Source organism: Blautia wexlerae, assembly GCF_013300825.1.
Lineage (GTDB): Bacteria > Bacillota > Clostridia > Lachnospirales > Lachnospiraceae > Blautia_A > Blautia_A wexlerae_B.
In genome coordinates, this window is the sequence record NZ_JAAIMY010000011.1 from 1 (window position 1) to 57,671 (window position 57,671).

The following is a 57,671-nucleotide window of genomic DNA, read 5'->3' on the forward strand; positions in this document are numbered from 1 at the left end:
TTTATTTGCAGGCTCGGTAATTGAATTGCCGAGGATTCCCGCTTATTATCCTAAAGAAAAAACATCTGCCCAGCGGCAGAAAAGAAAAAAAACGCTGCTGGGCAGACCCATTTTCACGCTTAATTTATATTCACTGGTGGCGGTTTTGAGAAATCAAGGCCGCTGCTTTCTTTCTGTCATTCCCAGCAGTTAAAGGCATGGCGGCCCACGGGAGGACGCCGCCATGCTGTTTTACTATCATTATAATCTAATCCTCTTCTACCTCTTAAAAAAAGCCTTGCCCCGCCACGGGAATATTCCGGCTATGAGTATGAACTATACCATGTAAGAAAACAACAAAACGCTTCAAATCGTCGCCCGGTAGGTTTACGACCTGCCGGGCGATTTTTGTCGATTTTCGCGGATTCTCATTTCCGGCAAAAAATCAGATGGAAAAGGAGGCGGTCAGCAGACCAGGGCCAGCATAGGCCCCTGACAACGAACAGGATCATCCTGCTCACTCCCCACGGAAAGGGGGTGAGAAGATGAAAGTTACCCCTGATGATTACGGGAGGCGCTGCCAGTTTGACCATTTTTGCAAGCTGGTACTGTACCATGAAGCCGTTGACTACTTCCGGGAAAGGAAGCGTCAGCGTGGCTGGGAAACATCCTTTGAAACGCTGCCGCTTTCGGAACTGGACACGCTATGCACGATAGATCAGTACCCCAGCGACAGTTTTATATTTCCGGCCTATGGCTGTGAGCTTCAGATCAGCGACGGGCTGGTGGCCACTGCCTTTGCCAGCTTGCCCCAGCCGGGGACAAAGCATCTTGATACCGCATTGTGTCCTGGAACTGACGGACGGCGAGATCGGCGCGGTGGTGGGAATGTCCCGCAGCGCCGTCCAGCGGCACAGGACTAAGACGCTGGAAACCATGAGAACAAGACTGACGGGAGGTATTGCAGAATGAAGCAGGCCAGATATAAGGAGCCTTTGCCCCTTGCAGTGATCGAGGCGGCCCGCGCCGGTGACGCCGGGGCCGTGGAACAGGTCTTGCAGTATTACAACGGTTACATAAACAAGCTCTGTACCCGGACGCTCTATGACGATTGCGGCCAGCTCCATGTATGCGTAGACGAGTACATGAAGCACCGCCTTGAAAACAAACTCATTTATGCGATTGTCTGTAACAGCAGATAGCAAAGCGCCGGGCGCGGCGGCCATGTGGCCGCCTGTGTCCGGCGTCTTTTCTTATGCTTCGTGCTGCCAGTATCTTTTCCGCTGGCGCTCGGCCTCCTTACGGCGTCGCATCCGTTTGGCGCAGGCCGCGCAGTATTTGGCCCGGTTAGACTTCGGCTGGAACGTGGCCCCACACTCGCAGCAGCGTTTCACTTCATCCCGGTCTTTGATGATTTCGGCGTACAGGGCAGCGTCCAATGGGAGGACGGCTGCCTGAAACCACCGGCACAGCAGCGAATAGGAAATGCTTTGTACGCAAACACATTCCTCGCCATCGTCCAGTAACAGGCAATTACCGTTACAGTAATTACAGCACTCATGCGTCAGACGCCGGGCCTACTCCGTAGAAACGCTTCACAAAATACTTTGTCGGAACTTTTCCTCTAAGCGTCAAATACCCCTGTTCTTCCAGCTCCTTATTCAGATTGCCAATGATCTCATAAGCCGATGTCTGTTTTACCTCCAGAAGTTCACATATATCGGCTGCCTTTAAAAATAATTTGTTCTGCATAATCAGTACCTCCTGTATTTTGAATATTTATCTCTTCATATACTCTGTACTGGCAGATGTAAAATCGGACATCATTTTCCGAAATTTAGCAAATTATTTTAATTTTACAGTTTCCATATGTGTTATCGCTGAACCATGGAGTTAATATCATTGAAAAAGGGTATAAAAAAACAGTCTGCCCTGACGGAAAATATTTCCATCAAAACAAACTGTTCTTCATATTCACACTAATTATATTTTCTGAGCATAGTTACTTTTGCGAAAATCTCAGATAACTCCGGAAAGAAAACAAAGAAAAAAAAGATTTTTTAACTCCATTTGCACTCCACCGGAACATCCAGACAGCCCGCAAAACCTTTATTTATGGGCTTTTTCGCAATTTAGTCCGCTACTCAAACTCGCAAATAAAATCTCGTCACTATACACTTTTGTATAGGAATTATGGTTCTATCTGGTTTTATATGTGTTCCACTGTCCAAAGTTCCCAGACTATACTGAACGGTGTTATCAATTTGTTATCACATCTCTGTTATCAATCAAAGATTCTCGTGATATCCTGATATCGGTTAACTACACGATAAATCTCTACATATTCGTTACCGACCTTGTAGATAATAACATAATCTTCCCATATCGCATATTTATAATCTGTCCGAAAGCTGACCCGTTTGGAGAGATCCGACCCCATTCCAGGAAACATCTGAAGGTTTTCAAATTTACCGTAAATTTCCTTTATGGTCTTTGCTGCATATTCTTCGTTATCTTCAGCAATATAATCTCGGATGTTTTTCAAATCCTTTGCAACAATCGGATTGATCCGCATTTTTAACATCTTATTCCCCCACAAGTGCTTTCAGTTCGTCCAGATCCAGCCAACCTTCGCCATCTTTCACTGCTTCTTCAGCTTCCTGCAGCTTCAAGAGAAGCTTTTTCTCTGCACGGTCACGCTCATAATCTTCAATATCCATGACAACGAAACGTCCTCTGCCATTCTTAGTCAGATATACTGGTTCTCCTTTATGGCAGTTTTTCAGGACTTCATTATAATTTCTCAAATCAGATACTGGTAAAATATTTGCCATATTCTTTCAGCTCCTTCCTTTGATTTTAAATTGTTTCTGCTACTTCTATTATACACAAAAAGCTGTAAAATTCAACGTAGATTTTTACAGCTTTTATTTTATCATTTCTATATATTTTTATCGCAATCTATTTCAAATATTGAGAAAAAATCGCCTCCAGTTCTTTATTTCCTTTCAAAAATTCATACTCTTCTTTATTTTCAATTTCTGTAGCTAATGCACGAACAAAATTATTTCCAACGCCTGAAAAAGACTTTCCCTGTACTGTATCCGCATATCTGTAATATAAAGGTGATTCCACCATCTTCCATGGCTTCTGTGACTCCATCAACACTTCTTTTATCAACTGAATACATTTTTCTACATCCTTTCGATACCCGGCAATTAATAGATGTGGTACTACTTTACCATAATCCCACAGACCAAATAACGATATCATATGTTCTGTGATTTCGGCAATCTCCTCTGCTTTACAATGGTTTCCGGTTTTTTCTTCCATTTCTATCAACTTATACAGATAGCTTTGTATATTCGTAACTGTCTTCATCAGTTTTCCCTCTAAAAAGAACGCTGCAACATCTGTTCCCTCCTGGTGTGCTAATACATTTGTTTTCATAATTGTTGTATCTATCACAGTATCCGGAATTTTATCCAAAAAGATATTTGCTTCTTTATATTTTTCCATTTGTACATATTTCGCCGCAAGCATAAAAATACTGGAAATCCTTACCTTTTCATCCGGACTTTCAGCAGTTCGTTCCAGCCATTCAACAATCACATTATTACATTCCAACTTTTTCTCATCATCGACATCGGATAAAGTTAGCGCCGCATTTAAAACAGTAGCAATTGAATAAATCAACGAATCACAATGAGGATATTCCTTTATTTTATTTTTTCCCATCTCAAAGGCTTTTTTAAAGCTATCCAATGAAACTTCCGAAAGCTCATTCACAAATTGTCCAATCTCTTTTTCTGTCAATTCTTCACGAAATGAAAATAGTTCATTCATATCAATTTTTAATAATCGAGCAATTGCCGGAAGTAATGATATATCTGGATATGTGTTTCCTTTTTCCCATTTATTTACCGCAGGAGTAGAAACGTCCAAATAATCCGCCACCTGTTCTTGTGTTAATCCCACAGTTTTCCGATAGTTTTTTATCTTCTCACCAATTTGCATTGTTCCTACCTCCTGTTTATATTCTCATTATAGTATTTCTAATATGTGTTTACAATTGAGCCTTCGTTTAATTATGGCTTCAATTTCTTAACTACCGGTTAAAATCTGCGAGAAAAATGCTCTATTTTATAATTCTACAAATCAAAATATCCTTAAATTTAATTAATTCAAAAATAAGTGCATCAGTACTCCAATTAAGAAGCAAATCATCGCTGTAACACCCGCACTGATAATAACCTTTAATATATTTTGATAAGGACGTTTTCCCACTTCAACTGCCTTATGAAGTTCATCCAATTTTTTTCCCTCCGTAAATGCAACAATTTCCTTATAGGTTTGTATATCATTTTTCTTTTTTAGTTTTTCAACCTTTAACGCCCAGTACTGTGTAATAATAAATAAAATCCCAAACGGAATATACGCATACCTTCCGAGCCACATAAACAAAGGTACTGCCGATATAATCAACACGGCCAAATGAACTGTATAGATGGAACCATAATAATTAAACTTTTTAATTTCTTGCTCGCTAATAATTTCTTTCATTTTCTCTATATCTCCTTTGCATGAGAGTGCCGGAAACAACCTGGAAAGTTTATGCTCATTTGTATCCAGGAAAAGACAGGAAACTTGCTGACGCTCTCAATGAAGTAAGAGCCACAAATGACAATGCAGAAGATAAAAACAAATGAAACATATAGTATCATATAATAACAAAAAAATCCCAAAAATAAGACACTTTCTCCCCATTAACATCACCGTAGCATCACGAGAAAAAATAAAATCCCGGAAGCCCTTGTAAATAAAGGGCTTCTGGGATTTTGCTCATTATTCAAACTCAATCGTACCCGGTGGCTTGCTGGTCAGGTCATAGAATACGCGGTTAACGCCTTTAACTTCGTTAATAATGCGGTTCATAACTTTATTCAGTACTGCATACGGAATCTCAGCAGATTCGGCTGTCATGAAGTCGATAGTCTTCACTGCGCGGAGCGCTACAGCGTAATCATAAGTTCTGAAGTCACCCATAACGCCTACACTTCGCATATTTGTCAGTGCTGCAAAGTACTGGTTCGGCATCCATGAAGGATCTTCACCATGTTCTTTCTTATACTCAGCTGCAGCATTGTCTACCTCTTCACGATAAATGAAGTCTGCATCCTGTACAATACGAACCTTCTCTGCAGTAACTTCACCGATAATACGGATTCCAAGTCCCGGTCCCGGGAATGGCTGACGGAATACCAGTCTCTCCGGAATTCCAAGCTCCAGACCTGCTTTACGAACCTCATCCTTGAAAAGATCACGAAGCGGCTCAATGATTTCTTTAAAATCAACGAAATCCGGAAGTCCGCCTACATTGTGGTGAGATTTGATCACTGCGGACTCTCCGCCCAGACCACTCTCTACAACATCCGGATAAATAGTTCCCTGTGCCAGGAAATCTACCGCACCAATCTTCTTGGCCTCTTCTTCAAAAATACGGATAAATTCTTCACCGATGATCTTACGTTTTGCTTCAGGCTCTGTAACACCTGCCAGCTTGTCATAGTATCTCTGCTGTGCATTGACGCGGATAAAGTTCAGGTCAAACTGACCGTTTGGTCCGAATACACCTTCAACCTCATCTCCCTCATCTTTACGAAGAAGACCATGATCTACAAATACACAGGTAAGCTGCTTGCCGATTGCTCTGGAAAGAAGTCCTGCTGCAACGGAAGAGTCAACACCACCTGACAGGGCAAGAAGAACTTTTCCATCTCCGACCTTCTCGCGGATTTCTCTGATAGTGTGCTCAACAAAGGCATCCATTTTCCAGTCTCCGGCACATCCGCATACACCAAGTACGAAGTTGGAAAGCATCTTCTTTCCTTCTACTGTATGAAGCACTTCCGGATGGAACTGGATCGCATACAGCTTCTTCTCCTCATTCTGTGCGGTTGCTACCGGACAATCTGCTGTATGAGCAGCAATCTCAAATCCTGGTGCAACCTGGGAAATGTAATCTGTGTGGCTCATCCAGCAGATTGTTTTGTCAGATACGTCTTTGAAGATTTTAGAATCTGTCTTATCTACCAGAACCTCTGTCTTTCCATATTCGCTCACATCTGCTTTCTCAACTTTTCCGCCCAGAACATGCATCATAAGCTGTGCGCCATAGCAGAGTCCCAGAACAGGAATACCAAGCTCAAATAATTCTTTATTGCATGTAGGTGAATCTGCCTCATAGCAGCTGTTCGGACCACCGGTAAGGATGATTCCCTTAGGATTCATTGCCTTGATTTTCTCAAGATCGGTCTTGTATGAATAGATTTCGCAGTATACGTTACATTCTCTTACACGTCTGGCAACCAGCTGATTGTACTGACCACCGAAATCCAGTACGACGACTGTTTCTCTTTTCATGTTTTCCTCCTTGTTTCTCATTATTTGTAACTGTAAAGATATTGAACCGTTACCATTGAATTTTATTATAAATTACAGTTCGGATTTTTACAATGCTTATTTTCAGTTTTCCACCTTGTGTTTCCTTACTTCCAGTTTATAACTTTTTTAGAATTTAATCACGTTTTTTTCAACAGTCCATCACATTTTGCTCACAAATTCCCTGTATATTAATAAGCAAATAAAGCAAATGCTTTACAAACAGGTTGCAAATGCTTTTTCACATAGATTTTTAACTTTTTTCTTTTTCATACTTATGCCGGACCGTAAGGTCCGGCCCTCCTTCTTTTTACAGACCTTTTCAGGTCTTTTTCTTTTTTTATAAGTTTTTTAGAATTTAATCACAATTTCTTCAACAGTCCATCACATTTTGCACACATTTTCCCTGTATATTAATAAGCAAATAAAGCAAACGCTTTATTTATAATAAAACTTTTTCTTTTTCATACTTGCCGGATCGCAAGATCCGGCACTCCTTCTTTTAAAATGTGAAATCCCGCTCACAGTAAGACACAACTGTGAGCGGGATTTTTGTATTACCGCAGGGAACTTACTTAATTCGGTTAAATTCCCATTGTAAGAATTTCCATCAGTACCCCAAGCAATGACGGATTCAAATTCATGGATACCAGAACTGGCACTGCCTCTGTGCCCAGCTCTTTCACTACTTTATAAACGTCTGTCTTCTGTGCATAGGTAATCTGTGCTTTTTCCAGAACCTCATAAGCCTCTTCTGCATAGTCTCTATGATAAACAGCTGCATCTGCCGCAAAAGTAATCTTCACCTGCGCATCTGTCGGCACATCCTTCAGGATCACTATTGTTCCATGAAGCTTCTCATCCTCTGCGAACTCTGCATCCTTATATACCTGTCCGTTTACAGTAACCTCCTGCGGTTTGTCCTGAATGTTGCAGAAGCGAATCTTCCAGGAACGTTTCTGCGGGATCACTGCTGTATTTCCCTGCGCAGCTTCTACAATAAATACTGTTCCATTCTCATCTGCAGTCTTCGTCATTCTGGTGGATACCCAGTTCTCATCCAGGTCTTCCGGTGTGTCCCCACCGTCTTCCCAGAGTACAAATTCTCCTGATTTTCCAGGATATACAAGTACTTCCAGTTTCTCAGGATTCTCAATGGAATTATCATATCCTTCCATGTCCTTCAGCGGAATGATGCTGCCTTCACGCACAAGTACCGGCATCTCATAAATATCTCTCCAGAGATCCACTTTTCTGCCGCCCTTATATGCTCTTCCGTTAAAGAAATCATACCAGATTCCCTGCGGGATCCATGTCTTTGCACTGGCCAGTCCTGTTACCGGATCCAGCTTATCTGTAATTGGAGATACCATCATCTCTGTACCGAAATAATAGTTGTTCGGTACTTCATAGGTTTCCTCGCGCTCCGGCTCCAGATAATACATCGGCTGTACCAGTGGCAGTCCCGCTCTGCTTGCACGACGGTTCATGGTGTAAAGATACGGAACCAGCTTATGACGCAGTTTCAGGAAATTCTTCATTACTGTTTCTACAATCTGGTTATATTTCCACGGTTCTTTTCCATTGAATGGGTTATCTGTGCTGTGCAGACGGTTCATTGGTGAAAAGACTCCAAGCTGTACCCATCTTGCAGTGAGCTCGTCGTCTCTGTATCCCAACATATGTCCACCGATGTCATGACTCCACCATCCAAAACCGATGTTGCTGGCATTTGCAGTGAAATATGGCTGGAATTTCAGACTCTCCCAGGTAATGATCGTATCACCGGAAAAACCAACCGGGTATCTGTGGCTTCCTGGACCTGCATATCTTGAGAAAGTCAGCGCACGTTTTCCTTTCCACTTGCTGTCCAAATAGTGATAGTGGTTCAGCATCCAGAGCGGATCCAGTCCCGGAACCTTGGTTACAGTTCCCTGCTGCCAGTCAAGCCACCAGAAATCTACTCCCTCTTCTTCCATCGGATGATGCAGTTCCTCAAAATATGTCTCAATGAATTTCGGATCTGTCATATCAAAAAGCACCGGTTCCTTGCTTGCAGGATCAATTCCCATCTTCTCTGCAACTCTCGGGTAGGCTTCCTCATAAGCACGCACTCCATCTGCCGGATGTACGTTCAGTGTGATCTTATATCCATGTTTGTGCAGCCAGTCCATAAATTCAGGTGGATTGGGGAAAAACTTCTTATTCCAGGTATATCCTGTCCATCCGCTTCCATATACAGGAGGTACATCCTCTACCAGATGCCAGTCCATATCTACAACTGCAACAGAGAATGGCACTTCTTCTTTCTCAAAACGCTCTACCAGTTCTTTGTATTCTGTCTCTGTATATTTATGATATCTGCTCCACCAGTTTCCGAAGGTGTATCTTGGAAGCAGAGGTGTTTTTCCACATAATCTGTAAAAATCCTGCAGACATTCCACATATCTGTGACCATACCCAAAGAAATAGAAATCTGCTCTGTTTCCCTGACGTGGCTCCACCATTCCATCTTCGCCCATCGCCATTGTGTGGGAATCATCCAGCACTGAAAAACCGTTTCTGGACATAATGCCATGACTCAGTGGAATCTCACCGTCTGCTTCATCCAGGGTTCTGGCTGTTCCCAGCAGATCTTTCGGTTCATCACCATAATGCCACACACGCTCGCTGGCTTTTCCACCCGCAACACGTATCATCAGACCGCTTGGAGAAAATTTCTGCCTGTCATAGTGGATTTCCAGGTCCTTGGTGTAAATATGTAATTCCTCACCGCCATCACTCACCCTGAATTCCGGCACCGGGAAATCACGATTGCATACCATCTGTGTTGCTCTGTCCTCAAATCCTCCGTCTTCGCTGTACTCAAAACGGATCAGGGCAGTTGTGAGCATTGTAATCCTGAAATGATCGCCCACGATCACAGCTTCCTTTCTGCATACAGGATTACCTTCCAGTGCAAATTTCTTTAAATCCATAAAAGCTTTTCCTCCTTTACATCAACAACAGTTGTAACAGCTGCTTTTATGTCTATTTTAATCTTCTACAGTCTGATTGACAACGCCTTTTTTCAGCTACTGAACATTTATATGACATATACTTGTGATATTATTTTCTAGAACGTGTCTGAAAAATGCTTTACGCAAGATGTGCGTCACAATTTGCAGGAGCTTTTGGGAATGATTTTCCAAACACAATCTAAAGCAGCTGCCGAAGAGGACGAATGATAATCCTGAGCACGCCGTAGTATAACTTCTTTTTCCGGTTCAACACTTTTCCCTGGTACTTTGCGCCTTCGGTTTCCTGACCGTTCGCAAGTACCTCTTTGCTTTTTTCCATATAATCGGATTCTGTTTCGTGAATCTGCTGACTCAGTTTCTCGCTGTCAATTACCAACATCAGTTCCGTATCCAGATAAGTACTTCGCATATCCAGATTATAGGAACCTGCTACCGACAGACGGTCATCTATCAGCACAGCTTTTGTATGAACCGGATAATCATTCATCAGTTCATACACATCTGCCCCTGTTTCCAGAATCTTCTTTTTCTGATTAAGATAATCTGTACAACCCCATGGATTAGAGCCTTTTTCCACCGCATTCAGCACAATCTGAAGCTTTGCATGATCCGAAATCCCCTGCAATACATCATACATGTAACCATTACAGATCACATAAGGAGTCTGTATTATTACATGATCTGCATTTTCAGTAAGATACTGAATTGTCTGGAGAACCTGCGGTGTTTTTCGTCTCGCCTCAGTTCCGTTATTGATCAGAGTGATCTTGTTTACTTCTATCGTATCCTTTTCCCATGCACTGTAGGTTTCTATATCATTGTACCTTTTCAGCAGAGATATGTAAATTTCTTCCATGTGCCGGTATGCATCCGTATATCTGGAAGATTGTTTGCCTTTTTTAATGCTCACACAGCTTTCCTTCCATATTTTATGGAAATAATCCTCAAGCTGGTTCAGAGACTCTCCCTGTCCTTCTGATGTATCATACACCAGGATATCTCTGTCTTCATTGATACCTTTCGTCTGATCTCCCAGAAAGATATCATTGCTGTTGCGTCCGCCCAGCAGATACATTTTCTCATCCACGATCAGATATTTATCATGCATGCGATAATTCACCTTAAACAGATTGGCCGGTGTCACCGGATTGTAAACTCCCACTTCCACATTCTCATATGATGCCAGCGCCTGGAAGTCGCTGCTTCCAGCCAGAAACAGTTGCTGATAAATTCCATCGATCAACAACTGAATCTTTACACCTCTTGTCGCAGCGCAATTCAATGCGGCCAGAATTTTAGTGCCGTTATCATCCGCGCGTAAGTCGAAAGTAGACAGTACAATACTCTCCTTCGCAGTGCCGATCATACGAAGTCTCCACAAAAGTGCCTCTTCATTATCATCAATGCAGCAAATCCTTTCTACGCCTGCTGTCTCTGATGTAAATTCTGTTTCTCTCAGACTTTCCACATATTTTTCGTTCGGTTTCCTGCAAAAAAGAGGTGAAAGTACATTTACCAGCACCACGATCAGCAGGAAAAGGCAAAATACTTTGCCTGTTCTTTTTAGTATTTTTTTCATTCGATACCACAACCTCCCTTGACCAGACCGAAACCCATATATTTGACTTATTCCTCTTCTTTCGACAATACACTGAGTATAGAGTATAACATAATCAGAAGCCATAGTGCATCTTTTGATACGAAAAGCGTTAAAATCTTTTCACAAACCCTTTTCTTTTTCTTGCAATGTCTTATATGTTTCCGACTTATAAAAATTCAATGTCATCAACTCTTTCCAACAGGGAGGGATTTCAATGTTATCGGGATGGTTTGTATAAAGTGTGATGACTGGTTATAAAGAGAGTTTATCTGCATCTTGCACAGCAGTCTTCTCTCCTGCATGAAGATATTTACCAGCTTGACCCTATGTTCTTTAAGCACTATCAATAGCATAAAATACTTTTACGCCCCTGTAGAACTTTTTCCATAGGGGCGTAAATACTTCATTTCTCTCTATTTCCCAGACACCTTTATTTTTCACTTTCCCGTAAAACATAAAAAACACCGTCCCCGCGGCAATCGCATTGTCCGCAAAAACAGTGTTCTTAGTGCGCCTTCAGGGGTTCGAACCCTGGACACCCTGATTAAGAGTCAGGTGCTCTACCAACTGAGCTAAAAGCGCATATTCTTTTGTTTTTCTCTGTGTTGAAGTTTTGCATCACCCTCAACGCAAGTGATATTATATATAATAGTCGTTTAAATGTCAATAGGTTTTTTCAAAAAAATCAAGATTTTTTTCTATTTCATTTATTTTTCCTTTTTTTCGTCGTTTTGGGACATTTTGTTAAGTGTTTTGTTGACCTCTTCTGCGGATTTCCGCAGGCGGCTGAAAGTATTATCAAAGTTTTTGTGTTCATAACGGAATTGTAGCATCTTATTATGGAAAGAACTTTTTCGTTTCACTGGCTGACTCCTTCGGGGCGCGAAGCGCCCCGAAATTTTCTTATACTATAATATGCACTGCCAGCCACAACAGATAGTCAAATGGATAATCGCAATCCACTTCACTATGGAATCGCTATAAACCAGATAATTGCTCTGCTGTTTTATCTGTGATACTCTCTGGAAATCACCATCTTACAGATTGGATTTCCCATAGAAGAAAATTTCTCTTCATATTCTGTCATAACATTTCCCTGTACCATCTCTTCATTATGATGCAGATCAAAGGTAGAAGCTTCCAGATTCCATCCGGCTTCCTCCACTTCTTCCAGGGAAAATTCAAACAGTTCCTTATTATCTGTCTTGAATTCCACTTTTCCATCCTGAACCAGAATCTGGTCGTAACGTGCCAGGAATTCTCTGGATGTCAGGCGACGTTTTGCATGGCGGGCTTTTGGCCATGGATCGGAAAAGTTCAAGTAAATCTTATCTACTTCACCTTTCTCAAAGATTTCCGGCAGAAGTCTGGCATCCACTCTCATAAAAAATAAATTAGAATAAACCTCTCCATTCTCCTCCAGTTCCTCCCTCTTCTGCAATGCGCGAAGAAGAACGCTGTCATACATCTCAATTCCTATATAATTGATATCCGGATGCAGCCGGGCCAGATCCATAAGAAATCTTCCTTTTCCCATCCCTACTTCAATATGAAGAGGCTGCTTTTTCGCAAAAACCTCCCCCCAGTGTCCTTTCTTTGTCTGTGGCTCCTGCACCACATAAGGGCTCTCCAGAATTGCATCCTGAGCTCCCGGAATATTTCTTAATCTCATAAAAATCTCCTGTTCCTTTTCTTATATCTCCAGAGCGTGTTTGAAAAATGCTTTACACAAGATGTGCGTGCAATTTCCTGCCACCAATAAACTACCATACCATATTCCTAACGTCAATCACATCCCGGACAGATATTCGCAGGTGATTTCTTTAACTTGTCTAAAAAATAACAATTTTTTCCTTTCAGAAAAAAATTTAGATGGTTTTTTTAAACAAAAGGGTGTATGATATCTAACAGATATTACTATTTTCCGCATAGTAAATCTGAATTTTTTGTAAAATTTTGACAATCAAGGAGGTTGAAGATGGAGCAGATACTTAACAAATTATCTGAAATCGAGCTTACAGCCCAACGCATCATGGAAGACTGCGACCGGCAAAAGCAACAGCTTTCTGAAGAGGCAGAACAGAAATGTAAAAATTATGACGAGCAGCTGGAGACCCGGACAGCAGAGCATATTCGACGGATCCGTCAGCAACTGGAAGAAGAAAAAGATTCCCGCCTGACACAGTTACGTGCAGATACAGACGCTACCTTTTCTTCACTGGATGCTCATTACGAACAGCAGCACTCACAACTTTCCAGAGAATTGTTTGAGAAAATACTGGCTATGTAAAGATCTGTCTCAAACGCTAGAGCGTGTCTGAAAAAGGCTTTCTGCAAGATGTGCGTCACAATTTGCGGGAATGATTTTTCAGACACACTCTAGATGACATCAGGAAAGGAAGTGAAAAACAATGGGAGGCGTACTCTCCTACAGCGGACTTTCCACGAAAATCCGCGCAATGCAGAGCAGGCTTACTACCATGGAACAGTTCGAGGAAATCCTCCAGCTCTCCGATGTCACGCAGGTAGCCGCCTATCTGAAGCGAATGCCGGAATACTCTTCCAGGTGGGATGCACTGGATGAAAATACCCTGCACCGTGGCCAGATTGAGAAGCTTCTGAAGAAATCCATATTCCAGAATTTCTCCAGAATTTATCACTTTGCCAACCCGGAGCAACGTAAATTTCTGGATCTGTATTCCAAGCGATATGAAATCCGTGTACTGAAAGAAGTCATGACAAATATCTTCGATCACCGTGACACAGATCCTGTAGATGTTTCTCCGTACCGTGAATTTTTCCGTCTGCATTCCAATATTGATGTAGACCGGATCACTACCTGTTCCACCATGGAGGAACTGATCTCCTGCCTCAAAGGAAACGAATTTTACATCCCGCTTTCGAAGATCCAGGAGCATGAAACAGCACTTCTCTTCGACTATGGTATGGCACTGGATCTGTACTATTTTACCCAGATCTGGAACATCCGTAAGAAGCTGTTTAAAGGTAAAGATCTGGAAGAGATTACCCGCACTTACGGCGAGAAATTTGATATGCTGAACCTGCAGTTTATCCAGCGTTCCAAAAGGTATTACAACATGGATCCGGCAAGTATTTATGCCCTGCTGATCCCTGTAAATTATAAGTTAAAGAAAGAAGAGATCACAGCTTTGGTGGAAGCACCTTCATACGAAGAAAGTCGAAGAATTTTCCAGAAAACATGGTACGGCAACCAATATGAACAGCTTACCGTAGCCAATCTGGAAGAATTCTACAACCACATCCACCGCTCGATCCTTGAGAAGGAATCCCACAGAAATCCATATTCTGTAGCAGTAATCTATTCTTACCTGTATAACAAGGAACACGAAGTAAACCGTCTGACTATCGCCATTGAATGCGTACGTTATGGCGTGCAGCATGATGAAGCCATGCGTTATATTTGCAACAGTTGATTTCTATATGACGCATAACTGAATAACTGCTTCGCAGTTTAAAGAACATTAACCAGGAGGTGAATTTATGATTGAGAAAATGAAGTTCCTGAGCATTACCGGTCCTAAGGCCGATATTGACAGAGTGGTAAACACCTATCTTTCCAAGTACGAAATTCATCTGGAAAATGCCCTTTCCGAGCTGACCGCAGTAGAGAGTCTTTCTCCGTTTATGGAGATCAATCCATATAAGGAAGCACTCTCTACTGCCAACAGTTTCTATGATGAACTGGCAGATCCGGAGAAGATTTCTGCCAAACCCATGGATACTGAACAGGCTTTAAATACAATCCGCCGGATTCAGTCTGATTATCAGGAACTAAGCAATAAACGTGCTGATCTGGAGAGTCAGCTTGCAGCTCTGGATGAATCTCTGCGAGTGATCCGCCCGTTCAGAAATATTAATTACAATATTTCCTCAATCCTGAAATTCCAGTTCATCCACTTCCGTTTTGGAAGGATTGAGAAGGAATATTACCAGAAATTCGAAAAGTATATTTACGAAAATCTGGACACAATTTTCATTAAATGTGATGAAGATGACCAGTATGTCTGGGGTCTGTATTTTGTCCCGGAGCACGAAGCCCAGAAAGTAAAAGCCGTCTATTCTTCCATGCACTTCGAGCGTATTTATATGCCAGATACGTATGAAGGAACAGCAAAAGAAGCTTTCGAACAACTGACTGAAACACGCAACAGAGCTGCTGCTGATCTGGCATCTGCCGATCAAAAAAAAGCAGATTTTCTTCTTAGAAATCAGAAAGATATCGTTGCATCACGCAATGCTATCGCACAGCTTTCCGGTAACTTTGATGTGCGCAGACTTGCAGCATGTACACATGGGGATAAGGACGTTTTCTATATCTTATGTGGATGGATGACAGAGAAAGATGCCCATTCTTTCCAGAATGATATCAAAGACGACAGCCGCATTTTCTGCATTATTGACGGTGAAGAGGACGAACATCTGAAGCCAGGCATCCACCAGCAGCCACCTACCAAACTGAAGAACCCGAAACTGTTTAAACCATTTGAAATGTACATCAAAATGTATGGTCTTCCAGCCTATAACGAGATGGATCCAACATGGTTTGTAGCACTGACTTATTCCTTTATTTTCGGTGCAATGTTCGGTGATGTGGGGCAGGGATTGCTGCTCTTTATCGGTGGTTTCCTGCTTTATAAATTCAAACATATCACACTGGCAGGCATTATCAGTTGTGCAGGTGTGTTCTCCACAATCTTCGGATTTATGTTCGGAAGTATCTTCGGATTCGAAGATGTGATACCAGCCCTGTGGCTTCGCCCGATGAACAATATGATGTCAGTTCCGTTTATCGGAAAGCTGAATACGGTATTTATTGTTGCCATTGGTTTTGGTATGTGCCTGATCCTTTTATGTATGGTATTTAACATTCTGAACGCCTGGAAAGCCAGAGACGTAGAACACATCTGGTTTGATACAAACTCAGTGGCAGGTCTGGTATTCTACGGCTCTGCAGTTGCTTCCATTGCACTGATACTCAATGGCAAAACACTTCCCGGCGGAATCGTACTGTTTATCATGTTCGGCGTACCACTGATCCTGATCTTTTTGAAAGAGCCACTTACTGCCCTCATTGAGAAGAAATCAGAAGTTATGCCGAAAGAGAAGGGAATGTTCATTGTACAGGGACTTTTTGAAATGTTTGAAGTCCTGTTAAGCTACTTCTCCAATACCCTTTCCTTCGTCCGTATCGGAGCTTTCGCAGTCAGCCATGCAGCAATGATGGAAGTTGTTCTCATGCTTGCAGGCGCAGAAAGCGGAAACCTGAACTGGATAGTAGTAGTTCTGGGAAACCTTTTTGTATGTGGTATGGAAGGCCTGATCGTTGGTATCCAGGTGCTTCGTCTGGAATATTACGAAATGTTCAGCCGCTTCTACAAAGGTACAGGACGTAAATTTGAGCCGTTCCGCTCTGTAAAATAAACGAAAAGATCATCAGAAATTATACTATTTTCATTTATATATCATCCACGGGAAACCCATATCTGTCAGTCAGCCAGATATTCAAAGCCGAATAAATATGATATATATGAACAGCAAAATCAAGAACTAAGAGGAGATTTAATTATGACAACAATCGCACAGATCATTTTAGCAATCGCACTGGTACTCAGCATCATTCTTCCATTTGGCTACTATCTCATCGGTGAAAAAAACCGCGGACGTTACAAAACAGCTCTCGGTGTAAACGCATTCTTCTTCTTTGGAACCATGCTTATCGCCATTGCAGTTATGTTCACAGGTGCTTCTTCCGTACAGGCCGCTGCAGGCTCTGAAGGCACACTTGCAACAGGTATGGGTTATATCGCAGCAGCTCTTGTAACAGGTCTTTCCTGTATCGGTGGTGGTATTGCCGTTGCCAGTGCGGCAAGCGCAGCCTTAGGCGCTATCAGCGAGGATCAGAGTATCCTTGGTAAATCCCTTATTTTCGTAGGTCTTGCAGAAGGTGTTGCCCTTTATGGACTGATCATCTCCTTCATGATCCTGGGACAGTTATAAGATGCAGATGTTTTTGATCAGCGACAATATCGATACCTACACAGGGATGAGACTGGCAGGTGTAGAGGGCGTAGTCGTACACACACATGATGAATTAAAAGATGCTTTACAGAAAGCTATTTCCAATAAAGAAATCGGAATCATACTCCTGACCGAAAAATTCGGCCGGGAGTTTCCCGAAATTATAGATGATGTAAAGCTTCATCACAAGACCCCTCTGATTATCGAAATTCCCGACAGGCACGGTACTGGCCGCAAACCGGATTTTATCACTTCATATGTGAATGAAGCTATTGGTTTAAAGCTGTAAATATACCGCACGAATCGTATTGATGAAAACGGAATAAACAATAACAGGTGCGGAACAGTAACAATCTAAATATTACAGGCAGGTGTTAACATGACAATTGATGAAAAACTCAGCCATTTTTATGATATCACTGTAGAGGAAGCCCACGAAAAAGCTGCCGCCATTCTCGATGAACATAAAGCGGCTCTGGAGAAAATGGCAGAAGAACACAAAACTCTCAGTGAGGAAAACGCCCAGACACAGATCAAAGCGGAAACTGCCAGCGCCCGACGTGAAATAAACAAGGCACTCTCCGCAGAACAGCTCACCATCAAGCGTGACTGGACCAGAAAACAGAACGAATTAAAAGAGAAAATTTTCTCCGAAGTAAAAGGACTTCTGGAATCTTTTACCAAAACTCCGGAGTATGAGAACTATTTAACTGCTAAGATCAAAGAAGCTCTGGATTTCGCAGGAAATGATGAGATCACTATCTATCTATCTCCAGAGGACAGCTCCTTTGCAGAAAAACTTCAGCAGACAACAGGTGCCGCGATCCTGCTTTCCAAAGATTCTTTCCTTGGTGGAATCCGCGCCACAATCCCTCACAAAAACATCCTGATTGATCACTCTTTTGCAGGAAATTTTGAGGCAGCATACAAAGAATTCAAGTTTGACGGAGGACCAGAACATGAGTAATACAGGTATTATCTACGGTGTCAACGGCCCCGTCATTTATCTGAAGGGCGACAGCGGATTTAAGATTTCCGAGATGGTTTATGTAGGTCCGGAACATCTGGTAGGTGAGATCATCGGCCTGAAGAAAGGCATGACCACCGTACAGGTTTTCGAGGAGACTACAGGACTGAAACCAGGCGATACAGTTACAGGAACCGGAGATGCCATTTCTGTACTTTTGGGACCTGGAATCATCCACAATATTTTTGATGGTATCCAGCGTCCTCTGGAAGAGATTGCCAAAGCCTCAGGCAAATATATTTCACGAGGTGTCAGCGTTGATTCCCTTGACACAGAAAAGAGATGGAACACTCACATCACAGTAAAAGAAGGAGATGTTGTAGGTCCCGGCTCTGTTATCGCAGAAACTCAGGAAACAGACTCCATTCTCCATAAATCCATGGTTCCTCCGAATCTTACAGAAGCCACAGTTATCCACGCGGCATCTGACGGAGCATACACCATTCTGGAACCGATCGTAACCATTCAGTTCACAGACGGAACCACCAAAGATCTGGCACTTGCACAGAAATGGCCGATCCGTATCCCGAGACCAACCCACAAACGTTTCCCTGCAAGCGTCCCGCTTGTCACAGGCCAGCGTATCTTGGACACTCTTTTCCCTATCGCAAAGGGCGGTACAGCCGCTGTTCCGGGAGGTTTCGGTACAGGTAAGACCATGACTCAGCATCAGATTGCAAAATGGTCTGACGCAGACATTATCATCTACATTGGATGCGGAGAACGTGGAAACGAGATGACTCAGGTTCTGGAAGATTTCAGTAAACTGATCGACCCGAAATCCGGAAACCTGATGATGGACAGAACCACATTGATTGCCAATACTTCCAACATGCCGGTTGCGGCGCGTGAAGCTTCTATTTATACAGGTGTAACTCTTGCGGAATATTACCGGGACATGGGTTACGACGTAGCTATCATGGCAGACTCCACTTCCCGTTGGGCAGAAGCTCTTCGAGAACTGTCCGGCCGTCTGGAGGAAATGCCTGCAGAGGAAGGTTTCCCTGCATATCTGGCATCCAAGCTGTCCGCATTCTATGAACGTGCAGGAATGATGCAGAACTTAAACGGAACCGAAGGCTCTGTCTCCATTATCGGAGCAGTTTCTCCACAGGGTGGTGATTTCTCAGAGCCTGTCACACAGAATACCAAGCGCTTCGTCCGCTGTTTCTGGGGACTGGACAAATCCCTTGCCTATGCCCGTCACTTCCCGGCAATCCACTGGCTCACCAGCTACAGTGAATATCTGGAAGACCTGACTCCATGGTACAGAGAGCATGTTTCCCCGAAATTTGTAGCAGACAGAAATCAGCTCATGGCAATCCTAAATCAGGAGAGCTCCCTGATGGAGATTGTCAAGTTGATCGGAAGTGACGTTCTTCCGGATGACCAGAAACTGACGCTGGAAATTGCCAGAGTCATCCGTCTGGGCTTCCTCCAGCAGAACGCTTTCCACGCAGAAGACACCTGCGTACCAATGGAAAAACAGTTTAAGATGATGGAGATCATCCTCTATCTCTACGAGAAATGCCGCGCACTCATCAACCGGGGCATGCCGGTTTCCGTACTGAAAGAGGGCAACAACATTTTTGAAAAAATTATTTCCATTAAATATGATGTGGCAAATAATCAGCTTGATAAATTTGACCAATACAAGCAGGACATTGATACTTTCTATGATAACATAATGAAAAAAAACGGCTGATGCCGGAACAGTTACATTCATAGCCATAACCGGCTATGAGTCGTAACAGAGAGGAGAAGTTTATGGCAATTGAATATTTAGGCTTAAGCGAAATAAACGGACCTCTGGTGGTCCTGGAAGGCGTCAAGAATGCCTCCTATGAGGAAATCGTGGAATTTCACATGGATGACGGGACTCGCAAGATCGGCCGTATTATTGAGATTTATGAGGACAAGGCTGTTATCCAGGTTTTTGAAGGAACAGACGGTATGTCCTTAGGCAACACCCATACCCGGCTGACCGGACGTCCCATGGAAATCGGACTTTCCCCGGAAATCCTCGGACGAACCTTTAACGGTATCGGACAGCCCATCGACGGTCTGGGGGACATCACCCCGGATGTAAAATTAAACATCAATGGTCTGCCGCTGAACCCGGTAGCACGTGAATATCCCCGAAACTATATCAACACCGGTATTTCCGCAATCGACGGACTGACCACCCTGATCCGAGGACAGAAGCTTCCGATCTTTTCCGGAAATGGTCTTCCCCACGATAAGCTGGCCGCACAGATCGTACAGCAGGCTTCTCTGGGAGAAGACTCTGATGAGGATTTTGCCATTGTTTTTGCGGCAATGGGTGTCAAATATGACGTAGCGGAATTTTTCCGCCGTACCTTCGAGGAAAGCGGTGCCGCAGACCATGTGGTCATGTTCCTGAACCTTGCAAATGATCCGGTTGTTGAGCGTCTTCTTACACCGAAGATCGCCCTCACTGCCGCAGAATATCTTGCTTTTGAAAAAGGAATGCACATCCTGGTCATCCTGACAGATATCACATCCTTCTGTGAGGCTATGCGAGAGGTTTCCTCCTCCAAAGGTGAGATTCCGTCCCGTAAAGGTTATCCGGGTTATCTGTACAGCGAGCTTGCAACCCTGTACGAACGTGCAGGTATCGTAAAAGGCAAACCGGGTTCCGTAACCCAGATCCCGATCCTGACCATGCCAAACGATGATATCACTCACCCGATTCCTGACCTTACCGGTTATATCACCGAAGGTCAGATCGTTCTGGACAGACAGCTTCATGGACAGGCAATCTATCCGCCTATTAACGTACTGCCATCTCTTTCCCGTCTGATGAAGGACGGTATCGGTGAAGGCTATACAAGAGCAGACCATCAGGACGTGGCAAATCAGCTTTTCTCCTGCTATGCAAAGGTTGGAGATGCCAGAGCCCTTGCTTCCGTTATCGGTGAGGATGAGCTTTCCCCGCTGGATAAACGCTATCTGGTATTTGGTAAAGCTTTTGAGAGTGAATTTGTAGGACAGTCCGAAACCGAGAACCGAAGTATCACCGAAACCCTGGATAAGGGCTGGGAGCTTCTGGGACTTCTTCCGAAAGAAGAACTCGACCGAATTGATACGAAGATCCTTGACAAGTACTATCACGAAACAGTACGCTAAAAGAAGCGAGGTGATTACATGGATCCGAATACCTTTCCCACCAAGGGAAACCTGATACTTGCAAAGAATTCACTGAAGCTTTCCCGTCAGGGCTATGAGCTGATGGACAAAAAGCGTAACATCCTGATTCGTGAAATGATGGAGCTGATTGATCACGCAAAGGATATCCAGACACAGATCGATGTGACTTTCCGCACTGCATATGCTGCCCTGCAGAAAGCCAATATGGAGATTGGTATCGCCTTTGTCCAGCAGATCGCGTGTACGGTTCCTGTCGAGAACTCTATACGCATTAAAACCCGAAGTGTTATGGGTACGGAAATTCCTCTGGTGGAATATGACAAAACCACTAACACTCCCACCTATGCCTACTACAGCACAAAGATGTCTCTGGACGAAGCCAAGGCTGCCTTTGAAAAGGTAAAAGAACTGTCCATCCGCCTGTCCATGGTGGAGAACGCAGCCATCCGCCTTGCAGCCAATATCAAGAAAACTCAGAAACGTGCCAATGCTCTGAAGAATATCACCATTCCGAAGTATGAAGCATTGACCAAAGATATCCAGAATGCACTGGAAGAGAAAGAACGTGAGGAATTTACCCGTCTGAAAGTCATCAAACGAATGAAGCAGAAATAGTGTATATCTGAAAGCAGCCGGATGAATATTTATTATTCATCCGGCTGCTTTTTATCTGACGCAGGATTTCACACTCTGATGGGCTGGATTAAGATGGAAAGTTATCCCCATCCGAATTCATTTTGTGCATTTCTCATCCACATCTGTCTCTGCTATGTGGAAATTTCCTTTTTCTGTCAAATGTATTCTTTTTTTCATTGTTGTTGTAGTGTTTAGCAGAATATCTTTTTGAATATTCTGATTATTCATGTATATATTATTATATTTTGTCTTTTTTATACAATATTATACGTTTTTTAGAATATAAAAAAGTCAATAGATTTGAGGATTTTTTCGTCCAAAAATGTCGATTTATCATTTTATACAAAACATCTGTTCCTTTTTTCCTTATGTAAATCGAGTATTCCACACACATCAAATGTGGATAATGTGGATAACTTTGTGTATAACTTTAATTTACGGGATTTTTCAATGACTGCATATGTGGATAGAGTGTGTATGACTTTATCCACTTTTCCCACCTTTCGACTTTCTTTGTGCAATTTGTCGAATCATATAATTTTAAGCGTTACAGCTATTCCATAAACGTACCCACGGCTGCCGGCTGCTGGTAATCATAGTTGGAAATCTTGATTCCCGTTGCAGCACCACTGGCATGGATAATCTTGCCATCACCGATATAAAGTGCCACATGGTCAACATATCCACTTCCGTAGAATACCAGATCTCCCGGCTCAAGCTGGCTGATATCTTTCTTTGTGGCTGCATCACACTGCGCTGCAGCCACACGCGGAAGACTGTAACCGAAATTAGCAAATACAGACATTACATATCCTGAACAGTCTGCACCGTTTGTCAGGCTTGTTCCACCGTAAACATACGGATTTCCCTCAAACTGCAGTGCAAAATCCACAATCGCCTGACGTTTCGCAAGACGCTGTTCCTCTGCCTTCTTCGCTTCCTCTTCGGCTTTCTTTCTGGCCTCTTCCTCCGCTTTCTTCTTAGCTTCTTCTATTGTCTGCTGAATAAACTGCAGAGCATCTTCTTTCTCCTGCTCTGCTTTTTCAGAAGCTTTCTGCGCTTTCTCCACTCTGCGTTCCTCTCTGATCTGTGCAGCTTCCTCTTCCTTCGCCACAAACTCCTGTGTCTGTTCTTCTGTCTGCTTTGCCAGTGTACTTGCCAGTGCACTTACACTTCCTGTTCCATCAGAAAACGCTGACGCACCATCATCAAACTGTGCCGCGCTTACACATACGCCCTGTGTCAGAACCACAGAACTCACAACTGCCGCTATTAAAATCATCTTTATCCTATTGTTCATTTTATTAATCAACTCCTGTTATACATTGCTATAAAATCATTACATATTTGTTACGTTTTGTTACGCATTTGTGTATGTTAACATAATATCCTCTATTTTGTCAAATAAAAAAAGTGTGAAGAACATTCCCCACACTTTTTTCATTACTTTTCACTCTATTTTCAGTCTCTCCGATGAATCAGGTAATTCTGCACAGAGGCTACCGCATTAGCCCCGTCAGCCACTGCAGTTACCACCTGGCGAAGCATCTTTGTGCGGATATCTCCTGCTGCAAAAATTCCCGGTGTTTCGGTAATTCCTTCCTCTCCTGCCACAATATACCCCGCTTCATCAAGCTTCACCAGATTCCTGAATTTATCTGTATTCGGCAGTATTCCCACAGCAATGAAAGCGCCATCTGTGGCAATCACAGATTCTGTGGCATCCTGCACATCCCGTATCTTAAGCCCTGTGACACATTCCGTGCCCTGAATCTCCACAGCTACGCTGTTCCACCTGATTTCCACATTTTCACAGGCAAAAAGACTCTCCTGCAGAATCCGCTCTGCGCGAAGTTCTTCACGCCTGTGAACCAGATAAACCTTCTTACATATTCTGGAAAGAAAAATCGCATCTTCCACTGCCATGTTTCCACCGCCCACAACAACCGCAGTCTTATTCTTAAAGAAAGCTCCGTCACAGGTAGCACAGTAAGAAACACCCATTCCGGACAGTTCTTCCTCCCCCGGAATATTTAATTTCCTGTGGCTGGCTCCACAGGCAAGGATTACTGTTCTGGCTCTGTATTCATGTGTCTTTGTGCGGATGATCTTATCAGTTCCTGCATCCTCCACAGAAAGAACATTTTCCCTGAGTGGCTCAATCCCCAGTTTCGCAGCATGTCCTGCCATTGCCTCACCCAGATCCATACCACTTATCCCCGGCATTCCCGGATAATTATCCACCTCATAGGTATTCAGCACCTGACCCCCCTGTTCAAACTGTTTGTCCAGCCATAAGGTATTCAGCTTTGCTCTGGCTGCATAAATGGCTGCACTGATCCCCGCCGGACCTGCCCCCAGAATTGCTGTATCATAAATTTCAGACATATATATCCTCCTCGTACTCTCTAAAATCTTCACTGCCACTACTGTTCACTCCGTGCTCAGCCGCACACATCTCTCCCACAAAAACAGCTTACCAAACATCAACTGTAAACAGTATAACCTGCTGCCAACTATAATAGCATACTCCACCCTCTTTTCCAATAAAATAGTAAAAAGCAGCTTCCGAGGTGGATATGCGTATTCATAGGAATATCCCCAAAAGAATCCTCTGCCTGTGTCTGGTTTTTGCCATTGGCATCAGCATGGGTGTTCTCTCCGACCACTTCGTTTCTGAAAACTCCCGCTTTCAGACCTTTACGGAAAAATTATTCCGGTCTGAAGTATGCAGCAATACCCTCACCCTTCACTACACTCTTGCACACCCTGAAAAAAAAGGTATCAGAAAGCCCGAGGCAACTCTTGGAACTGCACTTTCTGACCCTGCTAAGACCACCAGTCTCTGTCAGGAATATGAGAAAGAGCTGAAATCCTTTGCCTATTCCAGACTCTCCGAAGAAAACCGGCTTACCTGTGATATGCTCCTTCTCTATTTTCACACCAGAGCCTCCCTTGGAAAAAACAGCATCCTGGATGAGCCGCTGGGACCGGGTCTGGGTGTGCAGGCACAGCTTCCCATTCTTCTGGCAGAATATACTTTCCGGACAAAAGAAGATATCTCTGATTATCTGAAACTTCTGAGTACCGTCAGACCATATTTCCAAAGTATTATAAAACTGGAAAAGCAGAAATCCCAGGAAGGGCTTTTCATGAGCGACACAACTCTGGACCGTATCCTGAAACAATGTCATTCTTTTGTCGCGAATCCTGACTCCAACTACATGGATGATATTTTTGCCCAGAAACTGAAAGCTTTCTCAAACCCTGCATTTAGCAGCGAGAATCAGAAAAAACTCTGTACATATCATCATAAACTGATCTTAACCGAAGTGATCCCTGCTTATCAGGAACTGGCAGACAGTCTGGAAAGCCTTCGCGGTACAGGCAAAAGTAGCCGGGGCCTGGCATTTTTTGAGGGTGGGCGTGAATATTACCTCTACCTGCTACAAAGCCAGACAGGAACCTATGTACCTGTCGGACAAATCGAGAAAAGGATGTCAGCTCAGCTTTTGTCCGATTACCGGGAGGTTTCTTCTCTGCTAAAACAGGATCCCTCCCTGATTGACAGGCTGAATCAATGTTCCGGTGAACCTACACTGACACCGACTCAGATGCTGGAGAAGCTTCCGGAATTGATGAAAAAAGATTTCCCGGAACTGCAAGATGCCACTTACGAACTCCGCACCGTTCATCCTTCCATGAAAAAATTCTTAAGTCCTGCTTTTTACCTCACGCCGCCTGTGGATACCCGAAGCCCCAACGTAATCTATATCAACGATTCCGGGCGTACCTCTTCTCTGGAACTTTTCGGCACACTGGCACATGAAGGATTTCCCGGCCACCTTTACCAGACAGTTTCTTTTGCCGGAAACAATCCCTCTGACATCAGATATCTGGTCACTTCCTCCGGCTATGTGGAAGGCTGGGCAACCTACGTGGAATCATACGGCTATGAATATGCCGCCTCCCTCATGAAGGATCCGTATTCTGCAAAAAATGCCGTCCGGCTTGCCTGGTTAAACAGGAGTATGAATCTGTGTATTTACTCCCTGATTGATATCGGTATTCATTACCGGGGCTGGGATGCAGCCCGCACTGCTGTCTTTCTGAAAGCATTTGGCATCAACAATGCTTCCACTGCTGCCGAAATCTATCAGTATATTGTGGAAACTCCCGGTAACTATCTGAAATACTATTGGGGATATCTGAATTTCCTTGACCTGAAAACAGTCTGTCAGAAAAGACTTGGAGATGCTTTTGACCTGAAAGAATTTCACCGCCGGATTCTGGACATCGGACCTGTACAGTTCCCGGTTCTGGAAAAATACATGAAATAAACGAATTACTGTTCACTCGTTACGGTTTGACATTTTCTGTAAAACATTTTAGAATATTTATATCTGTTTGTAATTATTCAGCAGTCTGCTATTTTGCAGGATATTTTGACCTGTCACTGTAAGGATACTGCTGAATAATTACCAAATATTTATCATTAGAGGTGACGTTCAATTATGCTTAATGTACCGGAAAATCTGTCAGGTGCAGTAAACAGACAGACTGTTCTGACTATCAACACTAAAAAAGTCATGGAACCATTGTCCTCACGCAGCATAGGCAGCATCAATAACATGAGCTGCAGAAATTCCCCCCATACCCGCTCTGCGCCAGTTACAGCTTCATCTTCTGTCAGAGCCACCGCTCCGTCTGCTGATTCATCTTCTGTCAGAACTACAGCTCAATCTGCCGCCAGAACTGTCCCAATCTTAAAAAATCCTGCTCGAAAGGGACAGAAGGTTTCTCTCGAAACCAATGCCCGGATTACAGGAATCCGGGCATATCTGGGATGGGACATCACTAATCCTGAATGTGATGTGGATGTATCCGCTTTTCTTCTGAATAATACAGGCAAGGTTATCGGCGATTCCTGGTTTGTCTTCTACGGTCAGGAAACAAGCCCGGATGGAAGTACTGCTTTTTGGGCAGGTCAGGAAGAGAATCATGAGATCATATCTGTGGACTTTAACAGACTGAATCCTGCTGTATCCAGAATCGTTTTTGTCCTTACTATAAACAAAGCACTGGAAAAACATCTGAATTTCAGTATGCTGAGAGATGCCTACATAAAAATCACCGATACTTCTGATACAGAGCTGGTCAGCTTCAAAATGGACGAATACTATTCCAACGTCACTTCCATAATGATCGGAGAAGTGTACCGACACAATGGAATCTGGAAATTCAATGCAATCGGAAACGGAGTCACAAGAGATCTCGCCGGGCTCTGCGAGCTATATGGGGTTCAGGTAATCTGAGAAAGGAAGGCACTATCATGTTGTCATTTGAAACCATCAACGAATTAACACTGAAAGTTACATGCACCGGCAGCGATGTTCTTTTTGTAAAAGCCGGAGCTTTTATAGCCGGAGATAATTGCGGTCCAAAGAATTACCGTTTTGAAAAGGTACTTCTTGGTCCACAGAAGAGTGTCGGACAGGCTTTATTTGGACAGCTTGCCAGAAGAGTCACAGGAGAAAACATTCCGCTGATGAAGGTCAGTCTGAACGGTGATTCCGTTACATATTACGCCAATTACGGACAGCACGTTGTCATCTATCAGCTGGCGCAAGGCGAAACCATCTCCGTTGAATCCGAGAATATTCTGGCATTTACCCAGGATTGTGATTACAGCGTCCGTTTCATCGGTGTGGGTGTACTTTCCCAAAAAGGTCTTGCTACTTCCACACTTACGGCCAGAGGCAGGAATGCATATGTTGCCGTATTGTCAGACGGCAACCCTGTTGTACTGAGCAATGTTGGCAAAAATAATACCATTTCCGTAGATCCGGATGCTGTGATCTGCTGGATTGGAAACGGACACTGTGATCCCAGTGTCACTGCTGATGTATCCTGGAAAACTTTCATCGGACAGACTTCCGGAGAGTCTTATCAGTTTGAGTGGCATGGTGGAGATAATGTTACGGTTATCATTCAGCCATCTGAACGTCAGGGCGGAATCCGCGTCAGTATGGATTAACAGTCGCAGTGCGATCCTGCCCGGAGGGCTTTGTTATGTTATAGGAACATTACGGAGTAATTTCCTATAACATAAAACCAAACATTTCTCAAGTAATGTTTCCGAAAACAGTCTTCCTGCCTCCATTTCCATCACTGTCTCTTTGAATCTGTCGCTACCATTACCGTAAATCTTTTTAAATCCGGCCGGAACTAATCCCAGGTCGCTTTCTTCCACCATGGAAACATCGAATTCGCTGTCTCCGGCTGCTATGATATATGCAGGCTGCAGTCTCTTTCGAAGTCTTCTCACAGCCATTCCCTTACTCAGATTTACAGGAACAACATATACCTTCTCTCCATTATGAAATACGTCCACCAGCTTCGTAGTCAGTTTTGCCTGCAGATCTTCAACCACTTCCTCCGGCTTTTCACATTTTGTAAAAATAAAAAGCTCATCTATAAATCTCAGCTCAAACTTTCGTCTGGAATCCCCGGCAAGAATCTGCTGCGCTTTTTCCATTTCCGGTATGCTGTTCCGGATCATTCGCAGCGACTCCAGATACCACTCTCTGTCACGCTTACCATTTACCAGCAGTACTCCTCCATTACAGACAAGGGCATAGGGTACGATTCCTATATCCAGATCAATACGTTTATACTGTTCTTCCGTCCTTGTGGATGTTGGTATGATGGTCATCTTCTCGTTTACTTTTTTCAACAGATCATGCGTTTTTTCAGAAATAAATGAGATTTCTCTTCCATTATATAACTCAACATTTAATTTATTTTCACCGATATTGCGCTTATACGAATATATGATGGTATTGTCCATATCCGCACATAAAATGCCATTCATTCTCTTCCTCCAAAAATGGGACTGCCGCACTGTTATTACCTGCGACAGCCCCATAATTATTATTTCATACGTATTGTTTACCTGCTCATGATTGCTTTTCTGATAAGATCCACCGGTATAATAAATACTGCAAGTACCATGGATACCAATAATGCCTTTGGCTCAAGCAGAGTTGTGTTAAATACTTTTCCGCCGATTTCAATGATAATGGTCTGAAGAACAAAGATTGCTCCCATTACCAGTACGAAGTTCTTATTCTCCCCAATATGCTCAAACAGATTAAACTTCTCAGATCTGGTATTCAGACTGTTAAAGATAATCGCATAAATGAAGAACGCAAACATAAATGTTTTCTCATAAAGCTCCGGATCTGCACAGCCCGCAGGGATTACCCAACTGGTAATGCCGCCGATATTCTCAAGTATCAGGATAGAACCAAGGGTAATAAATATTGCACTTACTCCGATCGCTGACTTGATGTACGGAGTCAGAATATTATCTGTTCTCTTTGCCGGCTGATCTTTCATATATCTGTCAAGAATAGGTTCTCCACCAAACGCCATGGCAGCCAGTGTATCCATGATCAGGTTGATCCAGAGGATCTGGACAATGGAAAACGGCTCTGTCCATCCCAGGATCGGTGCAATGATATTCATTAACAGAGTACTGATATTTACAGTAAGCTGGAAAATGAGGAATTTTCCAACAGATTTCGCCATAGTCCTGCTGTTAAGCACACAGTCTTTAATGGAAGTCAGACTGTTATTAAGGATAACAACATCTCCTGCCTCCTGTGCAACTGCTGTACCATCTCCCATTGCAAAACCAATGTCTGCCTGTTTTAATGCGGGAGCATCGTTCACACCGTCACCGGTCATACCACAGACATTATCAATCTGCTGTGAAAGAGATACCAGTCTTTTCTTATCAAGCGGTTTCGCGCGGCTTACCACTCTCAGGTTCGGGAGAACTTTCTTCAGCTCTTCATCTGATAATTTCTCCATTTCTTCATGGGTAAGAACCACATCCTTCTTCTCATCTGCAAGAATACCTGCCTCTTTTGCAATGGCTACTGCAGTTTCCTCTGCATCACCGGTAACCATAACTACCTGGATTCCTGCATCATTGAGAATCTGAACAGTCTCAACCGCATCTGTTCTGACATTATCACGCAGACACAGAACTGCCATAAGAACAATCTTTCCAGCACTGATTTTTGCTACGGAGAGAAGCTTCATGGTTCTCTTTGCCTGTGCATGCATCTGCTCTTCTACTTTATCTTTATCTGCCTTTGTAAACTCTCTTTCTTCCCCGTCCGGAAGCATATAATGTGTTACTTTATCAATGATATTCTCTGTAGCACCCTTCCAGTAAACAAGTCCGTTTTTCAGTTTTACAGTGGCACATTTCTTCTCAGAATCAAATCCGCTGATCTCTTCTACCTTCTCCGGATCATTATCAGAATCATTATAACCATGATTAATGGCATAAGAGAGCAGTGCTCTGTCCATGTTGTTACTTCCGATTGCCTTTCCCTCTGAGGAAATCTTTGCAAGGTTATTCAGGGTGATAGCTTCTATAAACTCACTGCTCTGAATGGAATCAACAATCTCACCGTTACCTGTGATAAATTCTACCAGTGACAGGTTACCCTGTGTGATCGTTCCGGTTTTATCACTGAACAGCACGTTCATGTAAGCAGAATCTGAAAATGCCGCCTTGTGGCTGACAAGGATATTCTTTTTATACATGGACTCTGTATTCATTGACTGAACCAGACTGTTCATCATCGGAAGTCCCTCCGGAACTGCCATGATCACGATAGAAGCCATAAGCATAACTGCTTCCGCTATTACAAGGAGAACGGAAACAACAGTGATTGCCTGATCTGCCCTGATCAGGGTCAGGACAACATGAAGGATACCTGCGATTGCTGCAGCTGACACACCCAGTTTACCGATACCTGCTGCCACACCCTCCAGCTTCAGGCTGGAAGTATCTTTTCGCTCTTCTTCCTCGGAGGTATCTGTCAGAGCTTTGTTTATCTTTCCTAATTCAGAACTGTCTCCGATAACAGTTGCGATCATGTAACCTTCGCCTGAAGTCACAACAGAACCCATAAAGACTTTTCCATGTGAGGAGTAATCCGTAGATTCTGCCTCGTCCATATTGGTTACTGCTGCTTTGTTCTCATCTCTTGATTCACCGTTTAATGCCGCCTGAGATACTTTGATCTTACCTTCAAATAACAGACCATCTGCCGGAACCTTATCTCCTGCCTGGATAAGGATCGTATCACCTTTAACGATTTCACTGGTAAGAATATTGACCAGCTTTCCGTCTCTTACAACTTTGGCATAGGTCTTGCTGTATTCTTCCTGAAGCGCCTCACTTCTTGAAGTATTTCTGTACTCTGACAGGGTACTGAAACCGGTAGCAAGTGCGATTGCGATCACAATACTGATGATCTCCACAACATCATTTCCGCCGGATAATGCAGGGACAAAGATTCCCAGCACAGCCAGGATAACTTTAAGAGCCAGAGCCGCACATAATACCTTGATCCAGATATCATCAAATGCGCCGATGAACATGGACCAGAGTGATTCAGTCTCTTTCTTCGCCAGCTCATTGGTGCCGTACTTCGCCTTGCTCTCGCTGACCTGCTGTCCGGACAGGCCCTGCATTCGCTCCTCTTTGTTTATTTCATTCATAATAATTAACCTCCTCTTTCGGGTTTTGCAACTGTTCAATCATGGACAGACAGTTACCGGATTTTATATAAAAAGAGGAACCATAACAGCTCCTCTTTTTATTTTCACACAAATCTCTGGCAGAGTTCCCCAAGTCCAGGATCTGTTGTGCCATTTCCTACGGCGTTGAATTTCCATTCACCGTTATACCTGTATATTTCCCCAAAAATCATCGCAGTCATACCTGAATAATTCTCAGTTAAATTATATTTGCACATTTCTTTATTGTTTCTGGCATCAACCAGACGGATAAATGCATTCTGGATCATTCCAAAATGCTGTTTTCTCTTTACTGCCTGATAGATATTGACAACAATGACAATCTTATCATATTCAGCCGGAACTCTTGACAGATCAATAACGATCTGCTCATCATCTCCCTCGCCTGCTCCTGTAAGATTGTCTCCCATATGATTGACTGTCCCGGATTTATGTTTCAGGTTGCCGAAATATACCAGGTCTGTTTTATCTGTAAATTTACCATTTTTCAACATGATTGCAGAAGCGTCGCAGTCGATTGCCTGATGTGATGAAGAACCAAATAATGCACCAAACAATCCACCGCCGCCGGATGGCTTTGCCTCATCCCAGCCAAGTCCCACGATCACCTTTGCTAATCCTGCATGCTCCTTTGACAGATTTACTTTCTGTCCTTTCTGTAAGCTTACTGACATTTTCGTCCCTCCTGTTGCCCTCCGGCACTATTCTACGTCTACACCATAACTGTTGCACAAAGCAGCCAGACCACCCTGATAACCGCTTCCAATGGCATTAAATTTCCATTCGTCACCATTCTTGTACAGTTCACCAAATACAACTGCTGTTTCAATAGAGAAATCTTCTCCAAGATCATATCTGAGGATTTCTTCTCCTGTCACTTCATTGAAGATTCTCACAAAGGCATTAGAAACCTGTCCGAAATTCTGGCGTCTTGCCTCTGCATCATAGATGGTAACTGTAAATGCAATCTTTGTGATATTGGCAGGAATCTTTGACAGATCGATCTTAATCTGCTCATCATCTCCGTCTCCGGCACCTGTAAGGTTGTCTCCCATATGCTGGACTGCTCCGGACGGATGTACAAGATTTCCATAGAATACAAAATCGTTCGAATCAGAAACCCTTCCGGAATCTGTCAGACAGAACGCTGCTGCATCCAGATCGAAATCTCCGCCTGTGTCAAAAGCATTGATATCCCATCCGATACCTACAACTACATCCTTAAGTCCCGGGTTACCTTTTGTAAGACTGACCTTCTGTCCTTTTTTTAAACTAACTGGCATATATTTTTCCTCCCATATTGTCTTATCCGCTTCGCTATACAGCTCCATACCTGATAACTGTTTAGTATTTTTACCAAACAGCCGACTGTCTCTTACATTACGCTACTTCAATACCATAATGACCGCAGAGCGCTGCAAGTCCACCTTGGAATCCGCTTCCGATGGCATTAAACTTCCACTCTCCGTTATGTCTGTAAAGTTCTCCTACAACTACTGCTGTTTCAATGGAGAAGTCCTCCCCAAGATCATAATGGATCAGTTCCACCTCATTGGATTCATCTACCAGACGGATGTAAGAGTTTGAAACCTGTCCGAAGTTCTGACGTCTTGCTTCTGCATCATAAATGGTAACTGTAAACGCAATTCTCTCAATATTCGCCGGAACCTTTGACAGATCGATCATGATCTGCTCATCATCACCTTCACCCTCACCGGTAAGGTTATCTCCCATGTGGATGACTGATTCACTGGCATGCTTCAGATTGCCATAGAAAATGAATTCTTTCTCTGTAGGGCATTTTCCGTTGGCACCAAGCATAAATGCTGCTGCATCCAGGTCAAAATCCGAACCTGAATCAAAAGCGTTTACATCCCAGCCAAGTCCTACCATGATCTTCTTAAGTCCCGGATTCTTCTTTGTTAAATCTACCTTCTGTCCTTTTGATAAATTAATAGGCATATCATTCATCCTCCCTTTTTTCTGTGTTTTTATTTTCTTACCGGTGGCACATTGTATTGTTTGTTAAAATCCTGTTTGATTGCCTCCAGACGAACCTGATCCTCCTGGCGTTTCTTTCTGGCATCTTCCTGGATCCTTCTTGTCTCTTCGATTCCATTTGTAATGGTTGCCCATGTCTTCTCAAGAGTCTCAATCTGAATGGAACTTCCGAATGCCATTTTAGCTGTCATCTTCGATACATCTACTGTATTCTGGGCATTCTTAAGAAGCATCTCATTTGTTTTCTTATCCAGTTCTGCAATAGATTCTGCCTGTATCTTCTGCCTTTTCAGAAGAATTGCCTGCGCAAGTGCCTGCTTAAATACAGGAAGCGTAACGATAAACGCAGAATTGATCTTTCTCACCAGATTGTAATTGCTGAACTCCATAGTCTTGATCATGGGAATGGACTGCATTGCCACATTCTCTGCTGTTCTCAGATCCTGTGTCCTCTGTTCCAGCATCATCAGTGCCTGATTCAGACTGGTAAGTTCAAACTGAATAGACTGATCTCCCGTATTCTCCATATCCTGCTGTCTCTGGGCAATGTAGGCTTCAATCTCTTTACATGCCTGTTCTCCTGCAAGGATATATTTCACCAGTTCATGATAATAATCCACATTGGTCTTAAACATGGTATCCAGCTTTTTGTTGGACTGTTTGATTTCAGACTCATATCCTTTAAGCTGAACATAAATCTTATCAACTTCTTCGCCCATTGTGTGATACTTGACCAGTATCTTATCCAGCTGTTTTCTGAAATTTCCGAAAAGCTTTCCGAAAAGTCCCGGATTATCCTTAATTTCATTAATGTCAAACTGATCCATGATCTTTGCCAGCGATTTAAGCATCTCGCTTGTCTCATTAAGCTGCGACATATTCATGCTGTTGAGGACCACATCAGATGCCTTGGAAATCTCCTCTGCTGCTTTCGCACCAAAAGATACAATGGTATCCATATTGTAAACTTCGATCGTGCTGACAATATCGTCCACTTCTTTTGAATTGACCAGCTCAGCATTCATCTGCTGCCTGTCAGCGACAATATCATATTTCTCCACAACTTCAATCTCATTTTTCTCCTGAAGACCATTACCGGCCTGAGCAGGATTTCCCATAGATGATTTACCGAAATCAAGTCCCATAATCTACTAACCTCTCCTGAAAAGTTTTCTCCGCCATGAGGGGCGGGTACTGTTTGTCGAAATGTTATTCAGATCCGGAACCTGCATATCGTATTTATATTCCCCGATCTGGTGCTCTTCCATTAGTTTTTCTGCAAAGTAGTTCTCCACACTCTGATAGCCTGTAGGGACAAAAAACAGAATGTCAAATCCTGCCAGATTCAGGAATGTTACAAGAATCGAATCCTGAAGTGAAATCATCGTCTCCCCTGTATTAATATATATCAGTTTCGGATTCTTTTTTGTAAAATCAAATTTCTGGATCAGACGCAGAATCTCCTTCGGCAGATCCAGAATCTGCGCGATCACTGTATATTCTGTACCATTTTCCCCAATACCCTTTATCAGTTTCCGCTCAATCAGAAGCTGCAGCTTGTCAAGTATAAATTCCTGCATTTCCTCCCGAAGAAGATGATAAGGATATCTGGGATGATTCTTTATTTTATTCCGCAGAAGCTTTCCGTTTTTATAAAATTCTACGGCAAAGGCTTTCATTGGACCGGAGGCAGTTGGTTCAATGTACGGAGCACTTTTCACAACAACGGTATCCTCTGTGATCAGTGCTGCTATGGATTCCCAGTACTGAGAAACACTTCCATCCTTCACTCCTGAGATTTTTGAAAAAATAACCGGAATATTTACCACACCGTTAACTGTGCTGAAATTAGGTCTGTATTTCAATTCCTGATCCCACAGTAGTTTTATCTCTTCATACATGGTCTGCAGATTGATAACATTCGCCTTCACATACTGCTGATTTCTGTATATCCCACTGTCCTGATACATCAGAGTATCAAGTTCTCTTTCCGCATGATAAGCGGCTGTTCCAATCTTTACCTGAGAACTCTCTTCCGGATATTCTGTGATCGCCAGACTCTCCGGATAGTTGACCTCATACAGAAGTTTATCTTCCAGACAGCACTTAATGTTCAGATCAGGACATAAGATCAGCACATCCAGTGGCAGCCGTCCAAGGAAACTCATAAACAGAGCTTCGTTTTCATTCCGGCAGCCCCCCAGATAAATAAAGCATCCAATCTCCGGTGATTTCCAGTTTATGAACAGCCTGGACAGATATCTTCTCAGCCAGCACAGCAGATACACTGCCCTGTTTGTCAGTCTGTTAAGATTTTCCCCTTCCTTCTGAGATTCAGCCAGCATAACATCCACAAATGTTTTATGTAGGATCCGCTGAAGCTCCGGATTGGCTCCATACTGTATATTACACGCAAGTCCCAGGAGCATCTGATCTCCGGATGTATAGTTTGACCTCTTTATCTCTGAAATTTCCTGCGGCGTTGGTCTTGGAATCTCTTTACTTACGATCACCGTATTTCTCTTTGAATTTCTCAGTTCCTGCTGCAATCTGAATAACTCATTTGCATAAGTAAGCTTATCTTCTGCCCCGTTTATCCTGCAGAAACAGTTATAAAAAAAACGGCTGTCATTTCCCCTTAACAGAATGCTCGCGCGGATATCATCCAGGCCGTTTCCCTTTATCCATGCATTTGTACAATTTGTAAGCGAAGGTCTGATTCCATACAGTCTCTCATTGTTGAGTTCATTCTGAATCTCATCTCTGACCTTTTTCACACAATATCCCTGCGGAAATGGCTGCAAACCTTCCATCTGCAAACTGTCTGAGAGAACGGAACCCGGATCTGTTTTCAGATATCCCTGATCCCCTGCATACTGAAGCAGTACTACATCACAGCCTGCATTGGAAAGAATCGATATGAGCATTAACTCATAATTGCTTATCTGCCCTTCATATAATATTTTAGGGATATGGTTCTCTCCAAGCTGATTTACAATGCGTTCAAATTTATAATACAGCCAGCACATGAACTTGATATATGCGTTCCTGAGCATATTCTCGGTTTTCCCGGCTTTTCGCAGGGAATCCAGAGAGTCATAAATGGAGGCTGCCACATTCTGTCTCTGAAACTCATTCATCCTTGGCAACCATTTTCTCAGACTGACATGGATAAAATCCATACTCATCTGAAAATCCATTCCCATTATTTCATTATAATATGCAAGATTCCTCTCATCGGGATTAGGTATCTTCCCTTCGATAACCACTCCGGTTCTTCTTGCTGTATCATAATATTTCTTTATAAATTCGCCGACTTCTTCAGAATATCCATTGATGCGGTAGAAATAAACACCTTTCTCCCGCCTGCTGTTCAGTTCGACAAAATAATCACTGAGGTTTTGAATTTTTTTGTGTTCCAACATATAAGTATCTCACCTTCAATATCTGCTTATCTTATTTCTGTTCATGATAAGTTCTACAGCAATTTCATAAAATAATGCGGAACCATAATTTTCTCCAAATTTTCGTATAAATTCTACCTCAAAATTGTATCATATTGCTATTTATATTTCAAGAAAATTCCCCTGTTCTTTCCATAAGAGAAGACGTAGTGTATTACTATTTACTCCGTTCACAACAACGACACAATAACCTTTCTCTTTCTGTATTTTCATAAGTCAAAAACTCCTCTATGGCTTATTCCCCTGAAATGTGCTATGATGTAGCTGCTGACTCGGTCCTTCACACTGTGATGGGCCGGATTACCTGCAGTATTTTATTGAATTTCTATAAGGTACCCTATTTACGGGAATTTTTGTAGATATGTCAGAAGGAGTGTTATGAAAAATAATGTTTTATATTACAGTGTAGGTCCATTACTCTATTGTCCTGCCAACAGAATATCCATCACTGATTCTCTGATAAATGAAAGATTCGGGAACAGATTTTCTCTTGCTCTCTGTCTTGAAGATACCATAAACGCCGATCATGTTGAAGAAGCCGAGCAGATACTGATTTCTTCTCTCAGCCAGATATTCATACAGCATGAACAAAAGCCATTCTATCTGCCAAAAATATTTATCCGGGTTCGGAATCCACAGCAGATTCAGAGATTAACAAAAGCTCTTGGGCAATCCATTAAGATTGTTACCGGTTTCATCGTCCCTAAATTCAGCCCGGATAACGCACAAAGTTATATTGAGCAGATGATCCTCGTCAATGAACTTGTCGCAAAAAAGCTTTACATGATGCCTATTTACGAAAGTCCTTCCATTATAGATTTGCGAAACAGAATTGATATTCTCTATTTGTTAAGGGATTCTTTAGCCAGAATTGAAGATCTTATATTGAATATACGTGTTGGCGGAAATGATCTGTGCCATATGTTTGGGTTTCGCAGACATGCCAATGAATCTATTCACAGCATCAGACCTGTTTCAGATATTTTCTCAGATATTATCACTGTATATGGTATGGATTATGTGATTTCCGGTCCTGTATGGGAATATTATGCCGGTGACAGCTGGAAAGAAGGAATGATTCAGGAAATCCGGGAAGACAGACTTTGCGGTTTCATCGGAAAAACCGTTATCCACCCTTCACAGATCCCTGTAGTAAACAGAGCTTATCAGGTTTCACGAAATGACTACCTTGACGCACAGGCGATTTTAAACTGGAATGCTGATTCTGCTTCCCTTGTTGCAGGAAGCAAAACCAGAGAAAGAATGAATGAATATAAAACCCATCTGAACTGGGCTAAGAAAACAGTTTATCTTTCAGAAGTTTTCGGAATAACAGAATAAGTATTACCCTTCTCACGCATCCGCAAGCTTCTTAATGATTCCACAGCATTTATAATGTGTAAGTGGATAGTATTCTACAGGTGTATGTTTCTCTTCGGCAAGTCTGACAATATGCTCCAACTGAGGATTTCCCTTATATCGCTCATCGATCAGCACCTTCCAGGGAATTCTCCTCAGTAATACTCTTGTTGTCTCTCCGATCCCCGGTTTGATCAGATTAATATCGTCAATACCGAAATTCTTTCCTATATTTATTACCTCATCAATACCCTGACTTTCCACTCTTTTTTCCAGATCAGGTGTATTCTCCATATTAAATTCCTTTTCAATGGTTTCAATAAAGTCATATGACAGATCAGAATCTGTCAGTTCTCCGTAATAGACTGCCCCATGGAAATCATCTCTGCCTATTATGTCATCTCTCAGAAAAGTACGGCTGATAAGGCCGGATACTGTACTGTTCAGGCAGGAACTTGGGATCAGGATATCTTCATGTGTTCCGCAAAGCTCCGTAACATTTGCCGGATCTGCCACTACCGCTATGTCAGCAGAAACCCCTTCATATGCAGAGATATCTTTCTTCAATTCATTCAGGATCGCACCCTTGCCAATCCATCCGTCCACAAATAAAATCTGCTGCGGTCTGTACTTTTCAAGCAGATACTTCATGGCATTATCGTCAATCCCTCTTCCTCTGATAATTGAAATGGAATAATGCGGCACATTTATACCATATTTGAATTTGATGTATCGCTTCACAAGGATACCAATTGGGATTCCCGCTCTGGCAAGGGATACCAGGACAATTTTCTTTCCCTTATTCTCTATGATCTTATCTGCCAGCATTCCTACTGCATTGGCAACCGGCTTCGCATAATGTTTCAGCGCATTATGATATACCTGCATATACTGATTTGTAGGAACATATTCAACAGGCAGCATCTCGCTGTAATGTTTCCCGGACTGAATCAGTTTCTCCCGCACTTTGGCAGGCTGAGGTTCTACCAGCCCGGTAATATCCTTCAATAATAAAATCACATCTTCTTCTGAATAGGAACTTCTCAAATCAGCACCACCTTACAACTGTAATATCCTTGTTCTGCATCCGGACAGCATTTATCAGCGTTTCCTGACTCTCCTTTATTTCCGGGGAATCTGTAACAATCAATACCTTGTCATATTTTCCTATATCGTAAATAAACGTTCTCCTGTCCGGATCATATAAACTTTTCAGTTCATATCTGCTGTGAAGGGGATACTCTTTTTCCAGACTCACAGCAATGGGACTTCTTGTAGTCGAATGGCACCTTACTTCGGCTCCCTCTTTTTCCATCTTTCTTCCGATATAAAGTGCAGGGAACATAAACTCCTCAGTGCCGATCACCAGTATTTTTTTGCCAGATATATTATCAGCCATGTTTCCGATTTTCTCCCGGATTTCTCTCCACAGATTCTCACATGCTTCCTCATATTTCCTGGAATCAATCAGTCTGCGGGCATCCATCCGGTCTTTAACATAAATCGTTGTATACTCTGCGGCCTTATCCGGACATTTATAATAAAATCCGTCTCCCTTAAATGTTTCTGCTCTGTCTCCGTAAGTACTGTGATCCGTTTTTACCAGATAATACAGGGAAATCCCCTGTCTCTTATAACGTTCCAGATTCTCCTCGCTCATTCCGTTTAACAGAGATGCTACTGAATATTTAAATTTTCCGTCATATTCCCTGTCAAGAATACTGATGATATTCCGAATTGTTTTTCCGGTAGTTACTTCATCCTCGATAAATATGATCCGATCCGTCTCCGCCGCTGCTCTGTCAATATCATCTTTTACCAGCTTCTGCTCTGTGGCATGGCTGTGTTCCTCGGAAAAAAACAGATAATTCACGCCGGGAATAACTTCTCTGGTGGTCTGAATATAATCTGCCCCCACAGTAATCGCTGCCTGAGCACCTATGGCAGTTGCTGTCTCCGCAAAGCCCACCAACAAAAGTTTTTCATCTTTGTATTTCTCCCTGAAAGTATCTGCCAGAGCAGCAAATAAATCCAGTGCCTTTGATGGCACTACCGGAATATGCTTTCCCTGAAGCGGATCCACTACCAGATAGTTTCTCTTCGTATTATTTTCCCTTTTTGCGATCTTTACTAAATCCTTCTCAGTATATTCCATCTTTACTCCTTCTACTGATATGATCTGAAAAATCCCCGCAACTTGGTCAGGGCTTTCGTCAGTGTCTCTGTCTCTTCCACATTCAGACCTTTAAGTACAGCCAGCACCATCTTCTCATGGAAATCTTTATGATGATAATAAGCTTTCTTCCCCTGTTCTGTCAGGGAGATCAGCACAACCCTTCGGTCCTCCTGACTTCTCATACGCTGGATATATCCCTTCTTTACAAGATTATTCACAGCGATCGTCAATGTACCCACAGTCACATTCAGTTCTCTGGCTACTGTTGACATATTCTTCTGTTCCCGGATACCTACTGCATTAATAATGTGCATATCATTGACAGAAATATTCTTATATTCTCCCGTAATCAATGCCCGTTCTTCCAGGTCCAGAATCTCATTAAATAAATTGACCAGTACATCATTAATTGCCTCATAATGGTTCATCCGGTTACCTCCCTCTTTTTGCTTAAGCAATTCCATATAGCATTGCTGTAGCATGTTTGTACATTCATGGTTATATTGCTACCTATTATACACTAAAATACTTTGTCTCACAAAGCATTTCTGGCAGGTTTTCAAAGAATTTCTCTCTTAATTCTTTCTTTGAACCATGAAATTTGTTATAATGAACAGATAGATTACGGTTCACACGCCCCTATCTCATTTCCGTATGCAGTCTGCAATGAATTTGAGATACGGTACTGAGAGCGAAGCGAACAGCAATACAGACTGCAGATTGCTGTAACTGTTCAGTACTCTCACTGTTAAGAACTATTTTAGTTAAAGGGAATTTTCTATGAGAAAAAATAATATGCCACTTAATTTACGGGAGAGAATCAACTCCCGGATCAGTCTTCTGTGTTCTGTTGTTGTTCTGGTCCTGCTCGTTCTGGTGATGCATCAGATGGATTACACCCTGATCCGTAAACCGCAGAAAGAATCAGCAGAAGCAGCGGCTCTCAAGGAACAGCAGGATAAGATTGAAGCTGAAACACCTGTCATCTCCACTGCAAGTGTAATTGCTGTTGGAGATAACCTTTATCACAGCAAGCTGTATGAATCCGGCGAGAATGACTCCGGCATATGGAATTATGACCATATCTACACTCATGTTCTGGACCAGATTCAGGCTGCAGACGTGGCCATGATCGACCAGGAAACGGTTTTTGCTCCAAACCACGATGCTGTCAGCACTTATCCTTCCTTTGCCACTCCTCAGGAAGTTGGAGATGCCATTATCAAAGCAGGGTTTGATGTAGTGGAATCTGCCACAAATCACGCCGATGATTATGGATATGACTATCTGAAAAGTACTCTGGATTTCTGGAGCACCAATTATCCGGATATTCCTGTACTTGGTATCCACGCCACCCAGGAAGATGCAGACACTGTCAAAGTAAAAGAAGTGAATGGTATTAAGATTGCTTTTCTTGACTATACATACGGCACCAATAATTCCGGTGCAGGCGAAGGATATGAGTACATGATCGATATCTTTGATAAGGATAAGATCACCACAATGATCCAGAAAGCCAAAGAAATCAGCGACTGCATCATCTTTGTGGCTCACTGGGGAACAGAAGATGAAACCATGCCAAATGAATACGAGAAACAATGGGCCGCTTTTCTGATGCAGCAGGGTGTTGATGTGATCATTGGCGGTCATCCGCATGTGCTTCAGCCTTACGGACAGCTTTCTGATGACCAGGGACACAATACCACCATATTCTACTCCCTCGGAAACTTTGTTTCCACTCAGCAGGAACTCCCGGAACTTCTGGAAGGAATGGCAAGTTTTACCATACAGAAATCAACTCTGAACGGCAAATCAACCATCCAGATCCTTTCTCCGGAAGTGAAACCTATGGTCATGCATTATGATTACGATAACGGAGAATACGGACCATATATGCTGGATGATTATACAGAAGAACTTGCTTCTTCCCACAGTGTAAGAAATGTGATCGGTGATGAGTTTACTCTCGATAACCTGAAAGCCAAATTTAAGGAAATCATGTCCATGAATGTGAAGCCTTCCACAAATACAAACCTGCTGAACGTCAAGTTTGACTGGGAGGGCAACATGATTGACAAAACTACCGGAAATGTAGTGGAAGATACAGAATCCATCCACTCCTGGGAATATCAGGCAGACACATCAGACGGAACCGAAGACTCTTCCGACAGTTCTGACAGCTCTTCGGATGAAAGTTCCGATGATTCTTCAAACGAATATGACAGCGGTTATTGATGAATGCCCGATTTGTATATAGCAAAAAAGATGCTGACTGTAATCAGTCGGCATCTTTTTTATAGCAATCCGCTTTGCTACGTAGCTCTATACCGAATAACTGCTTATTGCTTTTCACAACCTCCGCAGGGGACTTACTTAATTCGGTTAAACTCCCAGCAGTTTCTCTGCATTCTGTCTGGTCACATCAATGACCTCTTCTGCTGTAATTCCCTTCAGTTCTGCGATTGCCTGTGCTACATAAGGCAGATTTAATGACGAATTTCTCTTACCTCTGTTTGGCTCCGGAGACATATAGGGACAGTCTGTTTCCAGAACAAGCTGAGACAGGGGTGCATACTGAACCGTCTCTTTCAGTTTCTTTGCGTTCTTAAAAGTGACAACTCCGCCGATTCCCAGATACAGTCCCATTTTCAGATATTCTGCCGCAATCTCCCTGCTGTATGAAAAACAATGAATGATACCGCCATACATACCACCCTGCATATATTCTCTGACGATATTCAAAGTATCCTCGGCAGCCTCTCTGCTGTGGATCATAAACGGAAGCTTCTCTTCCCTGGCAATGTCAAGCTGAGCGCGAAACATTTTCTGCTGGATCTGATGTTCCTCTTCTTCCTTATGCCAGTAATAGTCCAGCCCGATCTCACCGATTGCCACCATCTTGTCCATATGGGATAATCTGCGGATCTCATCCAGAGTCTCCTGTGTCATCTTATCTGCATCATCCGGATGGATTCCCACTGCTCCATATATAAAAGGATATTTCTCCATCAGCTTCACAGTATCCTGAAAACCGCCTACAGATGCACAGACATTCACAATCTTCTCAATTCCTCCATCGTACATAGACGTAAGAAGCGCTTCCCTGTCTGTGTCAAAGGCCTCGTCATCATAGTGCGCATGTGTATCAATAATCATTTTTTCCAATCTCCTCATGTAGTCTTATAGCAATTCCATAAAATAATACAATCAAGACAGTTCAGCAGGACTTCACGCTATGATGGACTGGATTGTTTGCAGTAATTTATGGAATTGCTATAGTCCGGTTAAAAAATCTGTTATAAAATTACCAGCTCATCCCCCGGATGGATCACACCGCCATGAATAACCTTCGTAAAAACTCCCTGTTTTGGCATAATGCACTCTCCCATTTTCTTAAAGATCGCACATCCGCTGTGGCATTCTTTTCCAATCTGTGTCAGCTCCAGGACTACATCATTGCACTGGAATTTCGTACCGATCGGAAGTGTGGCAAAGTCGATTCCCTGAACCACCAGGTTCTCTCCGAATGCCCCGTCTTCTACCTCTGCACCTCTGGCGCGAAAATCTTCAATCTTGTCAAAAGAGAGCAGACTTACCTGACGGTGCCATTTGCCGGCATGGGCATCGCCCTCGATTCCCCAGTCCTCAATTACTTTAATCTCCGGAACACTTGTCTTCTGTATTCCCTTTCTTTCACTTGTACAAACCGCAATTACTTTTCCCATAAGATTATCCCTTTTACCTTCCTGTTTTAGTTTCAGATACTGTTTTCGTACCTGCTCTTCCGTTTATTGCCGTCAGCTTATATTCTCTGCTTTCTTATCCCTGTTATCGCCATCAGTTATCTTGCGCAGTTCCCTGCTTCCCCTGTCATGATCTCAATGCCATGTCCAAGCGCATCAATAATATACTCCAGGCTCTCTTTTACAGCTTTCGGACTTCCCGGAAGATTGATGATCAGTGTTTTTTTGCGGATACCTGCCGTAGAACGGCTGAGCATGGCGCGTTTCGTGATAGTCATGCTGTACGCACGCATTGCCTCCGGAATCCCCGGTACACGTCTGTCAATAATATCCTCCGTTGCCTCCGGTGTAATATCTCTGGGTGAAAAACCGGTTCCGCCTGTTGTCAGGATCAGTTCCGCTGTGCCGCTGTCTGCAATTTCCGCCATTCTCTCTGACAACATCTTTCTGTCATCCGGCAGAACATCTTCAGACACAACCTCATATCCATTCTTCTCAACAATCTCTCGGATCGCAGGTCCGCTTAAATCCTCACGTTCTCCGCGATATCCCGTATCACTGGATGTAATGATCGCTACTCTTTTCATTTTATAAAAACCTCCCTGTCGGGCAGATAATTTTTTCGTTATCTGCCATTCTGTATTTCCATTATACACATTTCTTTCATTTTACCCAACAAATATTTTGCAAATCGCAAAGTAATTTGTGGACATCAAAAATGAAAATCTCCACTCTTACCGCCCGTCTTTTCAACCAGATGAATATTGGACATTACCATATGCTTGTCAATTGCCTTACACATATCATAAATCGTCAGAAGCGTCACCTGAACCCCTGTCAGTGCCTCCATTTCCACACCGGTCTTGCCTTCTGTTTTCACTGTACAGAAAGCGCGGATAATTCCGTTTATCTCATCCAGTTCATAGTCTACGGAACATTTCTGGATCGGAAGCGGATGGCACATGGGAATCAACTCAGAAGTCCTTTTCACTCCCATAATCCCCGCTACACGTGCTACTCCAAGCACATCTCCCTTTTTCACAGAACCCTCTTTCACAGCCTCCATGATTGCTTCTCCTACATGAATCTCGCCTGTGGCAACTGCTGTTCTGTAAGTGATATTTTTCCCGGAAACGTCTACCATAACTGCGTTTCCGTTCTCATCAAAATGATTAAAACCCTGTGACATGATCAAAATCCCCCTGTTTAAGTTTTTACAAAAAGCGAGGCTCTTATTGTACGGGAACATACAATAAAAGCCTCGCCTGTTCATCACGATACGGTTGGAGTCTTTACCCACCGAAATTGACGACACCATGAATACTCATGAGTCAGTCACTCCCCTTTATCTAAATATTAATATAGCTTTTGAGAGTGTATTTGTCAAGATAATATTCGTAAGTTTTCACACATTTTCGCTACCATTCGCTTTGTTCTCAGTAATACAAAGATCAGCAGATTTCTGCACCTGCAGGCATTTCCTTTTCCGGTACCATCAGGGAAAGGTTTCCGTCTGCATCTTCTGCGCAGAGGATCATTCCTTCACTGAGTACACCGGCAAGTTTGGCTGGTTTCAGGTTTGTGACTACCATAACCCTCTTACCTACCATTTCTTCTGCACTGTAGTGTGCTTTGATTCCGGATACGATCTGGCGCACCTGGCTGCCGATCTGTACCTGTGAGCAGAGCAGTTTCTTTGATTTTTTTACTTCTTCACATTTGATGATCTTACCAACCTGGAACTGAAGCTTGCCGAAATCTTCAAATGTAATCTCAGGTTTTGCTTCAATATCAATTACGTCTTCTTTTTCTTCTTTTGCAGGTTCTTCTGCTTTCGGCGGATGAAGCTCTGCTACCTTTGCAAGTACCTCTTTCAGGTCAAGGCGGGCGAAAAGAATCTCCGGTTTTTCAGTTACTTTATTTCCTGACGGATAGAGGCCAAAGGTCTTAAGGTCTTCCAGTTCTCTGTCCTGTGCATTTAACTGGGCAAGGATTCTCTCTGTTGTTTCCGGCATAAAGGATTTCAGCAGAACCGCACCAATGCAGATTCCCTCAACCAGATTGTAGAGAACTGTTGCAAGACGGTCTTTTTTCTCTTCATCCTTAGCAAGAGCCCATGGCATTGTTTCGTCGATGTATTTGTTGCAGCGTTTGAAGATTGTGAATACTTCCGTCATTGCATCTGCCACGCGGAGTTTATCCATTTTTTCGTTTACTTTGGCAGGTACGGAGAGAATGAAGTTCTTCAGATCATCATCTACAGGTTCTGTAACGCCTTTGTTTTCTACCACACCGCCGAAATATTTGTTTGACATGGAAATGGTACGGTTTACAAGGTTTCCAAGGGTGTTAGCGAGTTCAGAATTGAGACGCTCTACCATCAGTTCCCATGTGATCACACCATCATTCTCGAATGGCATTTCATGAAGTACGAAGTAGCGGACTGCATCTACACCGAAGAAGTCTACCAGTTCATCTGCATAGATTACATTTCCTTTGGATTTACTCATCTTACCATCACCCTGAAGAAGCCATGGATGTCCGAATACCTGTTTCGGAAGCGGCAGATCCAGTGACATCAGGAAAATCGGCCAGTAAATTGTATGGAAACGGATGATGTCTTTACCGATCAGATGCAGGTCTGCAGGCCAGAGCTTATTGAACTGGTCTGTGCTTTCGCCATCGCAGTCGTAGCCGATTCCTGTAATATAGTTTGTAAGGGCATCAAGCCATACATATACTACGTGTTTCGGATCAAAGTCTACCGGGATTCCCCATTTGAAGGAAGTTCTGGATACGCAAAGATCCTGAAGTCCCGGGAGAAGGAAGTTGTTCATCATCTCGTTTTTACGGGATTCCGGCTGGATGAAGTCCGGGTGTGTATTGATGTAGTCGATGAGTTTGTCAGCATATTTGCTCATTTTGAAGAAGTATGCTTCTTCTTTTGCAGGTACACATGGGCGGCCGCAGTCCGGACATTTGCCGTCTACAAGCTGGGATTCTGTAAAGAAAGATTCGCATGGTGTACAATACATTCCTTCGTAGTGTCCTTTGTAGATGTCGCCTTTTGCATACATTTTTTTGAAGATTTTTTTGACCTGTTTTTCGTGGTCTTCATCTGTGGTACGGATGAATTTGTCGTAGGATGTGTTCATCAGATCCCAGATTCTTTTGATCTCACCGGATACGTTGTCTACGAATTCTTTTGGAGTGATTCCGGCTTCTTCGGCTTTTAATTCGATTTTCTGACCATGTTCGTCGGTTCCTGTCTGGAAGAATACGTCATAGCCCTGCTGACGTTTGTAGCGGGCGATGGCATCGGCAAGGACGACTTCGTAGGTGTTGCCGATATGGGGTTTGCCGGATGTGTAGGCGATAGCGGTAGTGATGTAGTATTTCTGTTTTTCCATGGTTTGTTGTCTCCTTTTTTGAATGTGGACGCTCCGGAAAATATAATTGTTTTCTGTGCGGTTTCGGGAGCTAGTGTACCGACAAGTTGATTCTTGAAACAATCTTGCAGGATAAATTTTTTATTTCAAGGCGGAGGAAGGAGGCGTAGCGGTGGCTACGGCGACCGACGACAACGCGGAAATAAGAAATTTAGACGCAAGATTGTTCGAGAAATCAACTTGTCGACACACTAGGAACTCTAAGTGTCTGAAAATCAGCTAAAACCATTCGAAAAAATCTCAAACTCGCTTCGCTCAGACAGTGAGATTTTTTCGAATAACGCAGATTTCCAGGCACTAAGAGTTGCTACACTCCCTGCAAATGCACAGAAAACAATTATATTTTCCGAAGCTGGTGTTTGAAATGGTAACAACTGCTCCTTATTTATGGAAGAAAAACATAAATTCTTCATGATAGGAAGGAACTGGTGTTGGGGGAAATAATTCCTCTTTGTCGCAGTGTGATCCTGCCCGGAGGGCTTTTTTATGTTATAGGAACATTACAGAGCAATTTCCTAATAACATAAAAAACGTCTCCTCAGATTATCTGAGAAGACGAGTATTACCCGTGTTACCACTTCTGTTCGTTTCCGGGCTCGCGCGGGGAAACCTTGGGAGGTACGTTGTGATACCTCTACGCTGTAACAGGCGTGCCTGTCGCTGCCTAAAGCCGTTGACTCTCAGCAGTGCCTCTCGGAAGCCATCTTCAACCTGCTCCTTGCATATCCCTCTCAGCCTTTGAATCTGTGATATGTGATCCATGGGGATTTCTCTGTAATACGGTCTGCGGATCTACTCTCTTCTTCAATGAGTTTGTGTTATTTCGTGACAGCACTCCACTCTGTGATCGTGGAAGGCTGTTAGCTATAGGAAATAGTTATTTCCTGTTATAGGGAAAATATAGCACATTTTGATGGATTTGTAAACCCACATCGTTATTGTTCACTCCGTTCTCAGTAACGTAGCCAAACTATAACAATTCCATAAAATAATAGTTTTTATATCTTGACAATTTCAATCCAATATTGTATAGTATCAATATCAGTAATGATTATTGTTATTGAACAGATTATAACTGCAACTATCCTGAACAGTTATGATAAATCATTTGCGAGTAAACAGGGAAGGGAGGAATACCATGGCGACACTGAAATACAGCCGTCAGAGGGAATCGATTAAAGAGTTTCTAAGAACCAGAACAGATCATCCTACTGCCGATGTGGTATATGAGAATATGAAGCTCATCTATCCGAATATCAGCCTCGGTACGGTATATCGCAACTTATCTCTGCTGGCTGATCTGGGAGAGATTAAGAAGCTTTCCTCTTTCGCCGGAGCGGATCACTTTGACGGGCGGACCGAGAGGCACTGCCACTTCATGTGTATCAGATGTGAGCGGATCATCGACCTTGAGAGCGAGGGAATTCACCACATTATGGATCTTGCAGGTGAGAACTTCAAAGGAAGGATTACTGATTACAGTGCCAGATTCTTCGGCCTGTGTGAGGACTGCCTGAAAGAGACAGAAGGCAACTCTGATGGTTCAAAGTAGTTTTTGCTTACATCATTAGTGGCCAAATTGGGAATAACAACTAATGATAAAAAGTTGCAAAAAAGCTAAAATTAAACTTGACTTTTTCAATCAAGTATGGTAATCTAAAATCACAGAAAACAGTAATAATTACTATTATTAAAAAATTACTTTTTCTGCCGCACAGACGGAAAGCAGTAAGAACTAAACGATGCTGAGATAATCAATTTATTTTCTGGCATCCCTAATAAATTCATTAAAAAGAAAAGGAGATTTTAATTATGACAAAATGGGTATGTAGTGTATGCGGTTATGTTTATGAAGGTGAGAAAGCTCCGGAAGCCTGTCCTGTATGTAAGGCACCGGCTGATAAATTCGTAAAGCAGGATGGCGAAATGTCATGGGCTGCTGAACACGTTGTAGGTGTTGCTCAGGGATCCAGCGAAGACATCATGGCTGATTTAAGAGCAAACTTCCAGGGTGAATGCTCTGAAGTTGGTATGTATCTTGCAATGGCAAGAGTTGCTCACAGAGAAGGATATCCTGAAATTGGTTTATACTATGAGAAAGCTGCTTACGAAGAAGCAGAACATGCTGCTAAATTCGCTGAATTATTAGGTGAAGTTGTAACAGACAGCACAAAGAAAAACCTTCAGATGCGTGTAGAAGCCGAGAACGGTGCTACAGCTGGTAAAACAGACCTTGCTAAACGTGCAAAAGCTGCTAACCTGGACGCTATCCATGATACAGTTCATGAAATGGCAAGAGACGAAGCAAGACACGGAAAAGCATTCGCAGGTCTTCTTAAGAGATATTTCGGAGAATAATTCTATCGGAAAATCGCATAAAATAAACCTTTTAAAGGGAGAACCTCAATGGTTCTCCCTTTTTATCCGTTCGTATTTTCATCATTGGAAGCTTAACTGCATTTCGCCTGAAGTCTGGCAACCTGATCTGTCAGAGCATTCATCTTAACTTCATTAATCATAATCCTGTTCATCCAGGTAGCCGACACATCCATCTTATTGATAAGATTCAGATGATTCTCTGCAAGGATAGAAATATTCCTATCCGTTATGTTCTCCAAATGCAGTTTGATATCTGCAAAGTTATTTCTGGTCTCTTCTTCAAAACGCTTCTGACTTTCTTCCATTCGGTTCATCTGGCTTTCGAATTTATCCATTTGGCTTTCGAATCCATCCATTCGACTTTCGAATTTATTCATTCGCGTTCCAAGTCCTCTGACCTCCGTCAAAACGGCTTCCAGTATTTGTCTGTCCGTCACCAATTCCACCTCCTCTGTAGCCCGTATCGTTCTTTTGTATGCGATTGATTATATCATATCTATAAAAATATGTCTATAAAAAATCCATAAACATACGATGCAAAATAATCTGACAGTTACTGTTCACTCCGTTCTCAGTAACATAGCCAAAATTCATTCCAGATTACCTGCGGCAATGGAGTTTTGGCTTGTATGTCTCGGGATTTTGGCATGTTCATGTCAAAACACCTCGCGGGATAGTGGTGTGTGAACAGTAACATCTGACATTCTATTTGTTATTATTATTCATCTTCGCCTCAATCGCCGCACCAACCCTGTTATAAACAGTCACAGCATCCTGAATATGCGGAATCGTATTTCCATCTGCTCCTGAAGCACCTGCGGAAACAAAGATATATTCCCTGCCCTCAATCTCCGCAAAGCTCACCAGACAGTGCCCTGCCTCACTGGTATAGCCGGTCTTGCCACCGAGGATTTTTCCACCAGTGACTGTCGGATCAGACAAATTTTTAAACATTGTACTGTAGTAAGTAATTCCATTCGGGTGGATATTTGTAACTCCGGTAGAATGTCTGGAGGTCTCCACAATCTCACGAAACGTATCATTCTTAATGCAATACTTCATCAAAACAGCAATATCCTTAACCGTACTGTAATGATCCGGATTATGCAGTCCTGTAGAATCACAGAAATGAGTATTCTCCATTCCAAGCTTCCTTGCTTTCTTATTCATCAGCTCCGCAAAATCCGCCTCTGAACCACTGATCGTATCTGCCAGCGCAATACAGCACTCTGCCCCCGAAGGCAGCATCGCACCATAGAGAAGATCAATCACCCGGACCTCTTCCCCCGGCTGAAAACCTGCCTGTGTAGCATCCTGCTCATATAATCCGGTGAACATCTCATTCGTCAGAGTAATCTTCTCATCCAGATCATCAAAATTCTCAATCCCCAGTATCACAGTCATAATCTTCGTCATAGAAGCCGGATAAATCTGAGCCTCCCCGTTAATCTCACCCAGAATCTTACCTCCCCTGGCCTGCATCAGGATCGCATTCGGACTGTTGATACCACTGATATCCACTTCCTTCAGAACCGGCTGTTCAAACTGCTCAAACCACTCCTTCACGCCCTTATTCCATCCGATCATGATCACCAGCGCACAGATAATAATCACCTCAACAAACACACAAGCCACAATCCTGCCCCGATATCTCCACGCATAACTTCTTCCACCGCTCTTTTTCTGTCTCCTGCCAACCACAATAACGCCTCCTGTCTGCCTCTATAACATTGCTCAGAAAAATATATCTAACAAATCTCTAATTCATCCCCTTACTATAACACACCCTTACCAAATCTTGTAATTTTCCATTCCTGCACCCATACATTTCATCTTTTCCCCTATCTCCAATACCTTCCCTTTCTCTTCTTCCCGCGAAACCATTGTACAGCACAGGAAAATATTTGTTTTCTGATACATCTACAGGAGGTGTAGCAATACTTAGCTTCCGGGAATTTGCGTTATGCCGGAAAAATTCACTGTCTGAGCGAAGCGAGTTTGAATTTTTATGGCATGGTTTTAGCAAATTTCCGGAAGCTTAGTATTCCTGCCTCCGCAGCCGTATCAGAAAACAAATATTTTCCTGCGCGTCCCCGTACTCGCCACCTAAAGAAGCGCAAAAAGACCCCCGGAGAATCCCCGGGAGTCTTAAATTGCTAAAATCTATTATGCTAATTTCATCGGGTTGATCTTCACACCAGGTCCCATTGTCGGAGCAATAACAACGCTCTTTAAATACTGACCTTTCAGTGTGCTTGGTCTAGCCTTAACGATAGCATCGATCAGCGTCTGGAAGTTGTCGCTTAACTGTTCCTCTGTAAAGGATGCTTTACCAACCGGAACATGAATGATGTTGGTTTTATCAAGACGGTACTCAATCTTACCTGCTTTGATATCGTGAACTGCTTTAGTAACGTCCATTGTTACTGTACCAGCTTTCGGGTTTGGCATTAAACCTTTCGGTCCAAGTACACGACCAAGACGACCTACAACACCCATCATATCTGGAGTTGCAACAACAACGTCAAAGTCTAACCATCCTTCGTTCTGAATCTTCGGAATAAGATCCTCAGCTCCTACGAATTCAGCACCTGCTGCTTTTGCTTCTTCAGCTTTAGCATCTTTAGCGAATACTAAAACACGAACTTTTTTACCAGTACCATGTGGCAGAACTACTGCACCACGGATCTGCTGGTCTGCATGACGTCCATCGCAGCCTGTACGGATATGAACTTCGATAGTTTCGTCAAATTTAGCAACTGCAGCTTTTTTAACTAAGCTGATAGCTTCTGCGGTATCATATAATGTAGCGCGGTCTACTGCTTTAGCAGCTTCCACGTATTTCTTTCCTCGTTTCATTTCTATAACCTCCTGTGGTATTTGCGGGGAACGCCCTCCCACTTACTATTTAATATTAAAATTAATCAACTACTTCGATTCCCATACTTCTTGCAGTACCAGCGATCATGCTCATAGCTGCTTCAAGGGATGCTGCATTTAAGTCTTTCATCTTAAGTTCAGCGATTTCCTGAACCTGAGCTTTAGTAACCTTAGCAACTTTTGTCTTGTTCGGTACGCCGGAACCGGATTTGATCTTAGCAGCTTTCTTAAGAAGAACTGCAGCCGGCGGAGTTTTGGTTATGAAGCTGAAACTTCTGTCTGCATAAACAGTGATAACTACAGGAATGATTAAGTCTCCCTGATCTGCTGTTCTTGCATTGAACTCTTTTGTGAACTGAACGATATTTACACCGTGCTGTCCAAGAGCTGGACCTACAGGTGGTGCTGGAGTTGCTTTACCAGCCGGAATCTGTAATTTGATATATCCTGTTACTTTCTTTGCCATTTTTCGGCACCTCCTATGTGGTATTGGCGGGGGTTTATGGTCCCTCCCACGATATTGTTACCTTTGCTTGTTACATCTGTTTGATTTCTGCGAAACTAATTTCTACCGGCGTTTCGCGGCCGAAAAGTTCAACATTGATCGTTGCTGTCTGTTTCTGCACATTAAGGGCAGTGATAACACCAACGGTATCTTTCCAGGCACCGCCTGTGACAACAACTGTATCACCCTCTGCGAAATCGACCTGAATTTCCTCTTTCTTGATACCAAGAGGAAGCATCTCTTCCTCGGTCAACGGTACCGGCTTGGACCCTGGTCCAACGAAGCCTGTCACACCTCTGGTGTTACGGACAACATACCATGTATCGTCATTCATAACCATGTTGAGAAGTACATAGCCAGGAAACATTTTCTTCTGAACCTGTTTCAGAGCCCCGTTTTTCAGCTCAGCCACTTCCTGCAGCGGAACACGAACTTCAAGGATCTGGTCTTCCAGGTGTCTGTTTTCGATGGTTTTTTCAATATCGACTTTTACTTTGTTCTCATACCCGGAATAAGTATGAACAACATACCATTTCGCTTCTGACATACAATCACCTTATCCTTATTTCATTAAAAGATTAATGCCTTCGAGAATAAATGAATCCATGACGCTGATCAGTACGCAAAGCACGATCGACACGCAAACTACCACGATAGTCTGCTTAATCAGTTCATTGCGGTCTGTCCAGACAATCTTCCTGAATTCTGACTGAAGTCCCTGAAACCAACTCTTCTTCTGGCTCTTGCCAGCAGATTTTTCATTTCCTTGCATAGCCTGACCTCACAATTCTCTGTGAGTAACTGTTTCGTCCAGTTACCTTGGATTACTTTGTTTCCTTATGCAGAGTGTGTTTGCGGCAGAACTTACAATATTTCTGAGTTTCCATTCTCTCAGGATGGTTCTTTTTCTCCTTAGTCATATTGTAGTTACGCTGCTTGCACTCGGTACATGCTAATGTAATCTTAACGCGCACAACTTCCACCTCCAGTGTTTTCATTTGCATGGTCATTTTCCTCATGCCGGACGATGTATCCGTCATCTTTTCGGGCATAAAAAAAAGACCTAACTTCCATGTCGCTTGTCAAGTTTATCACACATGACATGCTTAAGTCAAGTCTTTTCTCATATTTATGCTTATATTTTATCGCATATTTTTTACATAAAATGCAACTATCCGACGTTGTATGGCTGTATGGTATTTCCTGACAGGCAGATTTCTGCAATCCGCTTCGCTACGCAGCTCTACACCGAATAACTGCTCTGCTGTTTATCAGAAGGAGCTTGTATTTACCACGCCGATTTTGTCTGAAATATGATAGGAACCCTTGAAGGTACGTTTCACCTGATACAGGCATCCATCTGCCTCTTCATACAAGTCCTGAAAAGTGACATCCTTTCCGTCCGAAAGAACAATTCCCATAGATGCAGAGATCATTACTTCCAGCTTTTCCTTCACATAGTCAATATGCAGCTTCGCTGAAAGGACACGTAGGCTTTCCTCAGCCGCCTCCCTGGTCATATCCGGCAGAAACAGTACAAACTCGTCACCGCCCAGTCGACAGACAATATCCTGAGCCCTGCAGTGCTTCTTCATAATAAGAACCACTTCGCAGAGAGCCTTGTCTCCCTACATATGTCCCATAACATCATTCAGAGTCTTAAAATTATCCAGATCCACAATGGCAAAGGTATTTACACATCCTGTATGCAGTTCCTGTGCCAGCATTTTGTTTATTGCTGCTGTACCTGCTGCCCTGTCCATTCCAGAAGTGAATCCCTGACCCTGGAATCCTCCTCTTTCTCCAGCGATCTGTTAAAACGAAGCACTGCTGTTACAACAATAAGCACCGCTATAATGCCTGTCACCGACAGAATCATATACTGCTGAACAGATCAGAAGTAATCATACCCTCCATGAATATCTACAATGCTTCCATTCATGTAGTTATTGGTAAGTATGCTGTACGCCATATCTGCCACATCTTTGATTTCTCCGAATCTGTGAAGTGCAATCTTGCGGTTAATGCGTTCGTAGCTTTCCGGTGTACGATTTTCATGCCATGGAGTCTGGATAAAACCTGGGGCAATGGCATTGACTGTGATGCCTTTTGGCTCGAATTCCTTTACCAGAGATTTGGTAAGGAAGTGGATGGCTGCCTTGGTCACACCGTATACCAGAGATGAGGAATAAGCCTGTTGTCCTGCATAGGAACCCATGAAGAGTACTCTTCCCCCCTCTGTCATTACCGGCATAAATTCTTTGATCATAAATACCGGTACAGACAGGTTTGTATTTACGATATTTGTCCATTCTTCAAATGTATAGTCCCTGAATTTATCGTAGGTGCTGATGCCTGCATTGCTGATCAGCCAGTCTACATGCCCTGCTTTCTCTTTGACTTCTGCCACAAATTTCATCATAGCATCATAGGAAGACATGTCTGCTTTCATAATGATAAGCTTCTCCTGGTCTTCCGGTTTCAGGCTGTCCCAGAATTCATTGGCCTTAACGGAATTGTGTGCATATGTGGCAAAAATCAGATCATCATCCTCTGAATTTGCCAGTATCTTTTCCACAATACCGCGGCCGATTCCTGAAGTACCGCCTGTGATCACTGTTACTTTACTCATTTCTGTTACCTCTTTATATTTCTCATCTTGCTATAAACAATGCAGGCAGCTATGAGGAGATCTTTACACTCCGATGGCTGGACTGCCTGCAAAAAAATTCCTTCTATAATATATCATTATATATCTCTGTCTGCCTTACAACTCCATCAATCTGTCATAAACTTCTTTCGGTGCATATGGCTGCTGGTTGTGGATTGGCTCTCCCAGACAGGTCTTAGGATATGCAAAGGTTCCATGCTCCAGCATAACTTCCAGAAGTTTCGGACCTTTTCCTTCCATAAATTCCGGTGCCTCTTCTCTGACTGCATCGCAGTGCATTCTCAGTGCCGGAATACCGTAAGCCTTTGCTACCTCTGTAAAGTCACAGGAAGCAAATCCACAGCCATCTGTGGTTCCTGCGAACAGGCAGTCGAAGTAGTCTCTCTGAAGATGACGGATCATACCAAGAGCTTCATTGTTCATTACCATCATTTTGACAGGAATGTTCTCTCTTTTTACCCATTCCAGTTCCTGTATATTCATCTGGAATGCGCCGTCTCCGCAAATACATGCAGTTGGCTTTCCTGTAGCATAATATGCCCCGATAGCTGCCGGAAGTCCATAACCCATAGCTCCGTGACCACCGGAGAAGAGAAGCTTCTGGCCTTCATGATTCCTGAATGACTGATAGCTCCATACCATATGCTGTCCTACATCCACTGCAATAGCAGAAGTATCACTGAGCATATCACTGAGATCTGCGATCATACGGTTTGGATATCTCTCAGGAGTATTATCATCTACTGCCTGAAGATTCTCTTTAATCTCATTGCAGATATTGAGCCACTCACTTGCACCCTCTTTTTCCGGACCTGCTGCCTTTGCCAGACAACTGATGACCGCACCTGTCTCTGCCTGAAGTTTCACTTCATTTTCTCCATTCTCATGGATATTTCTCTGAAGATTATAAGCATCAATATCAATACGGATAAGTTTTGCCTCTTTTGCAAATTCATGCACTTTTGTTCCAATCTGTCTGGTACACAGGGAAATACCGAAACAAAGAAGCAGGTCACTCTTTGCATTGGCAATCATATTTGCATAACGATGTCCATAAGCACCGCCGATACATCCGAAATTCAGTGGATGCTCATATCCCAGGACAGATTTTGCCAGAACACTAGTAATAATTGGAATCTGTCTCTTTTTCGCAAAAGCGATCAGTTCCTGCTGGCTTGCATAACTGTCCACGCCGTGTCCCAGCATGATCACAGGACGTTTCGCCTGTTCCAGTGCTGCAAGAATCGTATCTGCTGCCTGCTGCGCTGTGGCAGCATCTGTATGCTCATCCTCAAAAGTCATATCATAGACAGGATTCTCCACTTCGCTTCTCTGGATATTCATGGGAAGGTCTATAAGAACCGGTCCCTTTCGTCCTGTTGTTGCAATATGGTAAGCTTTATTTAATTCCACTACAATATCCTCAGGATTACGGATCTGCACTGCATATTTTGTGATTGGTTTCGCCATCCCTACAATATCT

57 protein-coding genes, 1 tRNA gene and 1 pseudogene (1 of these 59 running past the window's edge) are annotated in these 57,671 nt (G+C 43.0%); 19 read left to right on the forward strand and 40 right to left on the reverse strand.

Going from position 1 to position 57,671, the window contains the following annotated elements; genetic code table 11:
- The 3 genes from G4417_RS16775 to G4417_RS07345 all read left to right on the forward strand — a co-directional run.
- The coding region (locus G4417_RS16775) for a hypothetical protein (protein ID WP_207718447.1) at window positions 1-193 on the forward strand (193 nt) is incomplete at its 5' end.
- A gap of 331 nt (window positions 194-524) precedes the next feature.
- On the forward strand, window positions 525-902 hold the full coding sequence (locus G4417_RS07340) for a hypothetical protein (RefSeq protein WP_330598223.1): 378 nt from the start codon (window positions 525-527) through the stop codon (window positions 900-902).
- Between the two features lie 45 nt (window positions 903-947).
- Window positions 948-1,181, forward strand: a complete 234-nt coding sequence (locus tag G4417_RS07345; protein WP_119245851.1) for a helix-turn-helix domain-containing protein — start codon at window positions 948-950, stop codon at window positions 1,179-1,181.
- 51 nt (window positions 1,182-1,232) lie between these two features.
- Here the strand turns inward: G4417_RS07345 and G4417_RS07350 are convergent, their stop codons facing one another.
- The 11 genes from G4417_RS07350 to trmB all read right to left on the reverse strand — a co-directional run bounded on the left by G4417_RS07350 (window position 1,233) and on the right by trmB (window position 12,712).
- Window positions 1,233-1,547: a cysteine-rich VLP protein gene (locus tag G4417_RS07350; RefSeq protein WP_119245852.1), complete on the reverse strand. Its 315-nt coding sequence runs from the start codon at window positions 1,545-1,547 to the stop codon at window positions 1,233-1,235.
- On the reverse strand, window positions 1,537-1,731 hold the full coding sequence (locus G4417_RS07355; protein WP_119245853.1) for a DNA-binding protein: 195 nt from the start codon (window positions 1,729-1,731) through the stop codon (window positions 1,537-1,539). Before G4417_RS07355 ends, G4417_RS07350 begins: the two co-directional genes overlap by 11 nt.
- 532 nt (window positions 1,732-2,263) lie before the next feature.
- Window positions 2,264-2,563, reverse strand: coding sequence for a type II toxin-antitoxin system RelE/ParE family toxin (locus G4417_RS07360; protein ID WP_173683170.1), 300 nt, complete (start codon window positions 2,561-2,563; stop codon window positions 2,264-2,266).
- A gap of 1 nt (window position 2,564) precedes the next feature.
- The gene (locus tag G4417_RS07365; protein ID WP_021905858.1) at window positions 2,565-2,813 is read right to left on the reverse strand and encodes a type II toxin-antitoxin system prevent-host-death family antitoxin; all 249 of its coding nucleotides are present in this window, start codon (window positions 2,811-2,813) and stop codon (window positions 2,565-2,567) included.
- 127 nt (window positions 2,814-2,940) lie between these two features.
- Complete coding sequence (locus G4417_RS07370) at window positions 2,941-3,996, reverse strand: helix-turn-helix domain-containing protein (protein ID WP_173683171.1); 1,056 nt, start codon at window positions 3,994-3,996, stop codon at window positions 2,941-2,943.
- A 162-nt stretch (window positions 3,997-4,158) separates the two neighbouring features.
- Window positions 4,159-4,542: a hypothetical protein gene (locus G4417_RS07375; RefSeq protein ID WP_227567400.1), complete on the reverse strand. Its 384-nt coding sequence runs from the start codon at window positions 4,540-4,542 to the stop codon at window positions 4,159-4,161.
- A 282-nt stretch (window positions 4,543-4,824) separates the two neighbouring features.
- On the reverse strand, window positions 4,825-6,402 hold the full coding sequence (gene guaA, locus G4417_RS07380; RefSeq protein ID WP_008705330.1) for a glutamine-hydrolyzing GMP synthase: 1,578 nt from the start codon (window positions 6,400-6,402) through the stop codon (window positions 4,825-4,827).
- 602 nt (window positions 6,403-7,004) lie between these two features.
- Window positions 7,005-9,398: a glycoside hydrolase family 31 protein gene (locus tag G4417_RS07385; RefSeq protein WP_173683172.1), complete on the reverse strand. Its 2,394-nt coding sequence runs from the start codon at window positions 9,396-9,398 to the stop codon at window positions 7,005-7,007.
- 220 nt (window positions 9,399-9,618) lie between these two features.
- Entirely contained in the window at window positions 9,619-11,019 is a 1,401-nt protein-coding gene (locus G4417_RS07390) for a phospholipase D-like domain-containing protein (protein ID WP_173683173.1), read from the reverse strand.
- A gap of 530 nt (window positions 11,020-11,549) precedes the next feature.
- Window positions 11,550-11,622 (reverse strand) — tRNA-Lys (locus G4417_RS07395).
- Window positions 11,623-12,046: 424 nt separating this feature from the next.
- Complete coding sequence (trmB, locus tag G4417_RS07400) at window positions 12,047-12,712, reverse strand: tRNA (guanosine(46)-N7)-methyltransferase TrmB (RefSeq protein ID WP_173683174.1); 666 nt, start codon at window positions 12,710-12,712, stop codon at window positions 12,047-12,049.
- 306 nt (window positions 12,713-13,018) lie between these two features.
- Between trmB and G4417_RS07405 the strand changes: the two genes are divergently transcribed.
- Window positions 13,019-13,330: a hypothetical protein gene (locus tag G4417_RS07405; RefSeq protein ID WP_173683175.1), complete on the forward strand. Its 312-nt coding sequence runs from the start codon at window positions 13,019-13,021 to the stop codon at window positions 13,328-13,330.
- A gap of 9 nt (window positions 13,331-13,339) precedes the next feature.
- Here the strand turns inward: G4417_RS07405 and G4417_RS17720 are convergent, their stop codons facing one another.
- Window positions 13,340-13,405: a DUF6783 domain-containing protein gene (locus tag G4417_RS17720; protein ID WP_368185455.1), complete on the reverse strand. Its 66-nt coding sequence runs from the start codon at window positions 13,403-13,405 to the stop codon at window positions 13,340-13,342.
- Window positions 13,406-13,451: 46 nt separating this feature from the next.
- Between G4417_RS17720 and G4417_RS07410 the strand changes: the two genes are divergently transcribed.
- The 8 genes from G4417_RS07410 (at window position 13,452) to G4417_RS07445 (ending at window position 21,913) form a co-directional block, all read left to right on the forward strand.
- Complete coding sequence (locus tag G4417_RS07410) at window positions 13,452-14,495, forward strand: V0D/AC39 family V-type ATPase subunit (protein WP_173683176.1); 1,044 nt, start codon at window positions 13,452-13,454, stop codon at window positions 14,493-14,495.
- A gap of 67 nt (window positions 14,496-14,562) precedes the next feature.
- Window positions 14,563-16,503 (forward strand): V-type ATP synthase subunit I, encoded by a 1,941-nt coding sequence (locus G4417_RS07415; protein WP_173683177.1) that lies wholly within the window; start codon window positions 14,563-14,565, stop codon window positions 16,501-16,503.
- A 144-nt stretch (window positions 16,504-16,647) separates the two neighbouring features.
- The gene (locus G4417_RS07420; protein ID WP_008705339.1) at window positions 16,648-17,079 is read left to right on the forward strand and encodes an ATP synthase subunit C; all 432 of its coding nucleotides are present in this window, start codon (window positions 16,648-16,650) and stop codon (window positions 17,077-17,079) included.
- 1 nt (window position 17,080) lies between these two features.
- The gene (locus G4417_RS07425; RefSeq protein ID WP_008705340.1) at window positions 17,081-17,389 is read left to right on the forward strand and encodes a V-type ATP synthase subunit F; all 309 of its coding nucleotides are present in this window, start codon (window positions 17,081-17,083) and stop codon (window positions 17,387-17,389) included.
- Window positions 17,390-17,479: 90 nt separating this feature from the next.
- Complete coding sequence (locus G4417_RS07430) at window positions 17,480-18,067, forward strand: V-type ATP synthase subunit E (RefSeq protein WP_173683178.1); 588 nt, start codon at window positions 17,480-17,482, stop codon at window positions 18,065-18,067.
- Window positions 18,060-19,832, forward strand: coding sequence for a V-type ATP synthase subunit A (locus G4417_RS07435; RefSeq protein WP_173683179.1), 1,773 nt, complete (start codon window positions 18,060-18,062; stop codon window positions 19,830-19,832). The genes G4417_RS07430 and G4417_RS07435 overlap by 8 nt, the downstream gene beginning before the upstream one ends.
- Window positions 19,833-19,894: 62 nt before the next feature.
- Window positions 19,895-21,277, forward strand: coding sequence for a V-type ATP synthase subunit B (locus tag G4417_RS07440; protein ID WP_008705343.1), 1,383 nt, complete (start codon window positions 19,895-19,897; stop codon window positions 21,275-21,277).
- An 18-nt stretch (window positions 21,278-21,295) separates the two neighbouring features.
- Entirely contained in the window at window positions 21,296-21,913 is a 618-nt protein-coding gene (locus G4417_RS07445; RefSeq protein WP_173683180.1) for a V-type ATP synthase subunit D, read from the forward strand.
- 574 nt (window positions 21,914-22,487) lie between these two features.
- On the opposite strand, the gene G4417_RS07450 is transcribed toward G4417_RS07445, so the two are convergent.
- Both G4417_RS07450 and trxB read right to left on the reverse strand, forming a co-directional pair.
- Window positions 22,488-23,234: a C40 family peptidase gene (locus G4417_RS07450; protein ID WP_243872091.1), complete on the reverse strand. Its 747-nt coding sequence runs from the start codon at window positions 23,232-23,234 to the stop codon at window positions 22,488-22,490.
- A gap of 161 nt (window positions 23,235-23,395) precedes the next feature.
- Window positions 23,396-24,322 (reverse strand): thioredoxin-disulfide reductase, encoded by a 927-nt coding sequence (trxB, locus tag G4417_RS07455; protein ID WP_173683182.1) that lies wholly within the window; start codon window positions 24,320-24,322, stop codon window positions 23,396-23,398.
- A 191-nt stretch (window positions 24,323-24,513) separates the two neighbouring features.
- Between trxB and G4417_RS07460 the strand changes: the two genes are divergently transcribed.
- The 3 genes from G4417_RS07460 (at window position 24,514) to G4417_RS07470 (ending at window position 27,971) form a co-directional block, all read left to right on the forward strand.
- Entirely contained in the window at window positions 24,514-26,274 is a 1,761-nt protein-coding gene (locus tag G4417_RS07460; RefSeq protein ID WP_173683183.1) for a DUF885 domain-containing protein, read from the forward strand.
- A 174-nt stretch (window positions 26,275-26,448) separates the two neighbouring features.
- Complete coding sequence (locus G4417_RS07465; protein WP_173683184.1) at window positions 26,449-27,249, forward strand: TerD family protein; 801 nt, start codon at window positions 26,449-26,451, stop codon at window positions 27,247-27,249.
- 17 nt (window positions 27,250-27,266) lie between these two features.
- Window positions 27,267-27,971 carry an AIM24 family protein gene (locus G4417_RS07470; RefSeq protein WP_173683185.1) on the forward strand — a complete coding sequence of 235 codons (705 nt, stop codon included), beginning with the start codon at window positions 27,267-27,269 and terminating at the stop codon, window positions 27,969-27,971.
- 33 nt (window positions 27,972-28,004) lie between these two features.
- On the opposite strand, the gene G4417_RS07475 is transcribed toward G4417_RS07470, so the two are convergent.
- The 7 genes from G4417_RS07475 to G4417_RS07505 all read right to left on the reverse strand — a co-directional run bounded on the left by G4417_RS07475 (window position 28,005) and on the right by G4417_RS07505 (window position 36,987).
- On the reverse strand, window positions 28,005-28,808 hold the full coding sequence (locus tag G4417_RS07475; protein ID WP_173683186.1) for an HAD hydrolase family protein: 804 nt from the start codon (window positions 28,806-28,808) through the stop codon (window positions 28,005-28,007).
- A gap of 77 nt (window positions 28,809-28,885) precedes the next feature.
- Window positions 28,886-31,522 carry a cation-translocating P-type ATPase gene (locus tag G4417_RS07480; protein ID WP_173683187.1) on the reverse strand — a complete coding sequence of 879 codons (2,637 nt, stop codon included), beginning with the start codon at window positions 31,520-31,522 and terminating at the stop codon, window positions 28,886-28,888.
- 104 nt (window positions 31,523-31,626) lie between these two features.
- Window positions 31,627-32,235 carry a TerD family protein gene (locus G4417_RS07485; protein ID WP_008705352.1) on the reverse strand — a complete coding sequence of 203 codons (609 nt, stop codon included), beginning with the start codon at window positions 32,233-32,235 and terminating at the stop codon, window positions 31,627-31,629.
- 27 nt (window positions 32,236-32,262) lie between these two features.
- On the reverse strand, window positions 32,263-32,844 hold the full coding sequence (locus G4417_RS07490) for a TerD family protein (protein WP_173683188.1): 582 nt from the start codon (window positions 32,842-32,844) through the stop codon (window positions 32,263-32,265).
- A gap of 97 nt (window positions 32,845-32,941) precedes the next feature.
- On the reverse strand, window positions 32,942-33,523 hold the full coding sequence (locus G4417_RS07495; protein WP_055057770.1) for a TerD family protein: 582 nt from the start codon (window positions 33,521-33,523) through the stop codon (window positions 32,942-32,944).
- Window positions 33,524-33,552: 29 nt separating this feature from the next.
- Window positions 33,553-34,707, reverse strand: a complete 1,155-nt coding sequence (locus tag G4417_RS07500; RefSeq protein WP_173683189.1) for a toxic anion resistance protein — start codon at window positions 34,705-34,707, stop codon at window positions 33,553-33,555.
- Window positions 34,708-34,713: 6 nt separating this feature from the next.
- Window positions 34,714-36,987: a YceG family protein gene (locus tag G4417_RS07505; protein ID WP_173683190.1), complete on the reverse strand. Its 2,274-nt coding sequence runs from the start codon at window positions 36,985-36,987 to the stop codon at window positions 34,714-34,716.
- A gap of 417 nt (window positions 36,988-37,404) precedes the next feature.
- Between G4417_RS07505 and G4417_RS07510 the strand changes: the two genes are divergently transcribed.
- Window positions 37,405-38,367 (forward strand): HpcH/HpaI aldolase/citrate lyase family protein, encoded by a 963-nt coding sequence (locus tag G4417_RS07510; protein ID WP_173683191.1) that lies wholly within the window; start codon window positions 37,405-37,407, stop codon window positions 38,365-38,367.
- A gap of 12 nt (window positions 38,368-38,379) precedes the next feature.
- Here G4417_RS07510 and G4417_RS07515 read toward each other — a convergent pair whose 3' ends face one another.
- The 3 genes from G4417_RS07515 to G4417_RS07525 are packed head-to-tail and all read right to left on the reverse strand — an operon-like array spanning window position 38,380 to window position 40,989.
- Window positions 38,380-39,432 (reverse strand): cysteine protease StiP family protein, encoded by a 1,053-nt coding sequence (locus tag G4417_RS07515; RefSeq protein WP_173683192.1) that lies wholly within the window; start codon window positions 39,430-39,432, stop codon window positions 38,380-38,382.
- 1 nt (window position 39,433) lies between these two features.
- A complete protein-coding gene (locus G4417_RS07520; protein WP_173683193.1) occupies window positions 39,434-40,540 on the reverse strand; it encodes a phosphoribosyltransferase domain-containing protein in 1,107 nt (368 codons plus the stop codon).
- A gap of 11 nt (window positions 40,541-40,551) precedes the next feature.
- Window positions 40,552-40,989, reverse strand: coding sequence for a MarR family winged helix-turn-helix transcriptional regulator (locus G4417_RS07525; protein ID WP_173683194.1), 438 nt, complete (start codon window positions 40,987-40,989; stop codon window positions 40,552-40,554).
- A 367-nt stretch (window positions 40,990-41,356) separates the two neighbouring features.
- On the opposite strand from G4417_RS07525, the gene G4417_RS07530 reads away from it, so the two are divergent.
- On the forward strand, window positions 41,357-42,796 hold the full coding sequence (locus G4417_RS07530) for a CapA family protein (protein ID WP_243872092.1): 1,440 nt from the start codon (window positions 41,357-41,359) through the stop codon (window positions 42,794-42,796).
- Between the two features lie 147 nt (window positions 42,797-42,943).
- Here G4417_RS07530 and G4417_RS07535 read toward each other — a convergent pair whose 3' ends face one another.
- The 5 genes from G4417_RS07535 to metG form a co-directional block, all read right to left on the reverse strand.
- On the reverse strand, window positions 42,944-43,717 hold the full coding sequence (locus G4417_RS07535; protein WP_173683196.1) for a TatD family hydrolase: 774 nt from the start codon (window positions 43,715-43,717) through the stop codon (window positions 42,944-42,946).
- A 140-nt stretch (window positions 43,718-43,857) separates the two neighbouring features.
- Window positions 43,858-44,286, reverse strand: coding sequence for an MOSC domain-containing protein (locus G4417_RS07540; RefSeq protein ID WP_173683197.1), 429 nt, complete (start codon window positions 44,284-44,286; stop codon window positions 43,858-43,860).
- Window positions 44,287-44,402: 116 nt separating this feature from the next.
- The gene (locus G4417_RS07545) at window positions 44,403-44,891 is read right to left on the reverse strand and encodes a MogA/MoaB family molybdenum cofactor biosynthesis protein (RefSeq protein WP_022379966.1); all 489 of its coding nucleotides are present in this window, start codon (window positions 44,889-44,891) and stop codon (window positions 44,403-44,405) included.
- A 125-nt stretch (window positions 44,892-45,016) separates the two neighbouring features.
- Entirely contained in the window at window positions 45,017-45,493 is a 477-nt protein-coding gene (moaC, locus tag G4417_RS07550) for a cyclic pyranopterin monophosphate synthase MoaC (protein ID WP_022379965.1), read from the reverse strand.
- A 262-nt stretch (window positions 45,494-45,755) separates the two neighbouring features.
- A complete protein-coding gene (gene metG / locus G4417_RS07555; protein ID WP_118341668.1) occupies window positions 45,756-47,738 on the reverse strand; it encodes a methionine--tRNA ligase in 1,983 nt (660 codons plus the stop codon).
- A gap of 1,153 nt (window positions 47,739-48,891) precedes the next feature.
- On the opposite strand from metG, the gene G4417_RS07560 reads away from it, so the two are divergent.
- Both G4417_RS07560 and G4417_RS07565 read left to right on the forward strand, forming a co-directional pair.
- Window positions 48,892-49,305 carry a Fur family transcriptional regulator gene (locus G4417_RS07560; RefSeq protein WP_173683198.1) on the forward strand — a complete coding sequence of 138 codons (414 nt, stop codon included), beginning with the start codon at window positions 48,892-48,894 and terminating at the stop codon, window positions 49,303-49,305.
- Between the two features lie 260 nt (window positions 49,306-49,565).
- A complete protein-coding gene (locus G4417_RS07565; protein ID WP_008705373.1) occupies window positions 49,566-50,111 on the forward strand; it encodes an NADH peroxidase in 546 nt (181 codons plus the stop codon).
- Window positions 50,112-50,203: 92 nt separating this feature from the next.
- Here the strand turns inward: G4417_RS07565 and G4417_RS07570 are convergent, their stop codons facing one another.
- The 11 genes and pseudogenes from G4417_RS07570 to G4417_RS07615 all read right to left on the reverse strand — a co-directional run.
- Window positions 50,204-50,569, reverse strand: a complete 366-nt coding sequence (locus tag G4417_RS07570) for a hypothetical protein (RefSeq protein WP_330598228.1) — start codon at window positions 50,567-50,569, stop codon at window positions 50,204-50,206.
- 268 nt (window positions 50,570-50,837) lie between these two features.
- Window positions 50,838-51,833 carry a hypothetical protein gene (locus G4417_RS07575; RefSeq protein WP_330598229.1) on the reverse strand — a complete coding sequence of 332 codons (996 nt, stop codon included), beginning with the start codon at window positions 51,831-51,833 and terminating at the stop codon, window positions 50,838-50,840.
- A gap of 465 nt (window positions 51,834-52,298) precedes the next feature.
- Window positions 52,299-52,991, reverse strand: coding sequence for a 50S ribosomal protein L1 (gene rplA, locus G4417_RS07580; protein WP_008705377.1), 693 nt, complete (start codon window positions 52,989-52,991; stop codon window positions 52,299-52,301).
- Window positions 52,992-53,052: 61 nt separating this feature from the next.
- A complete protein-coding gene (rplK, locus tag G4417_RS07585) occupies window positions 53,053-53,478 on the reverse strand; it encodes a 50S ribosomal protein L11 (protein ID WP_008705378.1) in 426 nt (141 codons plus the stop codon).
- A gap of 70 nt (window positions 53,479-53,548) precedes the next feature.
- Window positions 53,549-54,064, reverse strand: a complete 516-nt coding sequence (gene nusG, locus G4417_RS07590) for a transcription termination/antitermination protein NusG (RefSeq protein ID WP_008705379.1) — start codon at window positions 54,062-54,064, stop codon at window positions 53,549-53,551.
- Window positions 54,065-54,079: 15 nt separating this feature from the next.
- Window positions 54,080-54,289 (reverse strand): preprotein translocase subunit SecE, encoded by a 210-nt coding sequence (gene secE / locus G4417_RS07595; protein ID WP_008705380.1) that lies wholly within the window; start codon window positions 54,287-54,289, stop codon window positions 54,080-54,082.
- 52 nt (window positions 54,290-54,341) lie between these two features.
- Complete coding sequence (gene rpmG / locus G4417_RS07600) at window positions 54,342-54,491, reverse strand: 50S ribosomal protein L33 (RefSeq protein WP_025578252.1); 150 nt, start codon at window positions 54,489-54,491, stop codon at window positions 54,342-54,344.
- Window positions 54,492-54,788: 297 nt separating this feature from the next.
- Window positions 54,789-55,133 (reverse strand): annotated as a pseudogene (locus tag G4417_RS07605) (GGDEF domain-containing protein); the annotation flags it as partial.
- A 12-nt stretch (window positions 55,134-55,145) separates the two neighbouring features.
- Entirely contained in the window at window positions 55,146-55,280 is a 135-nt protein-coding gene (locus G4417_RS17135) for a hypothetical protein (protein ID WP_274603782.1), read from the reverse strand.
- A 131-nt stretch (window positions 55,281-55,411) separates the two neighbouring features.
- Window positions 55,412-56,149, reverse strand: coding sequence for an SDR family NAD(P)-dependent oxidoreductase (locus G4417_RS07610; protein WP_173683201.1), 738 nt, complete (start codon window positions 56,147-56,149; stop codon window positions 55,412-55,414).
- A 135-nt stretch (window positions 56,150-56,284) separates the two neighbouring features.
- Window positions 56,285-57,671, reverse strand: partial view of a thiamine pyrophosphate-binding protein gene (locus tag G4417_RS07615; protein ID WP_173683202.1) — the 3' portion only. It continues 356 nt past the right edge of the window; the window shows 1,387 of its 1,743 coding nt (coding positions 357-1,743); its start codon lies off the right edge, out of view; the stop codon is at window positions 56,285-56,287.

What these genes read in the sequence shown, in the direction of transcription:
- G4417_RS07420 (WP_008705339.1), top strand. Translation starts at nt 16,648, where the DNA reads ATGACAACAATCGCACAGATCATTTTAGCAATCGCACTGGTACTCAGC.
- guaA (WP_008705330.1), bottom strand. Translation starts at nt 6,402, where the DNA reads ATGAAAAGAGAAACAGTCGTCGTACTGGATTTCGGTGGTCAGTACAAT.
- G4417_RS07520 (WP_173683193.1), bottom strand. Translation starts at nt 40,540, where the DNA reads ATGGAATATACTGAGAAGGATTTAGTAAAGATCGCAAAAAGGGAAAAT.
- G4417_RS07360 (WP_173683170.1), bottom strand. Translation starts at nt 2,563, where the DNA reads ATGTTAAAAATGCGGATCAATCCGATTGTTGCAAAGGATTTGAAAAAC.
- G4417_RS07460 (WP_173683183.1), top strand. Translation starts at nt 24,514, where the DNA reads ATGCGTATTCATAGGAATATCCCCAAAAGAATCCTCTGCCTGTGTCTG.
- G4417_RS07445 (WP_173683180.1), top strand. Translation starts at nt 21,296, where the DNA reads ATGGATCCGAATACCTTTCCCACCAAGGGAAACCTGATACTTGCAAAG.
- G4417_RS07470 (WP_173683185.1), top strand. Translation starts at nt 27,267, where the DNA reads ATGTTGTCATTTGAAACCATCAACGAATTAACACTGAAAGTTACATGC.
- G4417_RS07535 (WP_173683196.1), bottom strand. Translation starts at nt 43,717, where the DNA reads ATGATTATTGATACACATGCGCACTATGATGACGAGGCCTTTGACACA.
- G4417_RS17135 (WP_274603782.1), bottom strand. Translation starts at nt 55,280, where the DNA reads ATGGACAGGGCAGCAGGTACAGCAGCAATAAACAAAATGCTGGCACAG.
- G4417_RS07345 (WP_119245851.1), top strand. Translation starts at nt 948, where the DNA reads ATGAAGCAGGCCAGATATAAGGAGCCTTTGCCCCTTGCAGTGATCGAG.
- G4417_RS07485 (WP_008705352.1), bottom strand. Translation starts at nt 32,235, where the DNA reads ATGTCAGTAAGCTTACAGAAAGGACAGAAAGTAAATCTGTCAAAGGAG.
- G4417_RS07545 (WP_022379966.1), bottom strand. Translation starts at nt 44,891, where the DNA reads ATGAAAAGAGTAGCGATCATTACATCCAGTGATACGGGATATCGCGGA.
- G4417_RS07390 (WP_173683173.1), bottom strand. Translation starts at nt 11,019, where the DNA reads ATGAAAAAAATACTAAAAAGAACAGGCAAAGTATTTTGCCTTTTCCTG.
- G4417_RS07370 (WP_173683171.1), bottom strand. Translation starts at nt 3,996, where the DNA reads ATGCAAATTGGTGAGAAGATAAAAAACTATCGGAAAACTGTGGGATTA.
- G4417_RS07435 (WP_173683179.1), top strand. Translation starts at nt 18,060, where the DNA reads ATGAGTAATACAGGTATTATCTACGGTGTCAACGGCCCCGTCATTTAT.
- G4417_RS07425 (WP_008705340.1), top strand. Translation starts at nt 17,081, where the DNA reads ATGCAGATGTTTTTGATCAGCGACAATATCGATACCTACACAGGGATG.
- nusG (WP_008705379.1), bottom strand. Translation starts at nt 54,064, where the DNA reads ATGTCAGAAGCGAAATGGTATGTTGTTCATACTTATTCCGGGTATGAG.
- secE (WP_008705380.1), bottom strand. Translation starts at nt 54,289, where the DNA reads ATGCAAGGAAATGAAAAATCTGCTGGCAAGAGCCAGAAGAAGAGTTGG.
- G4417_RS07505 (WP_173683190.1), bottom strand. Translation starts at nt 36,987, where the DNA reads ATGTTGGAACACAAAAAAATTCAAAACCTCAGTGATTATTTTGTCGAA.
- G4417_RS07415 (WP_173683177.1), top strand. Translation starts at nt 14,563, where the DNA reads ATGATTGAGAAAATGAAGTTCCTGAGCATTACCGGTCCTAAGGCCGAT.
- G4417_RS07510 (WP_173683191.1), top strand. Translation starts at nt 37,405, where the DNA reads ATGAAAAATAATGTTTTATATTACAGTGTAGGTCCATTACTCTATTGT.
- G4417_RS07610 (WP_173683201.1), bottom strand. Translation starts at nt 56,149, where the DNA reads ATGAGTAAAGTAACAGTGATCACAGGCGGTACTTCAGGAATCGGCCGC.
- G4417_RS07565 (WP_008705373.1), top strand. Translation starts at nt 49,566, where the DNA reads ATGACAAAATGGGTATGTAGTGTATGCGGTTATGTTTATGAAGGTGAG.
- rplA (WP_008705377.1), bottom strand. Translation starts at nt 52,991, where the DNA reads ATGAAACGAGGAAAGAAATACGTGGAAGCTGCTAAAGCAGTAGACCGC.
- G4417_RS07410 (WP_173683176.1), top strand. Translation starts at nt 13,452, where the DNA reads ATGGGAGGCGTACTCTCCTACAGCGGACTTTCCACGAAAATCCGCGCA.
- G4417_RS07340 (WP_330598223.1), top strand. Translation starts at nt 525, where the DNA reads ATGAAAGTTACCCCTGATGATTACGGGAGGCGCTGCCAGTTTGACCAT.
- G4417_RS07490 (WP_173683188.1), bottom strand. Translation starts at nt 32,844, where the DNA reads ATGCCAGTTAGTTTAAAAAAAGGACAGAAGGTCAGTCTTACAAAAGGT.
- G4417_RS07465 (WP_173683184.1), top strand. Translation starts at nt 26,449, where the DNA reads ATGCTTAATGTACCGGAAAATCTGTCAGGTGCAGTAAACAGACAGACT.
- G4417_RS07525 (WP_173683194.1), bottom strand. Translation starts at nt 40,989, where the DNA reads ATGAACCATTATGAGGCAATTAATGATGTACTGGTCAATTTATTTAAT.
- G4417_RS07560 (WP_173683198.1), top strand. Translation starts at nt 48,892, where the DNA reads ATGGCGACACTGAAATACAGCCGTCAGAGGGAATCGATTAAAGAGTTT.
- moaC (WP_022379965.1), bottom strand. Translation starts at nt 45,493, where the DNA reads ATGTCACAGGGTTTTAATCATTTTGATGAGAACGGAAACGCAGTTATG.
- G4417_RS07475 (WP_173683186.1), bottom strand. Translation starts at nt 28,808, where the DNA reads ATGAATGGCATTTTATGTGCGGATATGGACAATACCATCATATATTCG.
- G4417_RS07480 (WP_173683187.1), bottom strand. Translation starts at nt 31,522, where the DNA reads ATGAATGAAATAAACAAAGAGGAGCGAATGCAGGGCCTGTCCGGACAG.
- G4417_RS07355 (WP_119245853.1), bottom strand. Translation starts at nt 1,731, where the DNA reads ATGCAGAACAAATTATTTTTAAAGGCAGCCGATATATGTGAACTTCTG.
- G4417_RS07375 (WP_227567400.1), bottom strand. Translation starts at nt 4,542, where the DNA reads ATGAAAGAAATTATTAGCGAGCAAGAAATTAAAAAGTTTAATTATTAT.
- G4417_RS07495 (WP_055057770.1), bottom strand. Translation starts at nt 33,523, where the DNA reads ATGCCTATTAATTTATCAAAAGGACAGAAGGTAGATTTAACAAAGAAG.
- G4417_RS07365 (WP_021905858.1), bottom strand. Translation starts at nt 2,813, where the DNA reads ATGGCAAATATTTTACCAGTATCTGATTTGAGAAATTATAATGAAGTC.
- G4417_RS07450 (WP_243872091.1), bottom strand. Translation starts at nt 23,234, where the DNA reads ATGAACAATAGGATAAAGATGATTTTAATAGCGGCAGTTGTGAGTTCT.
- trmB (WP_173683174.1), bottom strand. Translation starts at nt 12,712, where the DNA reads ATGAGATTAAGAAATATTCCGGGAGCTCAGGATGCAATTCTGGAGAGC.
- G4417_RS07530 (WP_243872092.1), top strand. Translation starts at nt 41,357, where the DNA reads ATGCCACTTAATTTACGGGAGAGAATCAACTCCCGGATCAGTCTTCTG.
- G4417_RS07500 (WP_173683189.1), bottom strand. Translation starts at nt 34,707, where the DNA reads ATGGGACTTGATTTCGGTAAATCATCTATGGGAAATCCTGCTCAGGCC.
- G4417_RS07440 (WP_008705343.1), top strand. Translation starts at nt 19,895, where the DNA reads ATGGCAATTGAATATTTAGGCTTAAGCGAAATAAACGGACCTCTGGTG.
- trxB (WP_173683182.1), bottom strand. Translation starts at nt 24,322, where the DNA reads ATGTCTGAAATTTATGATACAGCAATTCTGGGGGCAGGTCCGGCGGGG.
- G4417_RS07405 (WP_173683175.1), top strand. Translation starts at nt 13,019, where the DNA reads ATGGAGCAGATACTTAACAAATTATCTGAAATCGAGCTTACAGCCCAA.
- G4417_RS07430 (WP_173683178.1), top strand. Translation starts at nt 17,480, where the DNA reads ATGACAATTGATGAAAAACTCAGCCATTTTTATGATATCACTGTAGAG.
- rplK (WP_008705378.1), bottom strand. Translation starts at nt 53,478, where the DNA reads ATGGCAAAGAAAGTAACAGGATATATCAAATTACAGATTCCGGCTGGT.
- G4417_RS07540 (WP_173683197.1), bottom strand. Translation starts at nt 44,286, where the DNA reads ATGGGAAAAGTAATTGCGGTTTGTACAAGTGAAAGAAAGGGAATACAG.
- G4417_RS07385 (WP_173683172.1), bottom strand. Translation starts at nt 9,398, where the DNA reads ATGGATTTAAAGAAATTTGCACTGGAAGGTAATCCTGTATGCAGAAAG.